This window comes from Leifsonia sp. EB34, from assembly GCF_041260585.1.
Classification (GTDB): domain Bacteria; phylum Actinomycetota; class Actinomycetes; order Actinomycetales; family Microbacteriaceae; genus Leifsonia.
The window spans coordinates 1068383-1122823 of record NZ_JBGCCV010000001.1 but is presented as its reverse complement, the minus strand read 5'-3'; the positions used below and the strand labels follow the sequence as shown (position 1 = coordinate 1122823).

Annotated in this window: 54 protein-coding genes, 1 tRNA gene and 1 pseudogene (2 of these 56 only partly in view); 21 read left to right on the top strand and 35 right to left on the bottom strand. The window is 67.6% G+C overall.

Going from position 1 to position 54441, the window contains the following annotated elements; all coding sequences use genetic code 11:
* The 9 genes from ABIA36_RS05290 to ftsH form a co-directional block, all read right to left on the bottom strand.
* Positions 1 to 868: the 5' portion of a V-type ATPase 116kDa subunit family protein gene (locus ABIA36_RS05290; protein WP_369961230.1), read on the bottom strand. The gene continues 437 nt to the left of window position 1, outside the view; 868 of the gene's 1305 nt are visible here — the first part of the coding sequence; it begins with the start codon at positions 866 to 868; the stop codon falls past the left edge of the window.
* Complete coding sequence (locus ABIA36_RS05285; RefSeq protein ID WP_369961229.1) at positions 855 to 1781, bottom strand: hypothetical protein; 927 nt, start codon at positions 1779 to 1781, stop codon at positions 855 to 857. The genes ABIA36_RS05290 and ABIA36_RS05285 overlap by 14 nt, the downstream gene beginning before the upstream one ends.
* Positions 1778 to 2206: a hypothetical protein gene (locus ABIA36_RS05280; RefSeq protein ID WP_369961228.1), complete on the bottom strand. Its 429-nt coding sequence runs from the start codon at positions 2204 to 2206 to the stop codon at positions 1778 to 1780. The genes ABIA36_RS05285 and ABIA36_RS05280 overlap by 4 nt, the downstream gene beginning before the upstream one ends.
* A 5-nt stretch (positions 2207 to 2211) precedes the next feature.
* Positions 2212 to 2457: an acyl carrier protein gene (locus ABIA36_RS05275; protein ID WP_369961227.1), complete on the bottom strand. Its 246-nt coding sequence runs from the start codon at positions 2455 to 2457 to the stop codon at positions 2212 to 2214.
* Complete coding sequence (locus ABIA36_RS05270) at positions 2454 to 3839, bottom strand: 2-oxo acid dehydrogenase subunit E2 (protein ID WP_369961226.1); 1386 nt, start codon at positions 3837 to 3839, stop codon at positions 2454 to 2456. Before ABIA36_RS05270 ends, ABIA36_RS05275 begins: the two co-directional genes overlap by 4 nt.
* Positions 3832 to 4809: an alpha-ketoacid dehydrogenase subunit beta gene (locus ABIA36_RS05265; RefSeq protein WP_369961225.1), complete on the bottom strand. Its 978-nt coding sequence runs from the start codon at positions 4807 to 4809 to the stop codon at positions 3832 to 3834. Before ABIA36_RS05265 ends, ABIA36_RS05270 begins: the two co-directional genes overlap by 8 nt.
* Positions 4806 to 5852, bottom strand: coding sequence for a pyruvate dehydrogenase (acetyl-transferring) E1 component subunit alpha (gene pdhA / locus ABIA36_RS05260; protein ID WP_369961224.1), 1047 nt, complete (start codon positions 5850 to 5852; stop codon positions 4806 to 4808). Before pdhA ends, ABIA36_RS05265 begins: the two co-directional genes overlap by 4 nt.
* A complete protein-coding gene (gene acsA, locus ABIA36_RS05255) occupies positions 5849 to 7654 on the bottom strand; it encodes an acetate--CoA ligase (protein ID WP_369961223.1) in 1806 nt (601 codons plus the stop codon). The genes pdhA and acsA overlap by 4 nt, the downstream gene beginning before the upstream one ends.
* Positions 7655 to 7745: 91 nt before the next feature.
* Positions 7746 to 9683 (bottom strand): ATP-dependent zinc metalloprotease FtsH, encoded by a 1938-nt coding sequence (ftsH, locus tag ABIA36_RS05250; protein WP_369961222.1) that lies wholly within the window; start codon positions 9681 to 9683, stop codon positions 7746 to 7748.
* Between the two features lie 142 nt (positions 9684 to 9825).
* Here ftsH and ABIA36_RS05245 point away from each other — a divergent pair, with 142 nt between their 5' ends.
* Complete coding sequence (locus ABIA36_RS05245) at positions 9826 to 10794, top strand: 1-phosphofructokinase family hexose kinase (protein ID WP_369961221.1); 969 nt, start codon at positions 9826 to 9828, stop codon at positions 10792 to 10794.
* A gap of 80 nt (positions 10795 to 10874) precedes the next feature.
* Positions 10875 to 13366 (top strand): annotated as a pseudogene (gene ppsA, locus ABIA36_RS05240) (phosphoenolpyruvate synthase).
* On the opposite strand, the gene ABIA36_RS05235 reads toward ppsA, so the two are convergent.
* The gene (locus ABIA36_RS05235) at positions 13248 to 15218 is read right to left on the bottom strand and encodes an erythromycin esterase family protein (RefSeq protein ID WP_369961220.1); all 1971 of its coding nucleotides are present in this window, start codon (positions 15216 to 15218) and stop codon (positions 13248 to 13250) included. The pseudogene ppsA and the gene ABIA36_RS05235 sit on opposite strands and share 119 nt — an antisense overlap.
* Positions 15219 to 15402: 184 nt before the next feature.
* Here ABIA36_RS05235 and ABIA36_RS05230 point away from each other — a divergent pair, with 184 nt between their 5' ends.
* The 4 genes from ABIA36_RS05230 (at position 15403) to ABIA36_RS05215 (ending at position 19180) form a co-directional block, all read left to right on the top strand.
* Positions 15403 to 16263, top strand: coding sequence for a universal stress protein (locus tag ABIA36_RS05230; protein WP_369961219.1), 861 nt, complete (start codon positions 15403 to 15405; stop codon positions 16261 to 16263).
* 100 nt (positions 16264 to 16363) lie between these two features.
* Entirely contained in the window at positions 16364 to 17434 is a 1071-nt protein-coding gene (locus ABIA36_RS05225) for an alcohol dehydrogenase catalytic domain-containing protein (RefSeq protein ID WP_369961218.1), read from the top strand.
* Positions 17435 to 17495: 61 nt separating this feature from the next.
* Entirely contained in the window at positions 17496 to 18461 is a 966-nt protein-coding gene (locus ABIA36_RS05220; protein ID WP_369961217.1) for a YbhN family protein, read from the top strand.
* Positions 18462 to 18490: 29 nt separating this feature from the next.
* Complete coding sequence (locus ABIA36_RS05215; protein ID WP_369961216.1) at positions 18491 to 19180, top strand: BON domain-containing protein; 690 nt, start codon at positions 18491 to 18493, stop codon at positions 19178 to 19180.
* A gap of 51 nt (positions 19181 to 19231) precedes the next feature.
* On the opposite strand, the gene ABIA36_RS05210 is transcribed toward ABIA36_RS05215, so the two are convergent.
* The 3 genes from ABIA36_RS05210 to ABIA36_RS05200 all read right to left on the bottom strand — a co-directional run bounded on the left by ABIA36_RS05210 (position 19232) and on the right by ABIA36_RS05200 (position 21377).
* Positions 19232 to 19441, bottom strand: a complete 210-nt coding sequence (locus ABIA36_RS05210; protein ID WP_369961215.1) for a DUF1918 domain-containing protein — start codon at positions 19439 to 19441, stop codon at positions 19232 to 19234.
* A gap of 145 nt (positions 19442 to 19586) precedes the next feature.
* Positions 19587 to 20540, bottom strand: coding sequence for an SDR family NAD(P)-dependent oxidoreductase (locus ABIA36_RS05205; protein ID WP_369961214.1), 954 nt, complete (start codon positions 20538 to 20540; stop codon positions 19587 to 19589).
* Between the two features lie 171 nt (positions 20541 to 20711).
* The gene (locus tag ABIA36_RS05200) at positions 20712 to 21377 is read right to left on the bottom strand and encodes a DUF805 domain-containing protein (protein ID WP_369961213.1); all 666 of its coding nucleotides are present in this window, start codon (positions 21375 to 21377) and stop codon (positions 20712 to 20714) included.
* Positions 21378 to 21675: 298 nt separating this feature from the next.
* Between ABIA36_RS05200 and ABIA36_RS05195 the strand changes: the two genes are divergently transcribed.
* On the top strand, positions 21676 to 22140 hold the full coding sequence (locus ABIA36_RS05195; RefSeq protein WP_369961212.1) for a pyridoxamine 5'-phosphate oxidase family protein: 465 nt from the start codon (positions 21676 to 21678) through the stop codon (positions 22138 to 22140).
* A gap of 45 nt (positions 22141 to 22185) precedes the next feature.
* Here the strand turns inward: ABIA36_RS05195 and ABIA36_RS05190 are convergent, their stop codons facing one another.
* From ABIA36_RS05190 to ABIA36_RS05175, 4 genes are all read right to left on the bottom strand, one after another.
* Complete coding sequence (locus ABIA36_RS05190; protein WP_369961211.1) at positions 22186 to 23241, bottom strand: zinc-dependent alcohol dehydrogenase family protein; 1056 nt, start codon at positions 23239 to 23241, stop codon at positions 22186 to 22188.
* Between the two features lie 283 nt (positions 23242 to 23524).
* Positions 23525 to 24442 carry an alpha/beta hydrolase gene (locus ABIA36_RS05185; protein ID WP_369961210.1) on the bottom strand — a complete coding sequence of 306 codons (918 nt, stop codon included), beginning with the start codon at positions 24440 to 24442 and terminating at the stop codon, positions 23525 to 23527.
* Between the two features lie 51 nt (positions 24443 to 24493).
* Positions 24494 to 26125 (bottom strand): ABC1 kinase family protein, encoded by a 1632-nt coding sequence (locus ABIA36_RS05180; RefSeq protein WP_369961208.1) that lies wholly within the window; start codon positions 26123 to 26125, stop codon positions 24494 to 24496.
* Positions 26126 to 26375: 250 nt separating this feature from the next.
* Complete coding sequence (locus tag ABIA36_RS05175) at positions 26376 to 26678, bottom strand: DUF5652 family protein (protein WP_369961207.1); 303 nt, start codon at positions 26676 to 26678, stop codon at positions 26376 to 26378.
* A gap of 110 nt (positions 26679 to 26788) precedes the next feature.
* On the opposite strand from ABIA36_RS05175, the gene ABIA36_RS05170 reads away from it, so the two are divergent.
* Complete coding sequence (locus tag ABIA36_RS05170) at positions 26789 to 27280, top strand: pyridoxamine 5'-phosphate oxidase family protein (RefSeq protein WP_369961206.1); 492 nt, start codon at positions 26789 to 26791, stop codon at positions 27278 to 27280.
* A 2-nt stretch (positions 27281 to 27282) separates the two neighbouring features.
* Positions 27283 to 28179 carry a universal stress protein gene (locus tag ABIA36_RS05165; protein ID WP_369961205.1) on the top strand — a complete coding sequence of 299 codons (897 nt, stop codon included), beginning with the start codon at positions 27283 to 27285 and terminating at the stop codon, positions 28177 to 28179.
* Between the two features lie 42 nt (positions 28180 to 28221).
* On the opposite strand, the gene ABIA36_RS05160 is transcribed toward ABIA36_RS05165, so the two are convergent.
* From ABIA36_RS05160 to ABIA36_RS05145, 4 genes are all read right to left on the bottom strand, one after another.
* Positions 28222 to 29892: an ABC transporter permease gene (locus tag ABIA36_RS05160; protein ID WP_369961204.1), complete on the bottom strand. Its 1671-nt coding sequence runs from the start codon at positions 29890 to 29892 to the stop codon at positions 28222 to 28224.
* The gene (locus tag ABIA36_RS05155) at positions 29889 to 30809 is read right to left on the bottom strand and encodes an ATP-binding cassette domain-containing protein (RefSeq protein ID WP_369961203.1); all 921 of its coding nucleotides are present in this window, start codon (positions 30807 to 30809) and stop codon (positions 29889 to 29891) included. The genes ABIA36_RS05160 and ABIA36_RS05155 overlap by 4 nt, the downstream gene beginning before the upstream one ends.
* A 13-nt stretch (positions 30810 to 30822) precedes the next feature.
* On the bottom strand, positions 30823 to 30957 hold the full coding sequence (locus tag ABIA36_RS05150; RefSeq protein WP_369961202.1) for a hypothetical protein: 135 nt from the start codon (positions 30955 to 30957) through the stop codon (positions 30823 to 30825).
* A gap of 109 nt (positions 30958 to 31066) precedes the next feature.
* Positions 31067 to 34195: an HAD-IA family hydrolase gene (locus ABIA36_RS05145; protein ID WP_369961201.1), complete on the bottom strand. Its 3129-nt coding sequence runs from the start codon at positions 34193 to 34195 to the stop codon at positions 31067 to 31069.
* Positions 34196 to 34351: 156 nt separating this feature from the next.
* On the opposite strand from ABIA36_RS05145, the gene ABIA36_RS05140 reads away from it, so the two are divergent.
* Positions 34352 to 34825, top strand: a complete 474-nt coding sequence (locus ABIA36_RS05140; protein WP_369961200.1) for a universal stress protein — start codon at positions 34352 to 34354, stop codon at positions 34823 to 34825.
* Positions 34822 to 34980 (top strand): hypothetical protein, encoded by a 159-nt coding sequence (locus tag ABIA36_RS05135; RefSeq protein ID WP_369961199.1) that lies wholly within the window; start codon positions 34822 to 34824, stop codon positions 34978 to 34980. The genes ABIA36_RS05140 and ABIA36_RS05135 overlap by 4 nt, the downstream gene beginning before the upstream one ends.
* Before the next feature lie 17 nt (positions 34981 to 34997).
* Here the strand turns inward: ABIA36_RS05135 and ABIA36_RS05130 are convergent, their stop codons facing one another.
* Complete coding sequence (locus ABIA36_RS05130; RefSeq protein ID WP_369961198.1) at positions 34998 to 35711, bottom strand: BON domain-containing protein; 714 nt, start codon at positions 35709 to 35711, stop codon at positions 34998 to 35000.
* A 144-nt stretch (positions 35712 to 35855) separates the two neighbouring features.
* Between ABIA36_RS05130 and ABIA36_RS05125 the strand changes: the two genes are divergently transcribed.
* Both ABIA36_RS05125 and ABIA36_RS05120 read left to right on the top strand, forming a co-directional pair.
* Positions 35856 to 36287 (top strand): Hsp20/alpha crystallin family protein, encoded by a 432-nt coding sequence (locus ABIA36_RS05125; RefSeq protein WP_369961197.1) that lies wholly within the window; start codon positions 35856 to 35858, stop codon positions 36285 to 36287.
* A 15-nt stretch (positions 36288 to 36302) separates the two neighbouring features.
* On the top strand, positions 36303 to 37064 hold the full coding sequence (locus tag ABIA36_RS05120) for an SDR family NAD(P)-dependent oxidoreductase (protein ID WP_369961196.1): 762 nt from the start codon (positions 36303 to 36305) through the stop codon (positions 37062 to 37064).
* Between the two features lie 28 nt (positions 37065 to 37092).
* Here ABIA36_RS05120 and ABIA36_RS05115 read toward each other — a convergent pair whose 3' ends face one another.
* Both ABIA36_RS05115 and ABIA36_RS05110 read right to left on the bottom strand, forming a co-directional pair.
* Entirely contained in the window at positions 37093 to 37737 is a 645-nt protein-coding gene (locus ABIA36_RS05115) for a response regulator (protein WP_369961195.1), read from the bottom strand.
* Between the two features lie 100 nt (positions 37738 to 37837).
* On the bottom strand, positions 37838 to 38152 hold the full coding sequence (locus ABIA36_RS05110; protein ID WP_369961194.1) for a hypothetical protein: 315 nt from the start codon (positions 38150 to 38152) through the stop codon (positions 37838 to 37840).
* 138 nt (positions 38153 to 38290) lie between these two features.
* Here ABIA36_RS05110 and ABIA36_RS05105 point away from each other — a divergent pair, with 138 nt between their 5' ends.
* The gene (locus ABIA36_RS05105; RefSeq protein WP_369961193.1) at positions 38291 to 38464 is read left to right on the top strand and encodes a transposase; all 174 of its coding nucleotides are present in this window, start codon (positions 38291 to 38293) and stop codon (positions 38462 to 38464) included.
* Between the two features lie 373 nt (positions 38465 to 38837).
* Here ABIA36_RS05105 and ABIA36_RS05100 read toward each other — a convergent pair whose 3' ends face one another.
* From ABIA36_RS05100 to ABIA36_RS05090, 3 genes are all read right to left on the bottom strand, one after another.
* Positions 38838 to 39131: a hypothetical protein gene (locus ABIA36_RS05100; protein ID WP_369961192.1), complete on the bottom strand. Its 294-nt coding sequence runs from the start codon at positions 39129 to 39131 to the stop codon at positions 38838 to 38840.
* Positions 39132 to 39203: 72 nt separating this feature from the next.
* Positions 39204 to 39560 carry a hypothetical protein gene (locus ABIA36_RS05095; RefSeq protein ID WP_369961191.1) on the bottom strand — a complete coding sequence of 119 codons (357 nt, stop codon included), beginning with the start codon at positions 39558 to 39560 and terminating at the stop codon, positions 39204 to 39206.
* An 813-nt stretch (positions 39561 to 40373) separates the two neighbouring features.
* The gene (locus ABIA36_RS05090) at positions 40374 to 40535 is read right to left on the bottom strand and encodes a hypothetical protein (RefSeq protein WP_369961190.1); all 162 of its coding nucleotides are present in this window, start codon (positions 40533 to 40535) and stop codon (positions 40374 to 40376) included.
* Between the two features lie 123 nt (positions 40536 to 40658).
* Here ABIA36_RS05090 and ABIA36_RS05085 point away from each other — a divergent pair, with 123 nt between their 5' ends.
* Positions 40659 to 41318: a universal stress protein gene (locus tag ABIA36_RS05085; protein ID WP_369961189.1), complete on the top strand. Its 660-nt coding sequence runs from the start codon at positions 40659 to 40661 to the stop codon at positions 41316 to 41318.
* A complete protein-coding gene (gene mgtA, locus ABIA36_RS05080; RefSeq protein WP_369961188.1) occupies positions 41315 to 43951 on the top strand; it encodes a magnesium-translocating P-type ATPase in 2637 nt (878 codons plus the stop codon). The genes ABIA36_RS05085 and mgtA overlap by 4 nt, the downstream gene beginning before the upstream one ends.
* Here the strand turns inward: mgtA and ABIA36_RS05075 are convergent.
* The 3 genes from ABIA36_RS05075 to ABIA36_RS05065 form a co-directional block, all read right to left on the bottom strand.
* The gene (locus ABIA36_RS05075) at positions 43923 to 45317 is read right to left on the bottom strand and encodes an MBL fold metallo-hydrolase RNA specificity domain-containing protein (RefSeq protein WP_369961187.1); all 1395 of its coding nucleotides are present in this window, start codon (positions 45315 to 45317) and stop codon (positions 43923 to 43925) included. The genes mgtA and ABIA36_RS05075 overlap by 29 nt on opposite strands.
* Positions 45314 to 45739, bottom strand: a complete 426-nt coding sequence (locus ABIA36_RS05070; RefSeq protein WP_369961186.1) for a hypothetical protein — start codon at positions 45737 to 45739, stop codon at positions 45314 to 45316. The genes ABIA36_RS05075 and ABIA36_RS05070 overlap by 4 nt, the downstream gene beginning before the upstream one ends.
* Before the next feature lie 213 nt (positions 45740 to 45952).
* Positions 45953 to 46171 carry a hypothetical protein gene (locus ABIA36_RS05065; RefSeq protein WP_369961185.1) on the bottom strand — a complete coding sequence of 73 codons (219 nt, stop codon included), beginning with the start codon at positions 46169 to 46171 and terminating at the stop codon, positions 45953 to 45955.
* A gap of 749 nt (positions 46172 to 46920) precedes the next feature.
* Here ABIA36_RS05065 and ABIA36_RS05060 point away from each other — a divergent pair.
* The gene (locus tag ABIA36_RS05060) at positions 46921 to 47463 is read left to right on the top strand and encodes a hypothetical protein (RefSeq protein ID WP_369961184.1); all 543 of its coding nucleotides are present in this window, start codon (positions 46921 to 46923) and stop codon (positions 47461 to 47463) included.
* Between the two features lie 106 nt (positions 47464 to 47569).
* On the opposite strand, the gene ABIA36_RS05055 is transcribed toward ABIA36_RS05060, so the two are convergent.
* From ABIA36_RS05055 to ABIA36_RS05045, 3 genes are all read right to left on the bottom strand, one after another.
* Positions 47570 to 48310 (bottom strand): ANTAR domain-containing protein, encoded by a 741-nt coding sequence (locus tag ABIA36_RS05055; protein ID WP_369961183.1) that lies wholly within the window; start codon positions 48308 to 48310, stop codon positions 47570 to 47572.
* Between the two features lie 9 nt (positions 48311 to 48319).
* Positions 48320 to 49027: a GAF and ANTAR domain-containing protein gene (locus ABIA36_RS05050; RefSeq protein WP_369961182.1), complete on the bottom strand. Its 708-nt coding sequence runs from the start codon at positions 49025 to 49027 to the stop codon at positions 48320 to 48322.
* 159 nt (positions 49028 to 49186) lie between these two features.
* Complete coding sequence (locus tag ABIA36_RS05045; protein ID WP_369961181.1) at positions 49187 to 49354, bottom strand: hypothetical protein; 168 nt, start codon at positions 49352 to 49354, stop codon at positions 49187 to 49189.
* Positions 49355 to 49498: 144 nt separating this feature from the next.
* Between ABIA36_RS05045 and ABIA36_RS05040 the strand changes: the two genes are divergently transcribed.
* The gene (locus ABIA36_RS05040) at positions 49499 to 50599 is read left to right on the top strand and encodes a fatty acid desaturase (RefSeq protein ID WP_369961180.1); all 1101 of its coding nucleotides are present in this window, start codon (positions 49499 to 49501) and stop codon (positions 50597 to 50599) included.
* Here the strand turns inward: ABIA36_RS05040 and ABIA36_RS05035 are convergent.
* On the bottom strand, positions 50596 to 51300 hold the full coding sequence (locus ABIA36_RS05035) for a TetR/AcrR family transcriptional regulator C-terminal domain-containing protein (RefSeq protein WP_369961179.1): 705 nt from the start codon (positions 51298 to 51300) through the stop codon (positions 50596 to 50598). The two genes, ABIA36_RS05040 and ABIA36_RS05035, sit on opposite strands and share 4 nt — an antisense overlap.
* Before the next feature lie 124 nt (positions 51301 to 51424).
* Here ABIA36_RS05035 and ABIA36_RS05030 point away from each other — a divergent pair, with 124 nt between their 5' ends.
* The 3 genes from ABIA36_RS05030 (at position 51425) to ABIA36_RS05020 (ending at position 54111) form a co-directional block, all read left to right on the top strand.
* Positions 51425 to 52195 (top strand): DUF4386 domain-containing protein, encoded by a 771-nt coding sequence (locus ABIA36_RS05030; RefSeq protein ID WP_369961178.1) that lies wholly within the window; start codon positions 51425 to 51427, stop codon positions 52193 to 52195.
* 23 nt (positions 52196 to 52218) lie between these two features.
* The gene (locus tag ABIA36_RS05025) at positions 52219 to 53103 is read left to right on the top strand and encodes an alpha/beta hydrolase fold domain-containing protein (RefSeq protein ID WP_369961177.1); all 885 of its coding nucleotides are present in this window, start codon (positions 52219 to 52221) and stop codon (positions 53101 to 53103) included.
* 932 nt (positions 53104 to 54035) lie between these two features.
* Positions 54036 to 54111 (top strand) — tRNA-Met (locus ABIA36_RS05020).
* A gap of 68 nt (positions 54112 to 54179) precedes the next feature.
* Here the strand turns inward: ABIA36_RS05020 and ABIA36_RS05015 are convergent.
* Positions 54180 to 54441, bottom strand: partial view of a phosphatase PAP2 family protein gene (locus ABIA36_RS05015; protein WP_369961176.1) — the 3' portion only. It continues 509 nt past the right edge of the window; the window shows 262 of its 771 coding nt (coding positions 510-771); the start codon falls outside the window, past its right edge — the gene reads right to left on this strand; the stop codon is at positions 54180 to 54182.

Below are 54441 nucleotides of genomic sequence, written 5' to 3'. Positions count from 1 at the left end.
TCCACACTATGGCGACGTCGTTCACGACGAGCCCAAGCACGAGGAGTGCCGTCGCGACGAAGAGGAGTGCCCCCGCCACGCCTGACCGCGCATAGAGCGCGTAGCCCCAGCCGCCCTCCCGCACCCGGTCGATGATTCCGACGATGTAGGCGACCGCGAGCAGCGTCGAGCCCAACACCATTCCGGCGACGAGGAGCACGAGCGGTTGCTGGAGGGGTGCGATCCAGAGCACGGGGAGGACACCGGTCGGACCGAAGAACTCGCCGTAGAGCGCGCCGAAGACGATGGCGACGGCACCGGCCGCGACGACGAAGCCTCCCATGCGGCGGATCCCCGCCAGAGACTTCGGATGGCCGCTCGTGAGCAGGATCCCCAGGATGAGCAGAATCGCTCCGTGCCCCGCATCGCCGAACATCATGCCGAACATCACGACGTAGGCCGTCGCGGCCAGCCAGGCGGGATCGACGTCGGCGTAGGGAACTGTCCCATAGGTGTCGACCAGCATGCGGGCGGCGCCGCGCCGACCGCGCGTCGACGCGATCAGGGTCGGAGGCTCGACTCCGGCGGGCCTGTGCAGCGGAACGACGGCTGCTCCGAAGGAGGCGAGCACGGACGCCAGGGACGGCATTTCCGCCTCGGGCATCCAGCCGACATAGCCGGCGACGGTGTCCTGCGTGATCGCGCCGGCCACGACGTCGTCGAGGTCGGAGACGGCCGCCGACGGCGAGTCCGTGCCCGCGGCGATCGGGTCGAGTTCCACGGTCCCGGCCTGCGCGACGGCGGACATGGTCCGGCGGATGCTGTCCGCCGGCATCATCAGGGCGACGCGGCTCATCCGGGCGGGAGCCAATCGGTCACGCCACGACATCGAACACCTCGCGACGTCCGGACTCGCAGGCGGCGAGCGCCGCGCGCGCTCGCCAGGCGTCCACGAAGAGGATGGCCAGCGCTGCCACCACGCTGTCCGCCTGGTGGTCGCCTCCGGTGAGGCTCCGGCGGGCCTGAGCGTCGACGAGTGCGGCGAGCGCCACCTGTCCTCGCCAGAGCTCCTCAGGGCGGTCGATGCCGGCGAGAATCGTTCGTGCCGGCCGCGGCGCAGCGTCCCGCAGTGCGGCCAGACTGTTCGTGGCCGACCAACGATCGCCGATCAGAGGCGCGACGAGACGTCGGAAGGTCTGGTCGGGTCCCGCCCGTTCCAGGAGGGACACCCGGGTGGCGATGAGCGTGCACGCGACCACGCACCAGTCCCGAGCGAGGGGGGCGCAGGCGGCGATGCGCCGCAGGAGGCTCGCGCTGAGGAGATCGTCCAGAGCCGTCGTAGACTGCGCCGCGGCCGCGTCGCCCCACGGCGAGGCACGGAGCGCCGAATGGAGATCGGCGAGGGAGGTCGTCGCTCGTATCGTCGGCCATGCCGTTCCCAGTGTCCCGAGTTCGAACGGGGAAGCGGGCTCGTGACCACCGTCGGCGAGCAGCCGCGCCCGGGCGAGGATGTTCGCCCGCTCGAAGACCGCGGCCGCGGCGACGGCGATCCGGGTGCCCCCTGGCGGCAGCCATCCGGCCAGTACTCGGATCTGCCAGAGGAGGGTGTCGGCGATCGCCCGTTGCGCGGCCACTAGGTCCATGGTTGGTGCCAGGCGGGAAGCGTAGGCGGAGCCGCCGAGGAGCGCGAGGGCGTCGGGCAGAGCGGCTGCCTGAGCGCACTGACGCAGGACGGCCGAGCCCGCCCGGCCGCGCACCAGTCCGCGCGCGCGAACGTTTCCGGCGGTCCAGGAAAGGCTCATGCTGCGCTCCCGAGCACGAAACGGAGGATCGACTCCGTGATCTCCTGCACCGCGGGATCGTCCGTTGTTGAGCTTCGGGCGTGCAATCGCGCGGCACGGCTGCCGGCGCTCTCGAGGATCTCCGCGTCTGCTGCGGCGGCGACCGCCTGGACGCCGGCGGCAGCGGCGGCGCGCACGCTCGGGGCGCCGGCCTCGGCGTCCTCGACCAGACGGGAGGCCTGCTCCCTGGCATCCGCTAGCAGCGCTTCGCTCGCCCGCTTGGCGTGGTCGAGCGTATCGCGTGCGGCGTCTAGGTCCGGGCGCAGCGCGGCGAAGACCGGGGCGAGCTCATCGGCGGCGCGGTCGGTGTCGTCCGGGACACCGACGATGCCCGCCCCGGGCGCGCCGATGGGGCGGAAGCGTTCGAGGATCCTAGTCCCGGACATCGCACTCACCGCCCGTGGGAAGCGACGTAGCCGATGAAGCCACCTACCGTGTCGAGCTGCCGGTAGTCGTCTTCGGGGGTGTCGACACCGGTTGACTCGGCGACCAGCTCGATCAGGCGGAGGAAGTCGAGCGAGTCGATTTCGAGGTCCTGCCGCAGGCGGGCGCGCTCGATGAGGTCATCCGGCGCGATATCCGGCGCGACCTCTGCGAAGGCGGCCGTTACGGCGGCCCGAGCATCCTGGGTGTTCATAGCTTCTCCGGTCTCTGCAGCAGTTCGTCGATACGGCTGAGGAACCGTGCGCCGCGCATGCCGTCGCTGACGCGGTGGTCGGCGGAGAGCGTGGCGACGACGGCCGGACGCGCACCCACCATTCCGTCGTGGGCCCAGGGCTGCTCGGCTACCCGGCCGAAGCCGACGAGGGCGACTTGCGGCGGGTAGATCACGCCGAAGACGCTGTCGACCCCGAGGTCGCCGAGGTTGGTGACGGTGATCGTGGCCTCAGTCATCTCCGCGCGCTGCAGCCGGCCGGCCCTGGCTCGGGCGGCCAGGTCGCGGAGCCGGGTCATCAGGTCGTCGAGGTTGAGCGTGTCGGCGTCGAGGATTGCCGGGGCGACGACGCCGCCTCCGCGGAGCGCGACGACCACGCCGAGGTGGATGGGTGCGCTCGCTTGGAACTCGCCGTCGACGACGTAGCCGTTCATCTCGGGGACGTCGCGTACCGCGAGCGCTGTCGCCTTCATCAGCAGGATCGCGGGCACGAGCCGTGACGACACGGGACGGCGCGCGTTGGCGTCGGTCATCCAGGCCATCGCCGCGCGGAGGTCGATCGTGGTGCTGAGGTAGTAGTGCGGGATGGTCTTCTTGGAGCGGGCCATCAGCGCGCCGATCGCACGGCGTAGCCCGGCGGTGCGCTTCGCGGTCGATGTCGCAGGTCCCGACGACCGCACAGGTTCCGACAACGGAACAGGCCCGGGCGCGGGGGTGGGCGCCGCAGCGGATGCCGGAGCGCCGACGAGATCCCGCTCGATCACCGCGCCGCCCGGGCCGGATCCTGAGACAGCGGTCAGGTCGACGCCTCGTTCGGCCGCCAGCTTCCGCGCCCGCGGTGACGAGCGTCCGCGAACGGGTGCGTTGGCCTGGCCTGGCGGGGTTGCGCCGGCAGGCGTGGCGGAGGCAGCGGTGCGTGCCGGCGCCGGCCCGGCGGCCCGCTCCACGTCCTTGTGCGTGATGGTGCCGCCACGACCTGTGCCACGGAGCGACCCCGTGTCGACGCCGAGCCGCTGCGCCAGCCTGCGGACCGGCGGGCTGATCGGGGTGGTGACAGTCACTGCAGGCGGGGTGGTCGCTGAGCGAGCGACCGCGGGAGTCTTCGGCGCTGCTTCTCCCGCGGACGCCGGGGTCGGCGTGATCCGTGCCAGGGGCGCACCGACGGGGAGCACGTCGCCGACGTGTGCGAGGAGCTCGGAGACGACGCCGTCCTCGAAGGTCTCGACGTCGATGACGGATTTGTCGGTGTCGACGGAGGCGACCAGCTGCCCTCGGTGCACGGCGTCGCCGGGCTTCACCAGCCATTCCACCAGCGTGCCCTGCTCCATGTCGGCGCCGAGCGCGGGCATCAGGAAGTCACCCACGGCCCACCGCCTCGCGTGCCGCGGCGAGGACCCGGTCGGCCGACGGCAGTGCCGCCTGCTCGAGCTCGTGCGCGTATGGTGTGGGGACTTCGGCGCTGCAGACACGCCCGACGGGTGCGTCGAGTTCGTAGAACGCGTGCTCGGTGATCCGGGCGCTGACCTCGGCCGAGATGCTTCCGCTGCGCCAGCCTTCGTCGATCACGACGGCGCGGTGTGTCTTCGTCACGCTGGCGAGGATCGTCGCCTCGTCGAGCGGCCGTAGCGTCCGGAGGTCGATCACCTCCGCGTCGATGCCGTCGGCGGCCAGCCGGTCTGCTGCGTCGAGGACCATCTGCAGCGTGCCGCCGTAGGTGATGAGGGAGACGTCGGAGCCGGGCCGCCGGACCGCGGCGCTGACGATGTCGACCGGACCGGCGTCGTCAGCGAGATCTCCGCTGCGCGGGTAGAGCGACCCGTGCTCGAAGATCAGCACCGGGTCGGGGTTCTGGAGCGCCGTCCACAGCATGCCGCGGGCGTCCTCCAGGGTTGCCGGGGTGAGGATGTGAAGTCCGGGGATGTGCGCGTACCAGCCTTCGAGGCTGTGGGAGTGCTGCGCGGCTAGTTGGCGCCCGGCGCCGGTGGTCATCCGGAACACGATCGGCACGTTGAACTGGCCGCCCGACATGTGCAGGATGCTCGCTGCGTTGTTCATGATCTGGTCGAGGGCCAGCAGGCTGAAGTTGACGGTCATGATCTCGACGATGGGCCGCATCCCGCCGAGGGCCGCGCCGATGCCCGCGCCGACGAACCCGGACTCCGACAGCGGGGTGTCGCGGATTCGGTCGGGCCCGAACTCGTCCAGGAGGCCGAGGCTCACCGCGAAGCAGCCGCCGTACTTGCCGACGTCCTCTCCCATCAGGAAGACGCGATCGTCGCGCTGGAGGGATTCGCGGATGGCCGCGCGCATGGCCTCCCGGTAGGTCGTCTTCATGAGGTGACTTCGCTGTACACGAACCGTGTGAGCTCGGCGACCGGCTCGGGCGTCCCGGCCTCCGCGAAGGCGACCGCGTCGTCGATGTCGGCGGCGACCTCCTTCTCCAAGGCGGCCCAGTCCGCGTCGGAGATTGCACTCGACGCCGTCAGCCGGGAGCGCAGCGCGTCGATCGGGTCGTGCTTCATCCACGCCTCCACTTCGGACTTGTCGCGGTAGAGTTCCGGGTCGTACATCGAATGTGCGCGGAAGCGGTACGTGCGCAGTTCGAGGAAGTGCGGCCCTCCTCCGGAGCGCACGGCGTCGACGGCGCGGCGGGCGGTCTCCTCGACCGCGAGGGCGTCCATCCCGTCGACGGCCCAGGCGGGGATCTCGTAGGCGGCGGCTTTGAGCGCGATGTCGGTCTGCGATTCGGAGCGGTCGAGTGCGGTGCCCATCGCGTAGAGGTTGTTCTCGCAGCAGAACAGCACAGGCAACTGCCAGAGGGCGGCCAGGTTCAGCGCCTCGTGGAACTCGCCCTCCGCCACGGCCCCCTCGCCGAAGAAGCATGCGGTGACGCGAGAGCGACCGGCCAGCTTGTCGGCCAGTGCGAGTCCGACGGCGAGCGGGAGACCGCCGGCGACGATTGCGTTGCCGCCGTAGAAGCGGGTCGCTGCGTCGAACAGGTGCATGGAGCCGCCGCGGCCGAGACAGCAGCCTTCGACGTGGCCGTACATTTCGGCGAGGATCGCGCGCGCTGTCACGCCCTTCAGGAGTGCATGACCGTGCTCACGGTAGGTCGCCACGACACCGTCCCCCGGATCGAGGGTTGCCAGTACCCCGGCCGCCACGGCCTCCTGCCCGATGTAGACGTGCATGAAGCCGCGGATCTTGGCAGCGCTGTAGAGTTCGACGCATTTCTCCTCGAGGCGTCTGACTCGGAGCATGTCCTTCAGGAGGCGACGGCCGAGTGCGTTCCCCGCATCCTTTGGGGGCGTCGTCGGCAGGGCGGCTCCGGTGGCGCGCGGGGTCCGGGTGCTCCTGCTCGTTCGGGACGTGGTCATCGTGGTACCTCGACTGTCGATGTGTCGCCTTCGGGCAGGCCCAGTTCGCGGGCTTTGAGCAGGCGCCTTAGGATTTTGCCGCTCCGGGTCCGCGGCAGCGCCTCGGTGAAATCGAGTTCGCGCGGGGCCACCGCGGGTCCGAGCCGCTTGCGTGCGAATCCGATCAGCTCGAGCCTGAGCGCATCGGTGGGCTCCCAGCCGGGGCGCAGTTCGACGAACGCCTTCACGACTTCGCCTGCGACCGGGTCGGGGATGCCGATAACGGCCGCCTCGGCGACGGCCGGATGCTCCATGAGGGAGCTCTCGACTTCGAAGGGGCCGATGAGATGGCCGGAGGATTTGATCACGTCGTCGCCGCGGCCGACGAACCAGAAGTACCCGTCGGCGTCCCGCATCGCGAGGTCGCCGGTGAGGTACCAGCCGCCGACGAAGCAGCGGGCGTACCGTTCGGGCTCGCCGAGGTAGCCGCGGAACATCGATGGCCAGCCCGGTCGCAGCGCGAGCTCACCCACGCTGTCCGGCTCCGTCACCAGCACTGCTTCTCCGTCCCGCACCAGTGCGGCCCCGTTGTCGTCTCGGCGCACGAGCGCGGCGGTCACGCCGGGAAGCGGGCGTCCCATCGAGCCGGGACGGACATCCATCGCGGCGAAGTTCGCGATCATGATGCCGCCGGTCTCGGTCTGCCACCAGTTGTCGTGGATCGGCATTCCGAACGCGTCGACCCCCCAGGCCACCACTTCGGGGTTCAGCGGCTCTCCGACGCTCGCAATGAACCGGAGCGCCGAGAGGTCGTGTCCGGCCACGCGATCGGCCCCTGCTTTCATAAGCATCCGCAGCGCGGTGGGGGCGGTATACCAGACCGACACCTTCTGCTGTTCGAGGATGCCGTACCAGCGGTCGGCGTCCAGTTCGTCTTCGTCGACGACAGTCGTCACGCCGTGCACGAGCGGCGCGATGACTCCATACGACATGCCCGTTACCCACCCGGGGTCTGCGGTGCACCAGAACACGTCGTCGGGGTGCAGGTCGAGAGCGTACAGCCCGGTGGAGGCGTGGGCGACCACCGCCTCGTGCACGTGCACCGCCCCTTTTGGTAGGCCCGTCGTGCCGCTCGTGAAATGCAGCAGGGCCAGGTCGTCGTCAGCGGTCGGCACGATCGGTGCGCAGGGCGGCGCGTCCCGCATCAGGGCGGCGAGATCGAGGGTGTCTTCCGGTAGCCGGGCGCCGATCTCTGCGTCGACGAGTAGCACGTGCTCGAGCGTCGGGAGTTCGGAACGGATCGGCGCGACCTTCTTGGCGTAGAACGCGCGCGTGGTGACCAGCACGCGAGCGGTGCCGAGCTGCATGCGCTGCCGAACCGGTTCTGGACCGAACGCGGAGAAGAGCGGGCAGAACACGCTGGCGTTTTTCAACGTCCCGAGCACGGAGACGTAGAGTTCGGGGCGGCGGCCGAGCAGCGAGAACACGCGCTCGCCGCGCCCGACCCCGAGCGCGCGCAGCACGCTCGCGAAGCAGTCGGTTCGCTCCGCGAGCTCGGAGTAGGTCACCGCGTCGACCGTCCCGTCGGCGTGGATGAAACGAAGAGCATCCTTGGTGGCGTCGCGACCCGCAGCGTGCCGATCGACGGCCTCGTACGCGATGTTCAGGCCGCCACCCGGCAACCCGGTCAGCGTCTGGCGCGCCTGTTCCCAGGTGAATGATCGGCAGGTGGCCTCGTAATCCAGCAGGTTCGGGGTCACGCGCAGAGTGCTCGGATCCGTGTGGATCGTGGGCCGGCGTATGGCGCCGCTCAGCGTTGTCATACGGTCAGCCAAGTCCGGGGGACCGGGTGCGGGAAGGGCCGAAGGACCCGTGGGCCATCGGCGGGATCTTCCTCGCTTTGGCGCTTGAGGGTCACGCGGATCGCGTCGGCTTCGTCGCGCTGGGTGGTGCGGCGCGGGAGTTCCCGGTCTGGCGCACAGCGGGGCTGACTTTGGCGCCCAGTTCCGGGACCCGTTCGGGTACGGCCCTGCCGAGTAGCTCATACACGTCCGCTCCGTCGAGGGTCTCGGAGTCGAACAGTCGCGCGACCAGCTTGTCGAGGGCGTCGCGGTTGCGGGAGAGAAGTTCCCTCGCCCTGGCCTCGGCCTCACGCAGCAGTCGTGCGACCTCGGTGTCGACGGCCCTCTGCGTCTCCTCGGAGTACGGCCGGTTCAGCGTCGTACCGCTCTCGGCGGCGTCCTCGCCTGTCGGATAGCCGATCGGGCCGAGGGCGGGGGATAAGCCGAAGTCGCGCACGATGCGTGTCGCCAGTGCCGTGGCGGCGGCGAGGTCCGACGCGGCTCCTGTGGAGCCTTCGCCGTAGACGATCAACTCGGCGGCACGGCCGCCCATGGCGATGGCGAGACGGTCGAGGAGGGCACGTTCTCCCTGGAGGTGGTGCTCGGCGAGGGGAAGTTGCTCGGTGGCGCCCAGGGTGTCTCCGGCAGGGAGGATCGTGATTTTCTCGACGGGGTCGGCGTTTTCGCTCAGCGCGGCGACGATGGCGTGGCCGCACTCGTGCACGGCGACTTGTCGCTTCTCCTCCAGGAGCAGGACGCTGGAGCTCTCGCGACGTCCCAGGATCAGCCGGTCGCGCGCGGCCGCGAAGTCCGATGCCACGATGCGTTCCCGCCCGGCACGGACGGCTTCGATCGCCGCTTCGTTGGCGAGATTGGCGAGGTCGGCGCCGGAGAAGCCGGGCGTCCCTCGCGCGACGGCTTCCAGGTCGAGGGCCGGGTCGAGCGGCTTGTCCCGGCAGTGGACCTTCAGGATCGCGGTCCGCTCTCCCGCGTTCGGGAGCGGGACCGTGATGTGCCGGTCGAAACGTCCGGGCCGAAGAAGCGCGGCGTCTAGGACATCGGGTCGGTTGGTGGCCGCGAGCAGGACAACACCCGACGAGGTCTCGAAGCCGTCCATTTCGGCGAGAAGCTGGTTGAGGGTCTGCTCGCGCTCGTCGTTGGACGCATACGAGGTGGCGCCCGAGCGCCGTTGGCCGATCGCGTCGATTTCGTCGATGAAGAGGATGGCCGGCGCGTTCGAATGCACGGTCTGGAAGAGGTCCCGCACCCGGGAGGCGCCGACGCCGACGAACATTTCGACGAAGCTGGAGCCGTCGACCGAGAAGAAGTTGACCGCGGCCTCGCCGGCGACGGCGCGAGCGAGGAGGGTCTTGCCGGTTCCGGGAGGTCCGACGAGCAGCACACCGCGTGGCGCCTCGGCTCCCAGGCGGCGATAGCGGTCAGGGTTGCGCAGGAAGTCGACGATTTCGGAGACCTCGCCTTTCACACCCTCGTATCCGGCGACGTCGGCGAAGGTCGTCGTCCGCGCCGAGGGGGTGAACAGCTTCGCAGAGGACCTGGTGACACCGAAGATCCCGCCCGACGCGCCGGCCCGCCGTGCCATCCTCGCCATGAACCACCACACCAGGACGATGGGCCCGAGGATGAGCAACCAGGTTCCGAGGCTCGACCAGAACGAACCCGTGCTCGCGGGAACGAACGTCACTGCGACGTCGGCGGACCGCAGCGACGTGAGCACCGGCTGCCCGGCGAGCGGGAGCGGGATCGCCGTGGTGTACGGACTGCCGGAGGTCAATGTGCCGTTCACCGTCCCGTCGGAGTCGATGGTCGCTGTGGACACCTTGTGTGCTTGCACGTCGGTGACGAATTCCGTGTAGCTGAGCGTCGTGGTCGAGGGGGCGAGCACTCCGGGGAGGAAGAGAGTCAGGCCCAGACCGATCAACGCGACGGCGGACACAAGCCACAGGAGCCAGGAGCGGCGACGCCGCGGATTTGTCGGTTCGGTCGTCATGGTGTCCGAGCGGTGGTGTCGTCGTCTGCCATGCGCTCAGTGAAACGCCGGTCCGGACTACGGGGAAGGGTCTTACGGCCCGTGCGCCGACGTGACCTTCGACCCTGCGGTATCGAGCGCAGGTAGGGAATGCTCGGTCGGCATGGAGTCATTCAGCGCCGCCGCTCAGATCCTGACGCTGACGGTGAACCCGGCGCTCGACATCAGCACGTCGACCGCGGAGGTGGTTGCCGAGCACAAGCTGCGCTGCAGTACGAGCCGGCTGGCTCCCGGCGGCGGGGGCGTCAATGTGTCGCGGGTGGTTCGGCGCCTCGGTGGACGCACCGTAGCGCTGTTCACGGCGGGCGGTCCCCTCGGGGACGCCTACCGCCGTCTTGTGGAGGGCGAGCGGGTGCCGAGCGTGGTCGTACCGATCGAGGGGAGCACCCGGGAGAGTTTCACGGTCGACGACACGGCGAACGGATCGCAGTATCGCTTCGTGCTCGCCGGCCCTCATCTGAGCGATCGGGAATGGCGATCGTGCCTGGACTACGTATCGCAGACAGTCTCGCCCGGCGGTTACCTCGTCGCCAGCGGGAGTCTCCCCCCGGGAGTGCCCGACGATTTCTATGCACGCGTCGTCAGACTGGCGAGGAACGCCGGCGCTCGATGCGTGGTCGACTCCACTGGTCCCGCTTTGGCCGCGGCGCTCACGGAGGGGACGTTCCTGGTGGCGCCGAGCCGCCGGGAGTTGGAGACGCACGTGGGGTCGTCGCTGGACACCGCGCAGAGCCGGTTGGAGGCGGCTTCTGCGCTGATCGCCGATGGAGGAGCCGAGTACGTCGCCCTCACCCTCGGAGCGGAAGGCGCTGTGCTCGCTTCCCGCGAAGAGACGTACGCGTTGAAGGCTCCGGTCGTCGACGCAGTCAGCAGCGTGGGCGCCGGTGACAGCTTCCTCGCGGGTTTCGTGCTCCGCCTGTCGCAAGGGCGTTCCGTCCAGGATGCTTTCCGCACAGCGGTCGCGGCCGGCGCCGCGGCGGTGACCACGCCCGCCTCGGAGCTGTGCCGCCGCGAGGATGTCGAACGATTCGAGCTCGGCCTTTCGCCCGAGGCGGGTCGAAAGGCCCTGTAGGAGGAGCCGAGCGCGATCGTAACGTGAACGCCGTGCGTTCCGGCGGGGAGTATCCCGGCGATGTCGAGAGGGGCGAGGTCATGGACGATTACGTCGTGTGGTTCGAGGACGTTGGAATGCGCGACGTCCCGCAGGTCGGCGGGAAGAACGCCTCTCTCGGCGAGATGATGCGCTCCCTCGCCACCGAGGGGATCAGAGTGCCGGACGGTTTCGCCACCACGGCGACCGCCTACCGTGCTTTCGTCGCGGCGAACGGTATCGAAGGGTCGATGCGCGGCCTGCTGGGGCGCTACCGCGAGGGCGGAGCAACGTTGCGCCAGACCGGCGAAGCGCTCCGGGAGCTGTTTCTTGCCGGTGAGTTCCCGTCCGAGATCGCGACCGCGATCACCGCCTGCTACGGCGCACTCGCCGACCGGTTGGACGTGTCGGCGCCGGCGGTCGCGGTCCGCAGCAGCGCCACGGCGGAGGACCTCCCGGACGCGAGCTTCGCCGGTGCCCAGGAGACCTTCCTCAACGTCGTCGGAGAACGGGACCTGCTGACCGCCTGCCGCCGTTGCTACGCTTCGCTCTTCACCGACCGGGCGATCAGCTATCGAGAGGTCAAAGGCTTCGACCACCTCGACGTGGCACTTTCCATCGGCGTGCAGCAGATGGTCCGCTCCGACCTGGGCGGCTCGGGGGTCATGTTCTCCATCGACACCGAGACCGGGTTCCCGCGGGTCGTCGTCGTCAGTGCGGCGTGGGGCCTCGGCGAACTGGTCGTCCAAGGTGCCGTTGAGCCCGATCGCCACCTCGTGTTCAAGCCGTTGCTCGATCAGCACGGGGCAGCTCCGATCATCGAACGGACTCTCGGTGCGAAGGCCCGGATGATGGTCTACAGCCGAGGCGGCACCAAGCGCACGCGCATCGCCGACACCCCGGCACGTCAGCGGAGTGCTTTCGTGCTGAGCGACGACGAGGTCCTCGAATTGGCGCGCTGGGCAGTTCTCGTGGAGAACCTTATGGACGCCCGATGGACATGGAGTGGGCCCGCGACGGAGTCACCGGAGCGATGTATCTGGTCCAGGCTCGACCCGAGACCGTGCAAGCGGTCAAGACGGGAACGCAGTTCACCGAGCACCATCTGACCGAGACCGGGCGCTTGCTCCTCTCCGGGGCGGCTATCGGCGACTCGATCGCCGCCGGCGCGGCATGCGTCATCCGCCATCCGGCGCAGATCGCCGACTTCCGGGACGGCGCGGTGCTGGTGGCCGAGATGACGGATCCGGACTGGGTGTCGGTCATGGCCCGAGCCTCCGGGATCATCACCGACCACGGCGGCTCCACCAGCCACGCGGCGATCGTGAGCCGGGAGCTCGGCATCCCGGCAGTGGTGGGCACCCTCGCGGCGACCGAGACGATCGCCGACGGGCAGGCTGTGACGCTGTCGTGCGCGGAAGGCGACGTGGGCCACGTCTACGACGGGATCCTGGGTTTCGAGCGCACCGACATCGACCTGAGCGCGGTGCCCGCCACCCGCACGAAGGTGATGGTGAACGTCGCGAGCCCCGAGTCGGCGTTCCGCTGGTGGCGGCTTCCGGCGGCTGGCGTGGGGCTTGCTCGGATGGAGTTCATCATCAACGACCTCATCACGGTGCATCCGATGGCGCTCGTCCATCCCGAGCGTGTGACGGACGAGAGCGATCGTCGACGCATCCGCGAGCTGACGGCGGGATTCGACGATCCTTCCGAGTTCTTCGTCGAGACGTTGGCGCGCGGGCTCGCCAAGCTGGCGGCGCCCTACAATCCCCACGATGTGATCGTCCGGTTAAGCGACTTCAAGGCGAACGAATATGCTCACCTCGTCGGAGGAGAGGTATTCGAGCGGCCGGAGGAGAATCCGATGCTCGGGTTCCGCGGGGCGTCGCGCTACTACGCCCCCGAATATCGCGAGGCTTTCGCACTCGAGTGCCGGGCGCTGAAGCGCGCGCGAGAACGCATCGGTTTCGGGAACATCATCGTCATGGTGCCGTTCTGCCGAACGCCGGGGGAGGCGGACCGGGTGATGGCTGAGATGGCAGGGAACGGCCTGATTCGCGGTGAGGACGGGTTGCAGGTCTACATGATGTGCGAGATTCCGTCGAATGTCATCCGCGCGGTCGAGTTCGCGTCCCGCTTCGACGGGTTCTCGATCGGGTCGAACGACCTCACCCAGCTCACCCTCGGAGTGGATCGGGATTCGGCGCAGCTCGCCGCGTTGTTCGATGAGCGGGACCCCGCCGTCGAATGGATGATCGCCGAGGCCATTCGCCGGGCGCACGAGGCGAACATCAAGATCGGCATCTGCGGGCAGGGGCCGAGCGATCATCCGGAGTTCGCCGAGTTCCTGGTCGCGCAGGGCATCGACTCGATCTCGCTCAACCCGGACAGCTTCCTCCGCACCGTCGACCGCATCGCCGGCGCCGAGAAGACGGTCAGAACCCCGACGGCTCCGTCTCCAACTCGGGAGACTCCGGGCGCGGCTCATGCGACAGCGGAGTCAACGCGGTCGTCTGCGGGATCCACAGCAGCGCGTCGTAGCGTCGGCCCATGACGGTGGGCACGTAGTTGCCGGACTCCCGGCGCGGGTCATAGACGACCCCGACGGCGCGATGCCCGCGCTGCCGGGTGAGCCATTCCGTCCCCGGCGCCGAGGAGAATTGCAGCACCGCCGCCTCCGGCAGCGTCCGGCCGAGAAGGTCCTCGTGGCTGCCGGTCTGGGCCATCGGGAGCGGATATACGGTCTCGGTCGAACCCCACGACCGGCTGGCCAGCACGGTGCCGCCGCGGGACGCGAACCCGATCAGGTAGACCTCGTCGAGGCCGTGCCGCTCGCGCAGCAGTTCGCCGATGTTGACCATGCCGTCGTTGCCCATCGTCGTGCCGCGGGCGTCGCCGACATGGGTGTTGTGCGCCCACACGATCCCCTGTGTCTCAGGTCCGGCGTGTTCGGCGAGCCGGTCGGCGGTGTCGGCCATGTGGATGTCGCGGATGTTCCACGACTCTCGATCGCCCTGCAGCATGACCCGGTAGTAATGCTCGGCGTCGGCCGCTGTCAGAGCGTTCTGGAGCACGTCGAGGCGTGACTCGTCGTCGTCGAAGCCGGGGGCCGCGTGTCCGGCGCGTTCGCGCACGGAGGTCAGCAGGGCGATCACGTCCGGTTCGCAGGACGCCGGGACCAGGCGGGTCGCCCAGGCGTAGTCCTGCGGGTCCTCGCCGTACGGCTCGAAGCAGCGCCACGCGCGCAGGGCGGTCGGGACCGCGTCAGGAGCGTTCGCAGCGAGCCAGTCGATGACCGCCTCGAGCGACTCCCACAGGGAGTACACGTCCAGGCCGTAGAACCCCACCCGCTCCTCGTCCGGACGGGTCAGGTTCCAGTCGTGCAGCCAGTCCAGGAACTCCGCGACGTCGGTGTTCGCCCACATCCATCGCGGCCACCGTTCGAAGCCGGAGAGCAGCTGATGGGCGTCCTCCCACTGCTCGGTGCGTCCCCGCACCCAGCGGTCGATGCGGAAGCAGTCGGGCCAGTCGCCTTCCACCCCGATCCACCGGATGCCGCCGAGCTCGATCAGTCGCTTGGTCAGGGTGGCGCGCCAGGCGTAGAACTCGTGGGTGCCGTGCGATGCCTCGCCGATGCAGATGAAGTGCGATCGTGCGGCGCGCGCGGCCAACTGTTCCAGGTCGGCGTCCGACGCGAGCGGCGTCGCCATCGCGCGGAGATCCGCAACCGCCTGCGCGTCGGACGGATCGGGCTGCCGCGAGCGCGGTCGCCGCGGACGCAACGAGGCCTCGTGCAGCAGCCGGACCACCTCGCTGTCATCCGTCTGCCCGAAGTCGTCGTAGTACTGACCGACCGCCTGGAAGCGCGGGGGCAGCAGTACGCAGGTGACGCGATCGGCGTCCTCGAGCTCGTTCAGGGCCGCGGGGGAGATCACCGGCGCGGCGAGAACCACCTCGCTCGCTCCGAGCCGGCGGGCGACCACGCAGGACACCTTGGCGGTCGCGCCTGTCGCGATTCCGTCGTCGACGATGATCGCCGTCCGGCCGCGCAGGTCGATCGGTTCGCGGCCTTCGCGCAGCAGCGCCAGCCGGCGATCGAGCACCTGGCGCTCGGCCCGCTCGATCGTCTCGACCTCCTCCTCGGAGATCCAGCCGCGGGAGATGATCGCCGGATTGAGGACCTCCGCGCCCCCCTCGCCGATGGCGCCCATCGCGACCTCGGGCTGGCCGGGGATCCCGAGCTTGCGCACCACGATCACATCGAGTGGAAGGTCGAGATCTTCGGCGACGACGGCCGCGACAGGGACCCCGCCGCGGGGCAGCCCCAGGACGACGGCGTCGGTACCTCGGAGGTCGTGCAGTCGATCCGCGAGCGAGTGCCCGGCTTGACGGCGATCGGTGAACATGGTTCCTCCTTGTTCACCAACAGGAAATCCCCGATCAGCGCGGCGGAGTAGTGCTGAAAGTCCCGTAGACGGAACGTTGGAGGGACTTAGTGCCCTATGCGTCGTAGCGGCCCGCTCGGGAGAGTCGGAGCCGGGAGGTTGATATCTATCCATCGACGAAGGTCCCATTGAGGGAGGAGAGCTCATGACCGACAGGACGATCGTCGGATGGGACGGCTCAGCGGAATCCGACGTGGCGCTCGCGTGGGCCGTTGAGCGGGCCAAAGCAGAGCCCGACGGAATCGTGCTGGTCGATATCGAGGATCCCGCCGCGCTCGCACCGGGTCAGGTCGTCACGGCCGAGCTCGTCGCGCGCCGCCACGTTGCCGCCGATACGAAAGCGGAGCGCGTATCCGAAGCCAACGGGGGCCTGAGGATCACCACGCATGTGATGGTGGCCGACCGTCGCGACGAGCTGCGGAGCTTCTCGCGCGCGGACAACCTCGTGGTGGTCGGCACCGGCAGACGGCACTGGCCGCTGGTGCGCTACGACTGGTCGCTGGGTGCGCAGCTGGCGGCGCGCGCCCGAGGGGCTCTGGCGGTCATCCCCGCGCTCCCCGGCCTGGACCTGAGGACGGTCGTCGTGGGCGTCGATGGCTCGGAGGTGTCGCTGAAAGCGGCGCGATTCGCTGCCCGGGAGGCCAGGCGGCTCGGCGGTGAGCTCCGGCTGGTGCATGCCTGGCTCGAACCTCTGGTCGGGATCCCCGAGGTGCAGCAGCCTGACGGCCGTTTCACGATCGACCTCGAGAAAGAGCATGACGCCATACTCCAGTCGGTCGCGCGCACGGTGCGCGCGGCGAACCCGGACCTGATCGTGACGGCCGAGCTGGTCCGGGACGACCCGAGGAACGCGATCCTGTCGAGTCTTGACGATGCGGCGCTTCTGGTCGTCGGCACCGAACAGTCGCGCGGGTTCGACCGTTGGATGCTCGGCTCGGTCAGTCACGCGCTGATCCTGGCGATCCGGGTGCCCACGATCGTTGTGGCGCCCGAGTGCCTGATTTGAGCTGAGATCCACTTCGACGCCCGAGGCTTGCAGGGGGACCTTCGGCCCATCCCTCGCGAGTGCTCAGCGGACACACTGGGGCGCACCGGAAGGAGTTGCCATGCGCGCAGCCGTCGTCACCCAGTTCCAGCAGCCGCTGATCGTGGAGGAGCGTCCGATCCCGTCGCCGGGACCTGGACAGGTGCTCGTGCGTCTGGAGGCGTGCGGCCTATGTCATACGGATATCCACGCCATCGACGGCGACTGGCCGGTCAAGCCCACCCTGCCCTTTATTCCCGGGCACGAGGGGGTGGGGATAGTCGAGCGTCTCGGTGATGGGGTGACCTCTCGCACGCTGGGCCAGCGTGTCGCGATGCCGTGGCTCGGGCATGCCTGCGGTGAGTGCCGCTACTGCGTCGACGGCCGGGAGAACCTGTGCGAGCAGCAGTACAACACCGGCTACGCCGTCGATGGTGCTTACGCCGAGTACGCGCTCGCGGACGCACGGTTCGCGGTTCCGGTGCCGGAGGATGTGTCGCCCATCGACGCAGCACCGCTCACGTGCGCCGGTGTCACCACCTACGCCGCGGTCAAGGCCGCTCATGTGATCCCAGGTGAGCGGGTCGCGGTGTTCGGCATCGGTGGTCTCGGCCACCTGGCCGTACAGTATGCGCGTCTCGTCGGAGCCCAGGTGGTCGCGGTGGACATCGAGGAGGACAAGCTCGAGCTGGCCGTGGAGCTCGGTGCCGACCATGCAATCAATTCGAGAGACGTGGACCCTGCCACGGTCATCCATCATCTCGGAGGGGCGGACGTGGCGATCGTCCTCGCCGTCGCATCGAGCGTCTTCGACCAGGCGTACCGCTCGCTCAATCGGGGAGGCCGGCTCGTTCTCGTCTCTCTTCCCGCCGAGGGGACCCTGACCGTCCCTGTCTTCGACACCGTGCTCAGGGGCATTTCGATCATCGGTTCCATTGTCGGCACCCGACAGGATCTCACCGAGGTCTTCGCATTGCACGCAGCGGGACGCACCAGGGTGGTCGCCGCTCGCCGCGATATCCGTGACGTCAACCGGGCCGTGGCGAGCGTCCTCGCTGGTGAGGTGCCCGCACGACTGGTCTTCGTCTACGACTCGGGACTTCCCGTCGAGATCGGTGAGGGGAACGCCGCCGAGTCGCCGGACGTTGACTGAGACCCGGCCTTCGAACAGGACGTCTCGGCGAGGGTCCTGGTGGCGCTGGGTTCTGCGTGCGGTGTCCGCGGCGCTCATGATGCTCGGGATCTGGCTCATCGTCGTCCCCCAGTGGCAGGACGGTGCCCGGATTTTGCCCCGTCTCGGCCGGATTCCGATTACCATGCTTTCGCTGGCCGCGGTGGCTCAGCTGTGCTCGCTGCTCTGCTACAGCGCCATGACGAAGGCCATCGTCGGGCGAGGACTCGGCTACGGGGCGGCCCTACGCATCGATCTGGCCGATCTGGCCGTCAACCACACGGTGCCAGGTGGCGGGAGCGTTGCAGGCGCGGCCCGGTTCCGGATGTTCGTAGGGCGCGGCATACGTCCCTCACGCGCCCTTGCCGCGGCCTCGGTCGAAGTCGCGATCTCCAACGTTGCGCTGGGTCTGCTGTTCCTTGTCGGGCTGCTGCTCGCACGTGGGGTCGGCCCGTTCACCGCGCCGCAAGCATGGGCGGCGACCTCCGTTGCGGCTCTTCTCCTCGTCGTCGGATTCGTTGTCTGGGTCGTCCTCCAGCGCACGGCCTGGCTTTCGGAGACGGTCGGGCGACTCGAGGATCGGGCGCCGGCGCTGCGTCGGCTTCACCTCACCACGATCATCGCTTCGGCGCGTGACCAACTGACCGTGCTCGGGCAGCGACCGAGGCGTCTTGTCTTGTGCGCAGGGCTAGCGCTAGGCAACTGGCTTTTGGACGCGCTCTCCCTGTGGCTGATCCTCGCAGCGCTAGGTTCCCCGGTCGCACCCGGACCATTGCTGTCCGCTTACGGCGTCGCCACGGTGCTCGCGCAGCTGCCGATCACACCGGGCGGACTCGGACTTGTGGAGGGCGTCCTTGTTCCGGCGCTCGTCGCCTTCGGGGTGCCGGCGGACACCGCATTGCTGGGCGTCCTGGGGTGGCGCGCCCTGGAGTTCTGGCTCCCGATCCCGTTCGGTGGTCTCAGCGCGCTGTGGCTCGAGGTGGAACGGCGGGACTTTCGCCCCTCCTGACCAAACATCGGAAGCTGCAACCTTGCACCATGAACACGAGGACTGTCACGCATTCCGCGGAGGACCTGAAAATACGTCACGATGTCCAGTCCGAATTGGGATGGCAACCCGGTCTGGAGGACCCGGCCCACATCGGCGTCGCGGTCGATGGCGGCGTCGTCACTCTCAGCGGCGAGGTGGGGTCGCTCAGTCAGCGCCTCACGGCGGTGATCGCGGCCCAGCGGGTGGTCGGGGTGCGTGCCGTGAACGACGAACTGCATCTTCGCCACATCCTCGGGGAACCGGAGGGTCTGGAGCTAGCGAAGGCGGTCGACGATGTCCTCCGTTGGACGTCCGGGATCCCGCAGGACCGGATCCACCTCGAGGTGCAGGGGCACATGGTGATCCTGAGCGGCCTGGTCGACTGGAACTATCAGCGCACGGCTGCGGCGAAGGCGGTGCGCAGGATCGACGGCGTGCACGCCGTCGACAACCGGATTCAGTTGACGGGCCGCCCGGATGCGCAGGATGTCGAGCATCGGGTCCGTGAAGCGATCATTCGCAATGCTGCTTTGGACGCGCGCAACATCGTGGTCACGGTCGAAGGGACGGAGTTGACTCTCAGCGGCCCGGTGCGTTCCTGGATTGAGAAGCACGAGGCGGAACTCACGGCGTGGTCTTCGCCGAACGTGACGCAGGTCCACAATCAGCTCGTCGTGCACCTGGGCGACGGCCGATAGGGGACGCCGAGCAGTCGCCCGGCCTCGAAGCGTTGCGAGCAGGGGGGCCGCCTATCCCCGTGCGTTCGTCGTGGAGTCGCGGTGATCGATGTGCGCGTCCGATCCCGGGAAGACGATCGTGGTGCGGCCGTCCTCCTCCCATTTGACGACGTACGGTGGTGCGCCGTCCTCGCCGTGAACCTCTTCGATGTACCCGACTCTGGGCGGCTCCTCGAGGTGGTTCGATTCGATGACCAAGAAGTCTCCCGCTTTCGCCTGCATCTCGCTCAGCTCCTCTCACGGACCACCCGTCGTGGCCTCGACCGTACCCGGTTGCGGATCGTGGTCGCAGGCCGTAAGTCCTTTTGCGTTCGACGGGGTCGTCGCGTTCGGGCGGTACGGAGCTGCGAATCGAGTGTCGCAGGGGTCACCGATCATCACCGCGTCTCGACGCGTCTTCAGGATCGAGGGTCGACACCTGCAATCGTGCGCGGTTCGTGGCGCGGAGGCGACCCGTGGCAATGCTTCGCACCGCGCGGGTCACGAGGCTCAGCCCGTGGAGCCCGCGGTAGACGGGTCGGGTCGTCGTGACGAGCCGGAGCAGGGGAGAGGCGGCCTCGGCCGGTGTGCGGCCCCACAGGGCGATGATGACGGGGAAGACGTCGAGCCGCCCTTCGTATCCTTTCTGCGCGGTGATCCTGGTGAGGAGCTCGGTGGTGACCAGCCCGGGGTTCATTCCGTGGACGCGGACGCGGGAGCGTCTTGTCTCGCGTTGCAGCGTCTCCGTGAACTGGCGGACCCAGCGTTTGCTGGACGCGTAGGCGTTCTGCATCGCGACAGGTCCGCGGTCGCCTTCGCCGTATAGGTTGACGAGGTCGCCGAATCCTTGCTCGAGGAAGACGGGCAGGGCAACCCGGGAGCCGTGGAAGGTGCCGAGGATGTTCGTCCGTACCACGGTTGTGAAGTCGTCGACCGGCGTGCTGGCGGTCGGTCCGTAGACTCCGGAAACGCCCGCGTTGTTGACCCAGATGGCCAGGGTCCCTTGGGCGAGGGCGTGGTCGCGAAGTGCTTCCACGTCGGAGAGGACCGTGGTGTCGCAGGTCAGGCCGGTGACGTCGAGGCCTTCGGTCCGCAGGGCGTCGACGGCGGCCTGGACATGGGCGGCGCTGCGCGAGGACACGACCACGGTGGCGCCGCTTCGGCCGAGCACGCGTGCCATCGCCAGCCCGAGTCCGCGCGTGGAGCCGGTGACGACGGCGACGCGGCCTGCGAGCGGGGACGGCCTCAGGCTGGCGGATCCTGTGCGGATCGAGCTCGTCGTAGTCGTCGGGGTGAGGCGCCGGCCGTCGTGTTCGAGTTCGTTGACACGTCTGGGTTGCATGTCTTTCACCTTGTTCTCGCGCGGCTGGGGGACGACGGGAGCGGCCCAGAGGGGGTCACGGGTCCAGCGTTGCATAGTCGTGGCAGTTCACATCACACGAGCAGACTAGATGTCCCGGTGAGTGGACAAAACCCCTGCTGGGCTGAAGTCGTAATCGCGTCGCGGGCCCGGCTATTCTGCCGGCGGCGGATTTCGGGGCGGAGTGGGGGTTTGCGCCGGCGGTTCGCCGGGCGGGGTCGCAGGCGGCTGCGGGGCTGTGTATAACGGCTGGCCGCCGGCCGGGCCCGCATACGGCAGCGGCGACTGAGGCCATCCGTAGTCGCGCGGCGGGAGCACTGCGCCGGGGACGATCACGGTGTAGCCGGGCACCTCGTTGTCGGGGCGGTCGAACCGGGCTCCGCGCGGGTTGGGAGGAAGAAGCGTCATCACGAAGATCGCGAAGCCGCCCAGGCTCGGGATGAGCAAGAGCAGGAGAAACAGGCCGCTCAAGTCGACGTCGTGCAGGCGGCGCGCCGCGAGAGCGAGGCCGGGGATCACCGTGGCGAGCCACCACGCGACGAGGAGGATGATGCCGACGGCAATCCCGGGCCCTGGCCTGAAGCTGCCTCCGGCGTCGGTGGACGAGCCGATGAGCGCGCCCATCCAGCCCATCGCGTAGAGGACGACGACGATCAGCGCGTCGGTGAGAGCCCACCACCAGTATTCGCTGCGGCTGGCTCGACCGTCGAAGCGCGCGTACTTCTTCCAGTAGCGCACGAAGGCCTCACCGAATGGCGCACGGTAGTAAGGCGCCCAGAGGGGCACGCGTTGCTGAGCCTGCGATTCGGGTGCGATCATGGCGGACCCCCTGAGCCAACGGCGGGTGCGACGGTCGCGGTCAGCCTACTTCCACGCCACGACGCACGGGGTGCAGCTTTACTGCAGTCGAGACCTCGTCTTGCTGAGCCGCTCATTTTGCCCGAGCTGAATGCCCTCATGTGGGCACTCCGATAAAACTGCTGCCGAGCGTTGGCGCCGCCTCGCTCCTCCGACCCGTCCCCGGGCCCAGGTATGCGAACCCTTTCCGTAGGACCAAGGCCTCTTCTCCCTTGCAGAGAGCAGCCGGATACTGGGCGGACGGTGGAGGAAGGTCGCTATGAACGCAGTGAATCGGGACGAGGACATCTGGTCCCCGCAAGGGCCGGCGACGGTGCTCAGCGAAGACAACTGCTGGGCGATTCTGGAGAAGCGCTCGTTCGGCCGGGTGGGACTGAGTGCTGATAACCAGCCTGAGATCTTTCCCGTCGATTATGCGGTGACGGAGCGAGAGGTGGTGTTCCGCACGGCGGATGGGACGAAGCTTCGGCACCTGACCGCCAACTCTGCCGTCGCTTTCGAAGTGGACGAGCGCGACGGGGAGGATGCCTGGAGCATCTCCCTCCGGGGGACGGCTCGGGTTCTGCATGATCCGACCCAGATCCGGCGGGTTGAGCAGCTTTCATGGCCGGACTGGGTGCCGACGCAAACCTATGTCTATGTGGCCATCGATCCCCACATCATCAGCGGTCGGCGTATCTCCCGGCACGTCCATGCAACGCGGCGCAGCGAGACGTCCGAATGACCACGCCTCCTCGAATGGCGGCGGTCGCTGCCGGCAGTGGGCGCCCTATGCCTGAATGAGGACCTTGAGTGCATCGTGTTCCGCGGCGTGCCCGAACACCTCGTACGCGTCGGTCAGCTGGTCGAAGCTGAAGCGGTGTGTGACGAACTTGTCGGCGGGCAAGCGGTGTTGGCTGACCAGTTTCAGCAGCATGCCGAGTGTGTTGGTGTTTACCAGCCCGGTCGAGATGGTGAGGTTGCGGATCCATAGTTTGTTGAGCGCGAGTTCGACGGGCTTGCCGTGCACGCCGATGTTGGCGACGTGCCCGCCAGGCCGAACGATGTCGACTGCCATCGTGAACGTCTGAGGGATGCCTACCGCCTCGATTGCAACGTCGACGCCGTCCCCATCGGTGAGAGCGAGCACCTGTTCTTTCCAATCCTCCTGGCCGGAATTCACGGTCTTGGTGGCTCCAAAGTCCGCTGCTCGAGCGAGTCGGGCATCGTCCAGGTCGATGGCGACGACTTTGGACGGGCCGTACAGTTGTGCCGTCATCACCGCGGCGAGCCCCACCGGTCCTGCGCCGATCACGGCGACCACGTCGCCGGGCTGGACATTCCCGTATCGCACTCCGATCTCGAACCCGGTGGGGAGGATGTCGGACAGCAGGATGCCCTCGGCGTCGGTGACGCCATCCGGAACCTTGTACACGGAGTTCTCCGCGAAGGGCACCCGAACGTATTCGGCTTGGGTGCCGTCGATCATGTAACCGAGGATCCAACCGATCCCCGGGGTACCCTCCGGATTCAAGCAGTGACTGTAGAGGCCTTTACGGCAGTTCGAGCACACGCCGCAGGAGCTGACGCAGGCCAGGATGACGCGATCGCCCACGGCGAGCTGGGTGACTCCTGATCCGATTTCAGTGATGACGCCGATGCCCTCATGACCGAGGATGCGGCCTTTGGCCACTTCGGGAACGTCCCCCTTGAGGATGTGGAGGTCCGTGCCGCAGATCGTGGTCGCGGCCATCTTCACGATCACGTCGGTCGGATGCTGGATCACCGGATCCGGCATGTCCGTCCAGCTCTTCTCCCCGGGGCCGTTGTACACAAGAGCCTTCATTTCGCTTCCTTCAGTCGCATACGGCGCATCGGCACATCCGGCACCATGGTGAGTCAAGCGTCGCCGCGCGCACACCGGCAGGGCACAAGGTCCCGAGAGACAAACTCTTCCAGCGGCAGACGTGGGGCCGCGCACGAGACGAAACTCGCACCCGATCAGTGCGTGTGGGCGGCGAGGAAATCGATGGTTGCCGAGAGTGCCTCTCGTGCCTCGGGCAGGCGCAGGTGGAACTGGTACTCGTGCGGCAGCTCCGGTTCGTGTGATGACGGCCAGAACCGTTCCGTCACATCGACGCCCTTCGCTCTGAGGGCCGCAGCCATCGGGACGGACTGGGTCTGGGTGAGGCCGTCGCCGTTGCCGCCGGAGAGGTAGGTGGGTGGAAAGTCGGCCGTGATGTGCCGGATGGTCGACATGGTGCGCCCACGTACGTGTGCGACCAGTCCTTGGCGCCGGCGTAGGACCAGAGCGCGGTCTTGAAACCCCACGCCCTGATCCCTGTCAGATCGGCGAGCGCATCGAGGTCGTAGACACCGCAGTTCAGAATGACACCTGAGAGCTGCGTCGCACGGAGGGCCGGCACGATTCCCAGCAGGCGAGCGTAATCCGGGTTGGTGGTCAGAACCGCCAACTGACTGGCGAGCTGCGCACCGGCGGAGTCGCCCGCGAGCACGATCCGGGTCGGGTCGATGCCGAGGCTCGTGGCATTGCCGGCAAGGTACGCGAGCGCGTCGTTGAGCTGGCGGATCGCCGTCGGATAGCCCGCTTCCGGGCCGACGGTGTAGTTCAGCCCGACCGCGGCGTAGCCGTGCGACGCGAGGATGCGCAGGTACGGGGCGACGTCGGCGGCGGCGCCGGAGATCCAGGCTCCGCCGTGGATCCAAACGACGGCGGGCAGCGGCGCGTCCGCCGTGTCCGGCCGGAACACGTCGAACGTCGTGTCGGGGGAACCGGGCGCGTAGCGCAGACCGGTCGTGGCGCTGATCCCGGACGTGGGCGCGAATGGCGTCATCTCTGTCACGATGTGGGCTGCGCCCTGGGTGAAAGCCCTGCGGATGACGAGAGCGGACGGCCACGGCGACGCTGAGAGCAGGCCGGCGATGATCCGCGCACAGAGCAGCACGATCGTCGAACCGAGGAGCAGGCGGCGGCCGAGCCCGGGGATGGGCCGGTGTGGAAGCTCGTCGGTGCGGGCGCGGCTCATGCACTCACCGTAGCGTCACCCGGACACCAGCGGCCGCGGGTATGCGGCCTTTCAGTCGCGGCGACGGCCGGTCCACAAGAGGTACCCGACGAGGGACCCGATAGTGCTCAGACCTGCGGTTATCAGGACGGTCACCCAGGGCCGCCCTTTGCGCTGGGCGGCCACGAGATCGCCGATTCCGTTGATGAGTGCGGCTGCGATCATTCCGGCGACCAGTCGGTTTCCGATGCGCTCTGCACGCCCGACGAGGGGCTCCACCTCGGCGGCGCGCACATGTATCTGGAACCCTGACGTGTCCAGATTCTCGACGATTCGGCGCAGGCGTCCGGGCGAATCGATGAAGAGTTCGGCCGCGTCGCTGGACGCCCGCAGAAGTCGCTGAGCGGTTGCCGTGATGGAGATCCGGTCCTCCACGAGGCGGCGCGCATAGGGGGTGAGGACTTCGCCGAGCGCAAAATCATGATCCAGTTGGACACCCATGCCTTCGACCATGATCAGCACTTTGAAAAGCAGCGCCATGTGTCGCGGGAGTTGGAGGTGATGCTCGCGGAGCATGGCGAGCAGTTGGCTGATGAGGTGGGTGAAGTTGACCTCGCTCAGCGGTCGGCCGGCGTACTGGGACACCCATCCGGCCAAGGACCGTTCCAGCCGCGGCCGGTCCTGCAGCTCTTTTCTGACGCAGAGCGCGTACAGCGCGGAGGCGAGCAACGACGGACTCGCTTGCGTGAACCCGATCAGGAAATCGGTCAGTTCCTGCTTCAGCTCCTCATTCAGCTCGCCCACCATGCCGAAGTCGATCAGTGCGATGCTCCCGTCGGGGGTGACGAACAGGTTTCCTGGGTGTGGATCGGCGTGGAAGAAGCCGTCTTGGAAGATCATCTTGAGTATCATTTCGGCGCCGCGGCGGGCGACGCCCTTGCGGTCGATGCCGCCCGCGTCGAGGCGTGCGAGGTCGTTGACCTTCACTCCGGTCATGCGCTCGAGCGTCAGCACGCGGGAAGTCGTCCTCTCCCAGATGATGCGCGGGATCAGCACCTGAGGATCTGCGCTGAAGTTTGCGGCGAACCGCTCCGCATTTCGCCCTTCCTGCACGTAGTCCAGCTCCGCCCGGAGGCTGATGGCGAAATCTTGCGCGATCCCCTCCAGGTCGTAGCCTCGTGCGCGTTCCCAGCGGCGGCTCGCCTGCCGGGCAAGGTTCTGCACGATCTCCAAATCCTCCTCGACCTTGGGGACAATGCCGGGCCGACGCACCTTGACCACCACTGGCGTTCCGTCCTCCAAATGCGCAGCGTGGGCCTGCCCGATCGACGCGGACGCAATGGGATGGACGTCGAAGTCCGCGAACAGTTCCTCCACATCGGCGCCGAGTTCTGCTCGGATCGCCTCGAGGATCGCCTCGGGGGGCACAACAGGTGCAGCGTCCTGAAGCTTTGCGAGTTCGGTGAGGTAGGGCGGCGGCAGCAGGTCGGAACGGGTCGAGAGGAGTTGCCCCAGCTTGATGAAGGTGGGGCCGAGGTCTTCGAGCGCCAGGCGTACGCGTTCTGGTGTCGTCGCCCGGTCACGGCCGGCCGCGCGCGGATGGCCGAACCAGCGGCCGACGCCGGTGATGTCGGCGAGGAAACCGAGACCATGACGACCGAGAACTTCACCGACCTGCTCATATCGGCCCAAGTGGCTACTCATTGGCTTATTCTCGGCGTGATCTCGGACCAGGGGGAAGCCCGCTCAGTGCGTCGTTCTCTCACCTGTTCAACCAAACCCGCCACGTACTGTCGTCCCGGCCGAGGTATCCAGCCATCATCGTGGTGTATCTCCGATGGCCGCCGACACGATTCCAGCGGATCAGTGAGATGACGCGATCCTCGCGGGGGAAGCGGGCGGGCCGAAGGTCTTGTGGCTGTGGCTGTGGCTATGGCTGCGTCGTGCCGGCAGGTCAGGTCTCCTGCGGGTGACCCTCCTGCTCGGGTTCGCCGGTGGCCTTCAGGATCGCGACCTCCTTGAGCTCCTCCGGGCCGTGCCGGCGGTCGACGCCGAACAGGTAGACGGCGTCGAGGACGCCGAGCGTGTTGGTGAGCAGCAGCGTGACGAACCACGGCTTGCTGCCGTTCCGGGCGGCGCGCCACAGTGAGGCGCCCTTCCAGGCGAGGCTCCAGGCGACGACCGCGACGACGAGCGCGCGGCCCGCGGGAGGCACATCGTGCATCCCCATCCGGGACGCTTCGTAGTGGTTTCTCATGGGGCCATCAGACCGCGGGCGCCCGCGGAACGGCAAGGGTCGAACGTCCCGGTCGGCGGGGCCAACCGCGGGCAGGCTTGGTACCGAGCCGATCAATGTGAGGAGTCCACATGCCCACCCAGATGACGCGTGACGAGATCGACGACCTGTTGAGCACCAGCCTGGTCGGCCGTCTCGGGATGATCGCCGAGGGACAGCCGTATGTCGTCCCGATCTCATATGTCTATCGTGACGGTGCCGTGTACTGTCACAGTGCGCAGGGCAGGAAGGTGGAGGCGTTGCGGACGCAGCCGGAGGCCTGTTTCGAAGTGGACGAACTGGACCACATCGATCGGTGGCGCAGCGTCATCGGGTGGGGTCGTTTCGAGCAGCTCGTCGGCACGGAGGCCAAGGCGGCAGTCGAGCTGCTGGTCGATCGTTACCGACCGCTCGTGTCCGCGTTCCCCGATGGTCACCCCGGGGCCGAGCTGGGGATGATGCGCACCCTCGACATCCCGCGGCTCCCTGAGGCGCGGCCGCAGGTCGGTCAGCCATCCGCCGCCGCCGTGGTGTTCCGAGTGAGGTTGCACGCTCTGACCGGGCGCTCGGAGGGGGACTGGTAACGATGGCGACAGACGGGCGCACGGTCGTCGGGTTCGACGGCTCGCCGTCGGCGTGGCGGGCCCTCGACTGGGCGACCGACCGGATCGCAGTGCGCGGGGGAGCCCTGGAGGTGGTGCACGCGATCGATATCCGCGTCGGCGGGGCCGTCTTCGGTCCCCGGTTCGATCTGGTGACGACGGCCGAGACCGGGTTGAAGCAGGCGAGGAACCATGTTCGCGCACTCGCGCCGGACGTGGCGGTGGAGGTCCGCTGGGTCGAGGGCCCACCCGCGAGTGCGCTCCTCGGTGCGGCGGCGGGCGCCACGCTGCTGGTGGTGGGGACCGACAAGGGACCGCTGCTGAGCGGAGCGCGGGTCGGCACCCTCCCGCTGAAGCTCGCGGCGAGGGCCGACTGCGCCGTCGCGGTGATCCCAGCGTCCTCGCGCCCCGAGCGGAACGTGGTTGTCGTCGGCGTCGACCGTTCCGTGTTGGCGCGCTCCGCGCTGGCACTCGCCGTGACCGAGGCGAGCTGGACCGGTGCGCAGGTCGAGGCCGTGCACGCCTGGGATGTGCCGGAGGCCCTCCACTCCGCCCTCGACTCCGGAGAGCACGCCGACCCGGCATTCCTGAAGCGGGAGCAGGCCGTGATCCCGGAGGCGATCGCCGACGTCCCGATCGCCCGCCCGGCGCCGATCAGCCCGATCGTGGTGCGGAAGAATCCGGCCGAAGCGCTCATCGAGCACGGCGCGGGAGCCGTCGCCATCGTCGTCGGAACGCGCGGCCGCGGACGCTTCGCGGCGTCCCTGCTCGGGTCGGTCAGCCACGACGTGCTGTTGAACCTCCCGTGCCCGGTGCTGGTCACGCCGAAGGAGTACTCGTTCGTCGTGCCGAGCCGGCCGAACGACACGGACGACTGGTGAGGGGGGTCCCCAGGTCCCGGGCATCCGAGCCGGCGTGCGGTGTCACGCATCCAGGGCGAGGTCGCGACGGGAGAATGTGATGAGCCCGATCGACCAGAGCGCGACAGCGATGACCGCCAGGATCGCGAGCGGGACGGCGTCGAAGGCGTCGGCCGGAAGCCGCGGTGTCGCCGTCAGCGGCGTGTGGTCGACGATCTCGGACGGCAGGCCGAACAGCGTCCCGGCGAAGCTGAGGAGCGCCATCGCGCTCAGATAGCTCCAGGAGAGAACTCCGGCCAGCCGCGGAGCGAGGCCGAGGAGGAGCACGGGGATCCCGGCGCTCACCATGACGGCGGGGAAATAGGCCAGGGATGCGCCGGTCAGCGTCCAGGCCGGGGAGAAGTCCGACTGGGACGCGCCGTACGCCGCGCCCAGGACGAATCCGCTGACGGCTAGCAGGAGGGCGGAGCCGAGTGCCGCGACGAGCAGCCGAGAGGAGGACCAGCGCAGCCGCGAGATGCTCCCGGCGAGCTGGGGCTCGGCGAACCCGGAGGCCTCCTCGCCGCGCGCTTGCAGTGCGCTCTGAACGGCGAACGCGCTGGCGACGATCGCGTTCAGCATCACCAGCCAGCCCAGGATCGCGTTGACGAAGGTGGAGGTGTGGCCGCCGATGTAGGCCGCGAACAACGGGTTGGAGCCCAGCAGGCTCGCGATGGCGGTCGCCACCGAACCGTACAGGACGGCCATGACGATCACGCCCGTGAACCAGCCGATGAGGACCCCGCGCTGCTGACGCACTGCGAGCCCGAAGGGCGTGGCGATGAAGCCTCCCGCGCGTGGAGCCCCAGGGCGATCCGCGAGGACGCCGGCGCCGAGGTCGCGGCGGCCCTCGAGCAGGAGGGCGATCGCGCAAAGCAAGGCCGCCACGCCGACCAGCAGCGCCGCGGGCCACCACCGGTTCTCGCCGTACGGCCTCATCCCCTGTCCCCAGCCGATCGGGGAAAGCCAGGAGACCCAGGACGGTGAGGTTCCCGTCCCGTTGAGGTCGCCGACCGCGCGGATCACGAACAGGCCGCCGACGACGGCGGTACTCCACCCGTTGGCGCCGCGTCCGGTGGACACCAGCTGGCCGAAGAGTGCGGAGACGCCGAGGAAGAACAGCCCGACAGCTGCGAGCGAGCCCCCGAGCAGCAGGCTGCCTGCGACGGGGAGGGTCAGCGCCGCGGCGGTCACCGCGATCGCGGCTCCGACGACGAGGTCGAAGGCTCCGACGACGAGGTAGTTCGCTACGGTGTAGGCGTGCAGTCCGAGCGCGTTCGCCCTCAGCAGTTCCGCACGCCCGTCCTCCTCGTCGGCCCGACCGTTGCGGGTGACGAGGAAGATCGTGGCCAACGCGAGGCTGAGCGCGAGCGTCATCCAGATCTTGAGGACGAGGATGCCGCCGAGCGTGTTCGCCGCGTAGGGGGTGCCCGTCAGCGCCGCGACCGATGGTGTGTCGGCGATGTGCGCGTACGCCTCCCGCGACGCCTGGGTCGGGAAGGCCGAGCGCTGCGACTCGTAGACCAGCGGGATCATGCCCACGAGCACAACCGCCCAGACCAGCAGCCGCAGCCAGTTGCGTGCGATGACGAACCGCAGCATGTGGTGGAGTCCGTGCAGGTCCGCCCGGGGCGTCGATCCGGTCGTGGGGGAGGCCGGTCGTCCGAGCGACGCGGCGGTCGCGGAGGCGTTCATGAGACGGGGGTGCCGAGGGCGGAGAGCTCGGCGCCGTAGTGCCGGAGGAAGATCTCCTCCAGGGAAGGCGGTGTGCAGATCAGCGAGCGCGGCTTCAGCGGGGCGAGTGCGGCCAGCACGGTCCCGAGATCCTCGTCGGCGACCGTGAACGTGGCCCGCGGCCCGTCCAGGGCGAGGTCGTGGACGCCGGCGGTCCGGGACAGGCCGCCGCCTGCGTCCTCGAGGACGACCGAGACGGTCGTGCGACTCAGATGCCGGAGTTCGGCGAGTGTCCCCGCTTCGACGGTGCGGCCTTTGCGGATGATCGTCACGGTGTCGCACAGCCGTTCGACCTCCGCGAAGATGTGGCTTGACAGCAGAACGGACCCGCCGTCGGCTTGCACCTGCCTGATGCAGGTGCGGAACTCGGCGTCCATGATCGGGTCGAGGCCTGCGGTCGGCTCGTCGAGCAGCAGCAGCTCGGCGTCCGATGCCAGCGCCGCGATCAGCGCGACCTTCTGCCGATTGCCCTTCGAGTAGGCGCGGGCCCTCTTCGACGGGTCGAGCTCGAAGCGTTGCACGAGCTCGTCTCGGCGGGCCGGTCGTACCCCGCCTCTCAGCCTGCTGAGGATGTCGATGATCTGGCCGCCCGTGAGGTTCGGCCACAGGTTGACGTCGCCGGGGACGTACGCGATTCTGCGATGCAGTTCGACCGCGGCTGTCCACGGGTCGGCGCCCAGGACGCGCAGAGTCGTCGCCTCCGCCCGCAGCAACCCGAGCAGGACGCGCAGGGTGGTGGTCTTCCCCGACCCGTTCGGGCCGAGGAACCCCGCGATCTGCCCCGCGCCGACGGTCAGGTCCAAGCCGTCGAGTGCGACGGTGCGCCCGAACGACTTGCGGAGGCCGCGGACTTCGACGGGCGCACCGGTGATCGACATGTCGGACTCCTCTTCATCGATGCCGGTACTGCCGAGGCGGCTCGCTCGTCAGGACCGGCTGCGCTTCCTGCGCAGGCGCCACCGCGGGCGCGGCCCGGACGGCGATGGCCGCGCTGGTGAGCCGCAGAGCGGGTGAGTGAATGTTCATGTCGAAGTTCCCTCGGGTTACGGGCGTGCCGAGCGCCGCTGGTTCAGCATCGACGGCCCCGAAGGCCGGTCATAGGGCCGTAAGTCCCCTGATCCGCATCCCGGTGCGATCACAGTGCGAAGTCACGGGTCTCCTCGGTGTGCAGCAGCACAGCCTGCCCCTCCACGATCACGCGGACAGGGTCGGCGTCGCCGGCGGAGGACTCGAGACGGATCGAACTCTGGGTGATGGACACGGCGATCCGTTGCGAGCGGTAGAGGATCGTGAAGCGCAGCGACTCGATTTCCGCCGGGAGCAGCGGATGGAGCCACAAGGTGTCGGATCGTGTCTCGAGGCCGGCGTAGCAGCGTACGAGCAGGTCGACCGACCCCGCCATCGCTGCCAGGTGGATGCCGTGGCGGGTAGTGCCGCCCTGGATGTCGGCAAGGTCGCTCTGAAGGGTGCGTTCGAGGAACTGCCAGGAACGACTGCGGTCGCGCCGTGCCTCCAACCACGAGTGGACCACGTTGGAGAGGGTGGACCCGTAGGTGGAGGAGCGCGAGTAGCGCTCGACGGTCCGGACGATGGTGTCCGCGTCGAGCGCGTAGCCCATCTGCTCGAGGAGTTCGCGCAGTTCCTCGGCGGAGAGCAGGTAGAGCAGCATGAGTGAGTCGGGCTGCTTCGACACTTGGTAACGGTTTGTCGTGTCCCCTTCCGCGTTCAGGACGAGATCGAGCCGCCCGGAGGTCGGATAGCGCTGCCGATAGCGGTCGAGGTCGATCGGCGCGAGCCGGTCGTAGCCGTCGAACTGTGAGAGGGTCCCGTCGGCGTTGAAGACGATGCGCAGGTGGGCGGCGATACGAGCCCATTGGGTCAGCTCATCGTCCGACACGGCCAGTTCGGCGGCGGCGACGGGGTCCGGGCGACCCTTTATCAGCCTGACGGTGTCGATCGCGCGCAGGAGCACCCAGGCTGTCATGACGTTGGTGTAGACGTTGTCCTTGAGACCGGCCCCCGGCTGGTCCGGGGGGCCGTCGTGGAATTCGTCCGGGCCCATCACGCCCTGGATCGAGTACCGGCCGAGGGCGTCGTCCCATTCGGCGAGTGAGGTGAAGAAGCGGGCCACGCCGACGATGAGCTCGGCGCCCTCCTCGGCGAGGTATTCGGCGTCGCCGGTGGTCTGGTAGAACTGCCATGCGCTGTAGGCGATTGCGAGCCCCACGTGTCTCTGCAGACGCGAATGGTCCGGGGTCCAGCGTCCGGTGAGGGGGTTGAGGAGACGATCCGGTGTGACGTCCTCTCCGGTCGTCGCGCTCTGCCAGGGGAACATTGCCCCGGCCAGGTCGGCGTCCGCGGCCGCACGCAAGGCCTCCGGTAGACGGCGGTGGCGGTAGGCGAGCAGCCCACGGCTCAGCGCCGGCCGGCGGAGTGTGAGCAGTGGGTAGACGAAGAGCTCGTCCCAGAAGACGTGGCCGCCGTACGCCTCGCCGTGGAGCCCGCGCGCCGGTACCCCCGCATCGAGGTCCGTGTCCGGCCGTGCGAGGGTCTGAATCACATGGAAGGTGTTGACGTTGAGCGCGAGACTGTGATTGCCCGGCGGTTGGACTTCGACGGCGAACGCGGTCCAGAGCTCTTCCCATCGGCGCGCGTGGCCGGTGAGAAGCTCGGCGAACCGTGGGGCACGCGAGACCATCGCTTCGACCGCGGCATCTGGTGAGCCGGTCGCACGGTCGCGCGATGTGCTGACTCCGACGACTTTCTCGATGACGACTGGCTCGCCCTCCTGCAGGTCGACGGTGAATTCGTGGAAGGCGAGACCGCGCTGCTCGGTGTACTGCGACGCCGCCGGAAGCAGCACGCCGCCCCGATAGCTCCGGGTGCGTTGCGCCTGGGAGATCCGCACGCCGGAGGTCAGGGTTTCCGTGTCGACGAGGAGCGTGTCAGCGGACAGCTCGCGATGAGATCGGAGCGCCAGATGCCGGCGAGTCCGGTCGGGGCTGGTGGTAGCGGTGTCCGTGGAGGTGTTGCGGACCGCTGCGTCGATTCCACTGCGGACGGTGAGGGGCCCTGACCAGTTGCGGGCGACGACCGTCGCCTGCAGGGCGCCCAGCCTCGGCTCTGCTTGGGAGAGGAGCCGACGGAAGCGGAGGGTCGTTTCACGGCCCGCGTCGTCGCGGACCGTGAGCAGGCGACGGAGCACACCCTGACGGAGGTCGAGTTCCTGGCGGTACTCCAGCAGCTCGGACCGATCCGCGCGCAGCCAGTCTCCTCCCGCCGGACGGAACGTCAACCGCAGCCAATTGGGCGCGTTGACGATCTCCTCGGCGCGTACGCCCCCGTCGTCGACCATGTCGAAGACCCCCGCGAGGTACGTCCCCGGGGCGTGATGACGGTCGGTCGTCGCCTCCTCCGCGGCGCCACGCGTTCCCCAATATCCGTTCGCCACGGTGCACAGGCTCTCGCGGGTGCTTTCCGCTGCTTCGTCATAACCGTCGTAACGGAGCACCCAGGTCTCCGCAGCATCGGTGAGCAGGATCACCCCGGAGGCTGTGACGTCGAGGGCGTGGAGCCCGGGCACGACGACGTCCGCGTCGGCCCGGCGGAGTGCCGCGGCACGGCGCGGGTCGTCCGCTACTCCCACGACGAGACCGAAACCGGCTGACGCCGCCGCCGCTATGCCTGCTTCGGAGTCCTCCACGAGCAGTGCGTGCGCGGGCTGCGTGTCGAGCCGACGGCACGCTTCGCGAAAAAGAGCAGGATCGGGTTTGGATGGCATCCCGAGCTGCGCCGCGTCGGTCCCGTCGACGACGGCGTCGAGCAGCGACATGGCTCCGGTCCCTCCGAGGACGAGCCCGGCGTTTCTGCTGGCCGTGGCCAGCGCCACACGAATGCCCGCAGCTCGGAGGGCGCGCAGGAACTGCAGGGCGCCTGGCAGGACGGTGGCGCCGTGGGTGCGCAGAAGGTCTTCGAACAGGTGCTGCTTGCGCTCGGCGAGGCGACCGACGAGTGCGGCCGTCACGCGCTCGTGGCCGACGCCCCGCGCTGCTAGTAGGGTCCTGATCCCATCCTCCCTGCTCCGGCCGTCGACGTAGAGCTCGTAGTCGGTCGGGGTGAACGCTCCACCGCCCGGTGCGAGCTCGTGGAGTTCGGCGTCGAACAGCTGGGTCCAGGCCCTGAGGTGGAGCCCTCGGGTGTCGGTGATGACGCCGTCCATGTCGAGGACGGCCGCCGTCACGGGGTGCTGGAGCAGCGGTCCCATTCGACCTCCTTCGGTCGGTCGCCGTCGATGGCTCCTGCACGATAACGCGGGGAGACGGTACGGAGGAGGGCGAAGGTCCCGTCGGAGACGATGGGGGACTTTGTGCCCTGTGCGCCGCGGCGGTGCCGACGCGAGAGTCGGCGGCAGGAGGTTGTCATGCATCCCTCGAAGATGGTCACGCCACCGATCGTGTGCGGTGTGGACGGGTCCGGGCAGTCCCGCCGCGCCCTTCACACGGCTGTGCGGCTTGCCCGCGCCCTCGATTCCCGCCTGGAGATCGTGATGGCGTGGCAGCCCTCCAGCTCGATGTACGACGCATCCTTCCCCGCCCCCGAGAGGGCGCCGAAGGTGGTGGCGGCCGGGACTCTGGATGAGATCGTCCGTGACGAGTTCGGGGATACCCGGCCGGACTGGGTGACGGTACACGCTGAGCCGGGTCATGCCGGAAAGGTGCTCGTCGAGGCGTCCCACTCCGCCGATCTTCTGGTCGTCGGCAGCCGCGGTCTGAGCGAATTGACGTCGCCGTTTCTGGGGTCCGTGAGCTTATACTGCACGACGCAGGCGGCCTGTCCGGTTCTCGTCGTGCGCCCGCAGGGTGAGGCGGACACGGAAACGGCTGGTAATTCGTGAGCGACAGGACCATCGCGGGATGGGACGGAACACTAGGCGACCGGCGCGATGAGCTGCTCCGGTTCTCTCGACTGATTATCGGCTCGGTGAGCCACGCTTTGGTCATAGCCATCCGCGCGCCGACGGTCGTCGTCGCGCCCGAATTCCTCATTTGAGCCGGCCTGATCCGAGCTCAGATAGTCTTCGGCTCCACCCGCAGCCGGTCGTGCACCTGCCGCACGTGCGGCGACGACCAGGCGGTCCGCAGCGCCTGCTGGTGCTCGGTCCAGGAGCCGACGGCGCCGGTCAGGGTGATCTCGTCACCGTCGACGGTGACGGCTGCGATGCGCCCGGCGTCGAGGATCGCGTTGCGCACGAGCGCGTTGCGGATCTCCTCGGCGACATCGTCGGCCTGCGGTCTGCGGGTGAGCTCGATGCCGCTCTCGACCGCGTGGACGCCGTGCAGGCGTTCGACGGCCCGCTTGGCGGCGACGCGCTCGGAATCCCACTCGACCTCGCCGGTCAGGACCACGCGGTGGCCCTGCACATCGGCGTGGATGCCCGTCCGCGGGACCCCCGCCGTCCAGGCGAGGATTCCGTCGACCGCAGCGGCGAGCGTGCGTCCGTGGGGGTCGTCGCCGGGCTCGGGCAGCCGGAGTTCGTCGGCGACGGTGCGGACCCCGGCGACCCGCTGGGCCGCCTCCACCACCGCGATGCGCTCGTGGAGGCTGCCCACCTCCCCGGTGAGCGTGACGACGCCGCCGTCGACGGCGACGCCGATGGCCGGCGCGGTCACGTCCGGCGTCCAGGCGAGCTCCGACTCGACCGCACGGCGGACCGTGAGATCGCTGAAGGTGCGTGCCGGCGTGCTCGACGTCGCCGATTCGGGTGCGCTGCTGATGCTCATGGTCCCAGCGTCGGCGAGCAGCCGCCTGGAGGGATGAGTCGAAGGTCCCGCCGGGACGCGCGGGACCTTCGGCCCACTGTCGTGCTGACCAACCCACGTACGGTGACGGCGTCAACACACACATAGATGAGAGAGGACACTGTCATGGCACGCAATCTGGTCCGTTTCGACCCGTTCGCCGAGCTGAGCCGGATGGAGCGGGACTTCTTCGAGGACGGGATGCTCGCGTCGCGGCGCACGATGCTGCCGACGACAGACATCTACACGAAGGACGACAAGGAGATGATCGTCGAGGTCCACCTCCCCGACTTTGACGAGAGCGACGTCTCGGTGAACCTCGACGAGGGTGCGCTCGTGATCCAGGCGGAGAAGCACGAGAAGGCGGAGGACAAGGAGAAGAAGTATGTCATCCGCGAGTCGAGCCAGAGCTTCTACCGGCGGATCATGCTCCCGCAGCAGTCTGACCAGTCGAAGATCGCAGCGACGTTCGAGAAGGGCGTGCTGAAGGTCGAGGTCCCGTTCGCGGCGCTACCAGCCCCGACGAAGATCCCGATCACCGCCGGGTCGAAGGCCTGACGGGCGGCCGTGGAGATGTCGACGCATATCGTTGAGGGCCGGTTCGCGGACGCTCGCGTCATCGTGACCGGCGCGGGCTCCGGGATCGGGCGGGCCACCGCCATCCGCCTGGTCGCGGAAGGCGCCACCGTGATCGCGACCGACATCAGCGAGCCGCGGCTCACCGCGCTTACCGAGGAGTTCGGGTCGGATCGCCTCGTCACCTTCGTCGGCGATGTGAGCGAAGAGGACGTGGTGGCAGAACTGATGCAGGTCGCGGACGGCGCGGTGACGTCGCTGGCGAACGTCGCGGGGATCATGGACGACTTCCTTCCGCCGGCAGAGGTGGAGGATGCCGTCTGGGACCGGGTGTTGCGCGTGAACCTGACTGCCGTGATGCGGCTCACGCGCGCGGTGCTGCCCGAAATGCTGGAGCGCGGCGCGGGGACCATCGTCAACGTCTCCTCCGAGGCGGCCCTGCGCGGTTCGGCGGCCGGCGCCGCGTATACCGCGTCCAAGCACGCCGTGAACGGCCTGACCCGGAGCACGGCGTTCTTCTACGGAGCGAAGGGGATCCGCTGCAACGCGGTCGCGCCGGGGGCGACGATGACGAACATCCAGGCGGAGTTCCGGTCGGCGTTCGCCGGGGAGCGGATGGCTCCGTACATGCAGACCAATGTGCCGCAACCAGCGACGGCGGAGGAGTTGGCTGCAGCGATCACGTGGCTGCTCAGCGACGACTCGTCGAACGTCAACGGGGCCGTCCTTCCGAGCGACGCCGGCTGGTCGGTGATCTGAGCGGGGCGGGGGTTGGCCGGACGCCCGGTCACGCGCGGCCGCGGTGCTCGAGATGGAGCACCGCGGCCTGCGTGCGCCGCTCCAAGCCGAGCTTCGCCAGCAGCGAGCTCACGTAGTTCTTCACCGTCTTCTCGGCCAGGCCCAGTCGCTCCGCGATCTGACGGTTGGTGCGCCCGTCGGCGATGAGCGCCAGCACCTGCCGCTCGCGGAGGCCGAGGGAGGCGAACCGCGGGTCGTCGGCGGGCTCGCGCAGCGTCGCCGAGACGCGCTCGGCGACCCGCGGGTCGATGAGCCGCTTGCCACGGTGCGCGGCGCGGAAGTCGTCCAGCAGCGTGCTCGCGCGGATGTCTTTGACGACGTAGCCGTCGGCGCCCGCGATGATCGCGCTGCGCAGGGCGTCCTCGTCGTCGTATACGGTGAGCATCAGGCAGTGGATGCCGGGCTCCGCCTGCTTGACCGCCCGGCAGACGTCGATGCCGCTGCCGTCGGGCAGCCGCACGTCGAGCACGGCGACGTCGGGTCGCACGGCGAGGATCCTGGCCCGCGCCTGCGCCGCCGTCGCGGCTTCGCCGACGACCTCCATGTCCTCCTGCCCGTCGATCAGAGCAGCAACGCCGCGGCGGACGATCTCGTGGTCGTCCGCGAGGAAGACGCGGATCGGCGGGGCGCTCATCGGACGTCCTCGGCTGGCACGGGAAGGTGTATCTGGAGGCGCGTCCCCTGCGGGGTTGAGACGACATCGAGCACGCCCGCCCTCCGCTCGGCGCGTTCGGTTAGGTTGCGGAGACCGCTTCGGCCGCTGGCTTCGCTGATGCCGCAGCCGCCGTCAGTGACATCGACCGCGATCTGGTCCGCTGACGCGGCGCCACGTACATCTCTGTTTGCGGGCCGACCACAACGGTCGGCGCGGCGAGGTCGAGCACGAGCCCGTGGGAGACCGACCCGAGCCAGGTGCGCTTCCACCCGGTCAGCCGTCTGGCGTCGACGACCAGCACCAGGGCGTGCTCGGATTCGACCTGGAGACCCGAGATCGGGTTCTGCCAAAGGCGGATGCCCTCGACCGCGAGCTCCGGATGGCTCTCGCGCACGGTGCAGGCGTGATCGTGGAACAGCTCCTGACGTTCGGTCTGCTGGGAGGTGGCGAACTCGACGTCGGATACGACTAGGCATGTTGATAAACGTCATCGGGGCGTCGCTGGGCGGGGCTCGATGTCGTGTCGCGTGACATGATCTCGGATGAGACATGGGCGGTGATCGGACCCCTGTTCCCGAAGGCTGCTGTTACGGGCCGGCCCCCGGTGGACCGGCGCCAGGTTGTGGAGGCCACGGCCTGGCCGTATCGGACGGGGGCGCCGTGCCCGGACCTGCCCGAGCGGTTCGGGAAGTGGACCGGTCTATAAGAACTTCGACCTACGGGCCTAAGAGGGTATGGGCCAAGCTCCTGGGGCAGGTGCAGTCACGAGCGCACGCCACGGGGGAGTTGGGCCCGAACAGCGTGAACGCTACCGCGGCCGCAACGTCGTCGAACGCTGCTTCGACCGGCTAAGGCAATGGCGCGGCCTTGCGATGCGATCTGACAAGAGCGCGCGCAACTACCACGCCGCCCTCTGCCTCGCCGTAACCCTCCACAGGCTCAACTCCGAGTCTGTCAACGCGTGCTAGTCGCTTGCATTGCGTCGCTCGGCGCCCTTAAGCGGAGCTGGCGTTTCCAGTGCCGTGCTTTCGCTTTGACGTTAGCGACAAGGGACAGCCGGCCTTGTTTGACTTGTCTGGTTATCCGGCGGCGTCTGGAGCTGCGCCGAGACTGCCGAGTCGGAGGCGGCCCATCATCATAAACTCGGAGAGGAGCAGGCCTGCCCCGTCTTCGTCGGAGTCCACACCGGATTCGATCTCGATCGACAGGGGGGAATCGGACCTTACCCGTAACGGGATGTCGGCATCGCTGAAGGCCAGCACGATCTCGATGGACTTGTGGGCGCCAAGGAGAGCGGTCAGGACCTCGGGCAAGCAGGCTAGGACATTGCTGTCTATCGAATATCGAACCCGATCGATTTCAAGTACTCCCATGGCGGCCGCCTCAGCGATGAACAATGGCCTGTACCGCGTGGCTTGCGCGACGGACCGGAGTATGGCCACCCATCAGGAATGTGGAAGAAGGTTAGACCCGGAACGTGCAGGATCTATTGCTTCGCGTGTGGAGCGGTCGCTTTCCGAGTTGGGCGGTTCAGGCGAGCGGGGGTCTTCTCCGGAGGCAAGGTCAAGAAGCGCGTGCACGGCTTCGTCGAGGGTTCGGGCGTCGATGTCGTGGATGCGCGCGCCGGGTTCGGGCTTCCAGTAGCACTCGATACTGAATTGGGAGTCGTGTCGGGTGATCGAGCCGACCAGGGCAGACTCGACCCCGAAGTCCTCGAACAGGTTCCACACCGGGTCCGATTCGATTTCAAACAGCTCGTAGATGTGACCACTGCGTTCGAACACACGTGCAGTTCCGGACATGATTCCGCTCCACCCCGCAGCGCAAGTTTGGGAGGAATGCTCGGAAGTGGTGGCGCAGGTTTCTAGGCGGCGACCGGGTCACAAGTCCGACTCACACAGTCTGTTGCGTCCACTGTAGATCTTCGAGGTGCATAAAAATACTAGCCAGGCTAGACAATTGGTGGTTTACGACGGGACCTTCGACCTACCGGCGCCGCCCGGCCACCCTTAGTTTCGGTGGTACGGGTAGCTCCCGGGCAACCGAAGCGAGATCGGTTCATTCATCCCTCCGATCACGTCACGCCGCGAACCCATGTCACATGGATCACGGGTACAGGCTGCAGTGAACGAGGCGGTGCCCCCGCGGGGACACCGCCTCGACCCCCCTCAAGCCTGGAGACTTTCAATCGCCTCAGAGAGCGACATGCCCTATGGACGAAGCATTCGAATCCCTGGCCGCAGAAGTCCCGGAACGCAAAGCGGCGCGCGCGGTCGCGCTCTGGGCCGTCCTGGACGCGTTACCCGAAAACGACCCCACCCGATTTCGCAAAGCCCGAAGCGCATACCTGGCGGATCCATCCGAAGAGGCAGAATCCGCCGATTAGGTGTCGTTGGACGAGCAGTCTGTACCCGCATCTGAAGCGGGCCAGTTCACTGCATTCCCGGCGGCAAGCTGGCCGCACATCTCCCAGGGGGTGAGATGTGCGGCCAACACGCCTCTGAACATTCTTCCGAACTCGGAAGCTCCAAAACTTCGGCATGGACCCCGAACCGGCGTTTGTCAACACGCTAGAGGCTGTTCGGACAGCGGAGCCATCCGACAGTGCACGACCGTCAGCGGCGCCGGAGGACCTCGGCCTGCTGGGCCGCGAACTCCAGCGCGAGGCGGCCCACCTGCGAGCCGTCCACACCGACGACGTCGGCCACTTGGCGGGTGCTCCCGACCATGGACTCGTAGACAATGCCCGCGCGTGCGACCGGTGTGGTCTCGTTCATGCGACCACCGTCGTTCGCTTCGGTGCGGCGCGTGAAGGGCCGAAAGTCACCCGGGACTTTCGGCACTGGGACGGCGACACTCGTGTTGGGAGGCTCAGTCCATCCCGATAGGTGGAGGACGAGATGATGGACGCGATCATGGTCGGAATGCACGGGAACGCAGGGCACCGGGCGGCCCCGGAGTGGGCGACGAGAAGCGCGGCGCGCGACGGAGCCCGCTTGGAACCGGTCTTCGTCGTCGAACGCCCGTGCGGCGACGGATCGGACGAGCCGTCGAGGCTGCTCGGCCGGGCAGCGAAATCGCTGCTGCCAGCCGAGCAGGAGACCGCACTCCGCATCGCAGACAGAGCCCTCGTCCGGGCGGGAGCGCTGACCGGCTCGTGGTCGTCGAAGGAGTCGCGGCCGCGGGTGCATGTCTCGACACGCTTTCTCTACGGTCACGTAGGCGTCACGCTCGCGTCGGTGTCTGGCGGCGCGGACCTTTTGGTCGTTGGCGCTCGCTCCGACCAGAGGCGCGGCTTTTCCGGGTCACTCCCTCTCCGCGTCGCGGCGGCCGCGGCGGCACCTGAGATCGATCCCGCGATCGACGTCCGCACGGACATCGTGGAGGTGTCCCAATCGCGGGGCTTGGTAGCAGCCGCCGAAGGTCAAAGAATGCTTGTCGTGGGCACACGAAATCGTCGTAGCGCGCAGCGCATCACGCTCGGGTCGGTCAGTCATGACGTGCTGCTGAACGTCCGCGAGCCCGTCCTGGTGTCACGCGCGCACTGCGAGTTCGCGTGAACGGGGCGCTCGGCGCGACCGTCGCGACTGCCGCGCCGAGCCCGGTGCGGACGGCCGCGTGCCAGGAGGCGGCAGCGGTCCTGGCCCGGGTCGGGACGGCATCGGACGGGCTGAGCGACGAGGAGGCGGCGGCCCGGCTCGCACGGTTCGGCCCGAACGCGGTCCGCGGTCACCGAGCGCGTCCGTGGCGGGTGCTCGGTCGTCAGGTGCGCAGTCCCATCTTGATCCTGTTGTTCGTGACGGCGATCATCTCGGCGTTCGTGGGTCAGGCGACGGAGGCGGTGATCATCGCGGTGATCCTCGTGGTCAGCGTCGGCCTCGGCTTCGTGAACGAGTTCCGCGCAGAGCAGGCGGCCGATGCCCTTCATGACCGTCTCCGCCACACAGTGGTGGTGATGCGCGGGGGCCGGCGCCTCACTGTGGACGTGACCGACTTGGTGACCGGCGATCTTGTTGTGCTCTCGGTCGGGACGGTGGTGCCCGCCGACCTCCGGCTGGTGGAGGCCACCGGCCTCGAGTGCGACGAGAGCATCGTGACCGGTGAGGCGCGGGCCGCCACCAAGTCCGTGAGCCCGGTTGCCGAGGGGGCGGGAGTCGGCGACCTCGGGTCGGGCGCGCTCATGGGTACGGTGGTGCACGCCGGCGCCGGCCTCGGTGTCGTCGTCGCCACCGGAGGCGAGACGGAGTTCGGCCGGATCGCGGTCGGGCTGGCCGCGCAGCAGCCGCAGACCGAGTTCCAGCGCGGCCTGGGCCAGTTCTCCACCTTCCTGCTGCTGGTCGCGATCATCCTGACGACGTTGATCTTCGTCGCGGCGCTGCTGCTTGGCAGGCCGCTGATCGAGTCGCTCTTGTTCTCGCTCGCGATCGCCGTGGGGATCACCCCGCAGCTGTTGCCGGCCGTGGTCAGCACAAGCCTTGCGGCCGGGTCGCGCGCGCTCGCGCGACGCCGGGTGCTGGTGAAGCGGATGGTGTGCATCGAGGACCTCGGCGACCTCGATCTCTTGGTGACGGACAAGACCGGGACGCTGACGACGGGCCGGATCGTGTTCGACCGTCCGGTGCCCCTCGACGGTGTCGAGGCCGGCGAGGTACTGCTCCTCGGCCTGCTCGCCACCGACACCGACCCCGCTGCGCCCCAGACGGTCGGCTTGAACGCACTCGATGCAGCGTTGTGGGAGAGCGGGCAGGCGCACGCCGCTCCGGTGTCCGCGTACCGCAGACTGGACGCTGTGCCGTTCGATCACGAGCGGAGGATGGCCGGGGCGCTCGTCGCGGCAGCGGGTTCCGCGCCGATCGTCGTCGTCAAGGGGGCGCCCGAGTCGGTGCTCCCGCTCTGCACTCAGGCGGACCCTTCGGCGGCACAGGTGCTTCAGGGGCTCTATTCGGAGGGCTCTCGCGTCATCGCGATCGCCACCCGCTCCGCCGCCGGGCTTGGTGCGCTGACGCCGGACGATGAGTCGGGTCTCACGCTGCTCGGCTTCCTGGCCTTCGTGGACGGCGTCAAACCCGATGCCCGAGCCTCCTTGCAGCGCCTCGCCGACCTCGGCGTCGAGGTCAAGATCGCCACCGGCGACAGCGCTGTCGTGGCCGAACGCGTCTGCACGGAACTCGGGATGCAGCCCAAGGCGACGTTGACCGGCGACGCCGTGGAGAGCCTCGACGACGCACAGCTCGCGGAGGCGGCGCGCGCGTCCTCGATCTTCGCTCGTGTCTCGCCCGAGCAGAAGGCGCGGATCATCCGGGCGCTGCGCCAGAAAGGCCGTGCCGTCGGCTTCCTCGGTGACGGCGTCAACGACGCACTCGCTTTGCACCGCGCCGACATCGGCATCTCGGTCGACTCCGCTGTCGATGTCGCGAAGGACGCCGCGGACGTGCTGCTGCTGGACAAGGACCTCGACGTGCTCGCCGACGGTGTGACAGAGGGACGCCGGATTTTCGCCAACACCATCAAATATGTGCTGATGGGCACGTCGAGCAACTTCGGCAACATGTTCAGCGCGTCGATCGCCTCGGTCATCCTGCCGTTCCTGCCGATGCTGCCGGGTCAGATTCTCCTCAACAACCTGCTCTATGACTCCAGTCAGCTCGCCATTCCGACCGACAACGTCGACGCCGAGCAGCTCACGGTGCCGTCGCACTGGGACATCGGCGCCATCCGGCGCTTCATGCTGCTGTTCGGGCCGATCAGCTCACTGTTCGACTTCGCCACCTTCGGCCTGATGCTGTTCGCGTTCCAGGCGGGCCCGCCGGAGTTCCGTTCGGGGTGGTTCATCGAGTCGATCGCGACGCAGACGCTGATCGTGTTCGTCATCCGGACTAGGCGCGTGCCGTTCCTACGCAGCCGCTCGTCGCTCCCGCTGACCGTGTCCGTGCTCGCGGTCGTGGCCGTGGGAGCCTGGTTGCCGTACTCCCCGATGACCGGGCTCCTCGGCTTCACGCCGCTCCCCGCAGCATTCTTCCTCGCCCTGGTCGCGATGGTCGTGCTCTATCTGGTGCTCGTGGAGGTCGCGAAAGTCTGGTATTACGCCCGGCTGAGCGCGCCGCGGGCGCCCGAGGTGCGCCGTCGGGCCTACCCGCACCGGGTGGCGCGGAGGGCAGCACGCTTCACGACGCGGTCGCCGCGGGCGAGCTGACCGAGTCCGTCGCCGCGACGGCCTCCCCGAACTCCGGCACCCGAGCCTCCCAGCCGAGCGCACGGCGAATACGCGTGCGTAAAGCGTCGCCCGCGTGCGGTTCCCCGTGTGTCAGGTACACCGCGCGGGGAGGGGTCGGCGCGGTGCTCAGCCAGTCCACGATCTGGCCCGCGTCCGCGTGCGCCGAGAGCATGTCGAGAGAATGCACCTGAGCCCGGATGGCGACATCGTGCCCGAAGATGCGCAGGCTCCGCTCGCCGCGACGAAGGGCGTCGCCGCGCGTGCCCCCGGCTTGGAACCCGGTCAACACGATCGCGTTGTGAGGATCCGTTCCGTAGGCAGCGATGTGGTGCAACACCCGGCCGCCTTCGAGCATGCCGCTGGCGGAGATGATGATCGCCGGACCGCCGCGCAGATTGAGCAGCTTCGAGTCGTCGACCGAGCGCACGAGGGTGGCCAGTCGATACATCGCGTCGAATTCGTCCGGCCGGATGCGATGCTCCTCCGGATGGCGCGCATAGATTTCCGCGGCGTTCACGGCCATCGGGCTGTTCAGGAAGATGGGCACGTCCGGAATGACGTGCCGTGCCCGCAGCCTGCTGAGATGCAGCAGCAGGGTCTCGGCACGTCCGACGGCGAATGCGGGCAGGATCACCACCCCACCCGCGCTGCAGACGTCGCGGACGATCTGCCCGAGTGACCATTCCGGGTCGGTGCCCGGGTGTATCCGATCACCGTAGGTCGACTCGCACACCAGAACGTCCGTGGCTTCGAGCGATCGCGGCGGCCTCATGAGGGCGTCGTCCGGTCGCCCCAGGTCACCGGTGAAGTGAAGGCGCGCGCCGTCGGTTTCGAGGTGTACTTGCGCAGCACCGAGGATGTGGCCCGCCGGAACGAATCGCGCAGCCACGCCGGCGACCTCCAGTCCCTCGTCAAAGGGGTGTGCTTGGAAGCGCTCGAGCGCTTTCAGCGCATCCTGCTCGGTGTAAAGGGGGCGCGGCGGCGAATGGCGCGACGTGTGATGGCGGTCGGAGAACGTCGCCTGCTCTTCGAGGAGTCTGCCGCTGTCGCGCAGGATCAGCTCGCTGAGCTCGGCCGTGCCGTGCGTCGCGTGGATGCGGCCGCGGAAACCGTCGCGGACGAGGGCCGGCAAGTACCCGGTGTGGTCGAGATGGGCGTGCGTGATGACCACGGCGTCGATGCTCGACGGCTCGACCGGGAACGGCCTCCAGTTGCGTTCTCGGAGGAGCTTGTAGCCCTGGAACAACCCGCAGTCGACCAGGACGCGGTGTCCGCGGGATTCAACCAGATAGCGGGAGCCAGTGACCGTATCGGTCGCGCCGAGGAAGCGGAGGCTCCCGCTCACGGCGCCACGACCCTGCCGCGCCGGAGAAGCCCGAGCCCGAGCAGCACGAAGCCGAGCTCGGCGAGCCCGGCTGCGAAGTAGATCGCCTGTAGCACGCTGAACGGGATGAACATCATTTGGACGAAGATCCAGATCAGCAGGCCGAAGGCCGCCACCGCCGTCCAGAACAATCCGGCGGCCGATCCGCGCTCGACGAGCAGTGCGGCGAGGAGAGGGGTGCCCCCAACGATCACCGCCAGCACGAGGCCAGGGACGATGTATGACATGAACGGGCTCCCACCCAGATAGGAGCGGTCCCGGACAATACCTCCGTTTGTCGGCGAGGTCGCTGCCCCAATGATCAGGGCGAGACCCCCGGCGATCGCGGTGACAGCGACGAGCGGCGTGAGCAGGGTCAGAGCGATGCGGATCCAGCGTTTCATGACTCCTCCGATTCTCTGGTGGAAGCCTGACTTCCCCGGTCGGCCGGGCGCAGGGCCAAAAGACCTGCGCTGCCATGGGCTCGGGCAAGGTTAGTAACGCGAGCCATCGGAGGGAGGAGTGGGCCTCTCTGGCCGGGGCTGGCCCGCCGACGGGAGAATGAACCCGGGAGGACGTAAGGCGGATCAAGCGGCCGTTGACGGGCGCCGCATGATTCAGACGGCTGTGTTGGACTTGTTGTCGTGTTCGATATCTGCGCGATGTTGCGTTTCGGGCGTGTAGGTACTTGCGTGCCAATGCACAGCAGCAGCGTCCACCCATCGCTGGTCGCGGGCATCGCTTTCCGGGTCCGGCTCGCGTTCGGCGTGTCCACCGTCGGTGTCCGCTCCCGCACTGCTGACGGCGTCGTCGTGGGGATTATCTGTGGTGGCCATTTCGCCACCTCTTTCCTGGCTCTCTAGTGGGCCACTTGTGTCCTAGGCTACGCTTCGTATCCTGTAACCCCGCCTCAAAAATGAAGTTGGCAACTGCCCAGAAGTTCGGAATGCTACGACGGTTCGTCGTCGGAGCTGTCCAGCAGATAAGCGTCTCGCGCCTTCGAAATTCTGTCCGGGTCGTCCTTGCGAGTGGACTTCAGCGAGGCCCACGCTCGTTCGGTTCGACGTTCGGCCTCCTCGGCCGTATCTCCGGGAATTCGCGGATCTGACATGACGGCAACCCTTCCACGACCCACGTATTCGTAGGGCAGTAGGTGCGACGACCTCGGGATCTGGGAGTCACCGTACGTCAGGCGGATAGGTCTGACACTGTAAGGCTACGCCTTCGGGGAATGTGTGTGGAATGGGGCCTGGCGTTCGGGTCACCGGGCCCCTGCTCGGCGGGATCCAACTATGAACGTGCCGTCGTGTGCGAGTTGAACATGTTGTTTGCACATCCTCGCCCAAGCCCGGATGGTGAACGTACCCGAAGCGTCGACCATCCGGGCTAGGCCTAAGCGACGCGCCGAACGATTCGGGGACTCATCACCAGGGTCTAGGGCGATTACCTTCATGCTCTCATTGCCGCGGCGGCGGCACTAGTGCTGAATGAGTGCATCGATGCGGCTTGCCGTCCGTCCCGGAGGGCGGGCTCTCGGATCACGGAGGCTGGGAGTTGGCACAGGGTTGGAGCGTAACGTCTGATTATGAATGCACAAACAGTTTCAGCTTCTCATGCTTCGCCGAACATCGGGGAACTTGCGCTTGGCGCAGTACTCGCCGATGCGCTACCGTCCACCTTGCTAACTCCGGACGCTCCAGAGCGCTACACAGTTTCCGCCGTGTTCACCCGACGCCCGACGCCGCCGGAAATCGTCGCCATTCTCGGGCCGGAGACGCGCGACTTGCTCACGCGTACCGGATATCGCACGGTAGCAGTCACCGTCTCTGACCGGCGCCTGGAGATCTCCAACACCAACCTCGCCGAACTGGCATCCGGCCTTGCCGAGGTGATTGCTCAACGGCTACACGACATCGGACTGCAGGCGTTCGCGGACCAAGAACGACGTGCTGCCCAACTGCAGGATTCAACAGAACGCGAGACGGGCCGGGCTCGGTTAGTTGAGCTGGCCGCCGGCGCGATCAGGTTCACTGCCCCACGCGCCGGAACGACAGCCGAACTGGGCTCGAAGACGGAAGGAGGCACAGACGCGCCGTGGTTTGATGTCAACAACGCCACCGGGGAATAAACAATCGGATGGTTCATGCGGGCCGCTGACAAAGCGTCACGAGCTGATTCTTAGCACCCCAGAGTCTCCAGCAGCGCATGCGCGCTGCTTACCCAGCTCACGTTCATCACCACTGCGGCGGCTTTATTTGGGCAGCGGTGTCGAACGGGTGCTCGACGATTTGGCGAGCCACTTCCGACAGACGGGTGCGGGAGTTGCGGGCGTGGGCGCGGATCAATTGGAAGGCAGTGTCCATGTCCACGTTTTGGGTGTGGGCGATTACGCCTTTGGCTTGCTCGATGATGACCCTGCTGTCGAGCGCGCGCTGAAGTTGGCTTCGGGCGATGTTGGATTCCCGCAGTGAGCGTTCGTGCAGGATGCCGATCGTTGCCCCGTCGGCCAGCGCCCGGGCGGTGACGGCGTCGTCTGCCGAGAAGCCGCCGACGCGGTCCCTGAACAGGTTGAGCGAGCCGATGGTCTCTTTCCGCAGCCGGAGCGGGATGGCATGCATGGATGCGTACCCAGATTCGGCAGCGACGGTCGCAAAGGAGGGCCAGCGCGCGTACGTGGCTGCGATGTTGTCGACGGTGACAAGGAGGCCGGTCCGATACGCGTCGACGCAGGGCCCTTCCCCCTCGCCGAGCTGGAGGAGACCGATGAGACGGCTGCGCTCGCTGCTGGACGCGGCGACTTCGAGCTCGCCTGTCGAATTGGGAAGCAGGATTCCGGCATCGGTGGCGTCCAGCAGGGAGGAACAGAGCTCAACAACGGTTTGCAGGAGGTCCACGACGTCGTACTCGTCGACCATGGTGTCGGCGAGGGTGACGAACGCTTCGGCGAGCTGATGCGCCTTGCTCTGGGCCCTCATGTGCTCACCTTAGTCGCCGTCGATAGTGCCGTCTGGGGCGAATGTGATTCGCCGGGCCACGATATCGGCGGCCACGTCACGTACCGAACGGCCGAGCGCGAACGCGTGTGCGTTCAGGATGTCTTGAGCGTCTTCCGCTTTGAGGCCTAGCTGGGCGATGATCATGCCGGTTGCCTGGTGGACTTCGCGCCTGGAGTACGTGGCGGAGTCGGTGTTATCGTCCACCGCCGGCAGGCGGTGGAGTACCTTGCGGAGCACATGGGTGGCGGCGAGGTCGGCCAGCGCGGAGGCCCGAGCGATCAGCATCGGGCTCAGTGCCGCCGGCGTGGTGGCGTAGAGGTCGACGGCGCCGACGTTCAGTTCGCCGATCGCCATCGGGAAGGCGTACAGCGAGCGCACCCCCGCATCTCGCAAGACGCCGCGAAGCAGCGGCCACCCTGATTCCGTCGGTTCCTGAAGGTCGGCGTCGACGACCGGTGTTCGCGTCCTCAGGGCGTCCCAACACGGTCCGGCGCCAAAGTCGATTTGCAGTTCGTCCAGCCGCGCCGCCTGGCCGTCAGATGCACAGATTGTCTCGGATCCGAAAGGGGCACCGAGCGTCGAGATGGCGGCATGGGTCACCGGAAGCGCGTTCAGGAACGAGGGACAAAGGCTGGACCCGTTTTCGGCCGCGACCGCGAGTGCGAGCGCTGCGTCCGTAAAGGCTCGTTCAGACATCGGCAGCCCATAACGAATCGGTAGCCCATAACGAAACGGCCGGACCTCGGGCGACGTTGATGATGTCCTCCTGACCAGCACCGGCACGTTTCTACCGGTCCAACCTTCGGGGTCCAGGACGCTGTGGAGAGCAGTCTACGCCGCGGAACTGCGCGAGGGTCAGACGGACTTCTTCTTGCGGGCGCTACGTCGGACGAAGCCAAAGATCAGGGTTCCGACGAAAAGGATGAGACCGATGATTGCCAGCCAGAGCAATCCCTTGATCGCAAACCCGACGACGGCCAGGACCGCCCAGACAACCAAGAGGATCACGATAACGGTCAACATGCGGCTTACGGTACCCGCGAATCGGCGGCGGAGCGATGGGCATTGCCAGCGAAGCCCATGGGTCGTGCGGAACCGTACGCGGGTACACTGGGGATATCCGGCGGCCATGACCTCGACGCCATGAGGAAACGATGAGGCTTTGCCATGTCGGAGGTCTCCGTCGGTCCGTCGAAATCGCCTGTGCCATCTTCCGGCGAGTACACCGCACTCGCTGCCATCGTGCGAGACTCTGGGCTGCTCCGACGCCGTTATGGGTACTACTGGAGCAAGCTGGTGTTGGTTCCGCTTCTTACCAGTGCGTTGGTCATCGCCTTCTTGTTGATCGGCAACAGTTGGTGGCAGATGTTCACGGCAGCCGCGTTCGCATTTCTCTTCACGCAGATCGCGTTTTTGGGGCATGACGCCGCCCACCGGCAGATTTTCCGCTCTGGGCGATGGAATGACTGGGTGAGTGTGATCGTGGGCGACTTGTTCGTCGGGATGAGCTACGGCTGGTGGCAGCACAAGCACACCCGTCATCACGCTAACCCGAACCAACAGGGCGTGGACCCGGACATCGAGCTGCCCGTGATTGCGTTCACGCCTGAGCAAGCGGCAGGCCGACCCGCGGCGCTGCGGTGGCTGATCGGCCACCAGGGCTGGTTCTTCTTCCCGATCCTGTTTCTGGAAGGGGTGTCATTGCACGCCTCGAGCGTGCGCCGGGTGTTCGCCCGGGAGCCGGTCAAACGGCGGCCTGTGGAGATCACGTTCCTCATGGTGCGAATCGTCGGCTACCTCGCCTTGATCTTCTTCGTGCTGTCGCCGGGTAAGGCTGCAGCATTCCTAGCGGTGCAGCTCGGGCTCTTCGGCTTCTACATGGGGATGTCGTTCGCGCCCAACCACAAAGGCATGCCGCTGGTATTGCCTGATGCGAAGCTCGACTTTCTACGCCGGCAGGTGCTGATGAGCCGCAATATTCGGGGTAGCCGGCTGCTGGACTTCGTCATGGGTGGTTTGAACTATCAGATCGAACATCACTTGTTCCCGTCGATGCCGCGGCCGCACCTGAGGCGTGCGGCCCCGACCATCCGTGCGTATTGCCAAGACCACGGCGTGCAGTACACCGAGACAGGGCTGTTTCGCTCCTATGTCATTGTGGCCGGGTACATCAATCGGGTCGGGTTGGCAGACAAAGATCCATTCAGCTGCCCCCTGCTCGAGTTGCGTCAGACCCCGGCGCTGCCCATGCCGCCACCGAAGGCCTAGACTGCAGGGCTGCTGTCCGCGCTTTCGCGGTCAGGCCAGGGGATCGAGGCTGCGAGGCCGTCGAGGATCAGGGCGAGCCCGAATTCGAACTCGTCGCCGAAGTCGTAGCCTGGCTGGAGCACGTGCTCGGCGGCCAGCTCGAGGAGATAGGGGTAGTCGCCGTCGCGGAAGGATCGGCTGATGGCTGTGACGGCGGGGGCGGCCGTGCTCTGGTTGAACGGCAGGGCCGACTCCTGTATTGCGAATCCGTAGATGTAGCTGTCCAGCAGCGCATAGGCGTGCGCGGTCAGGGCTACGGGGAAGCCTGCCTCGCGCAGAACGCCGATGATCCGGTCGTGGTGTCGAAGGGTGGCTGGGCCAGGGGTGGCTCGGGATTCCAGCAGGGCTATCGCCCAGGAGTTACGTGCAAGCACTCGGCGTGCGGAGTGCGCCCACGCGTAGAGTTCGTCGCGCCAGGGGCCCGTCGTTGATGGAAGCTCGATCTGACTGAAAACCAGGTCGACGACCCCGTCGAGGAGCTCGTCCTTATTGGCGACGTAGTGATACAGCGACATCGGTTTGACCCCGAGTGCTTGCGCCAGTGAGCGGATGGTCAGCGCTCCGATGCCCGAGGCGCTCGCAAGTGCGACGGCCCCGTTCAACACTCGATCGCGGCTGAGCGGGACGCGCCTAGGCGCATTGCCGCCGGTTGATTCTGACATCCCGCCCCGTTCTATCGCGTATTCGTACATTGTACGATAGGCTCGTACAAAGTACGAAAGTGGGGACCGCCCTCAGCCAGATTGAATACAGAGCAGCGCCAACGCACCTTCTAAGGAGCACATCATGGCCGCCAATACCGACATCACCCCTACGGTGACGGTTCCCATTCCACGAGGCAGAATGCGGCCGACGAGGCGGATCTCGCTGACCGTGGGCATCCTGTATGTGCTGACATTCGTCTCCATCCCCACGCTGGCGCTGTACGCGCCGATCAAGGACAACGTCGGCGCCTTCATCCTGGGGGCCGGAAGCGCATCCGCCGTGCAGTGGGGGATCCTGTCTGAGGTCATCGTCGGTCTGGCCGGCATTGGCACCGCCATCGTGTTGTATCCGCTGACCAAACGAATCAGTCAAACAGCCGCCCTCGGGTTGGTGGCCGCCCGGCTCCTCGAGACCTGCCTCATCTTCGTCAGCGTTGTGAGCCTGCTCACGATCATGACACTGCGAAACAACCTTGCCGGCACCGCCGGGACGAGCCCAGCGGCGCTGGCCACGATGGGTCACGGCCTACTCGCGAACTACACCTGGATGTTCCTGCTCTCCCAGAGCCTGATGCCCGTCGCATGCGACCTGCTCCTGGGCTACCTGCTCTACCGGTCCCACCTGGTGCCCCGTGTCTGGCCGATCGTCGCATTCATCGGCGCACCGCTGCTCCTCGCCTCCGACGTCGCGACCTTCTTCGGCGCCTACTCCCCGGTGTCCCCGATCGCCGTTCTCGCCGCACTTCCCGTCGCCGTGTTCGAATTGTCCCTCGGCATCTGGTTGATCATCAAGGGTTTCACGCCGACGCCGCTGACGGCCGACTACGACGCGATCAGCCAGCCAGCAGCATGAGGGTCGGCTCGAAAACCACTTTCGTGAATCTCCCCGAAGCGGTCATTCCCGCGTTCCTCCGCGCTATCCGCGTGAACCGGCCCTTCCTCACCGCCGAAGGCGCGGCAGAGGAGGTCCGGAAACAGGAACTCCGCCCGGGTTCGTACTCTCCGCGGAAGAAGCTTCACCCGGACGTCGCCGTGTCGGTACGACGCCATAGCGGCAGGCCGGTCTACACCGTCGCCCCGACCGGATCAACGCCATCCGGAGAGGTCATCTACGTGCACGGCGGCGGCTGGGTGCACGAGATCAATCCCTATCAGTGGGCACTGATCGCGCAGGTCGCCGCCGAAGCGAACACGAGGGTGACTGTCCCGATCTATGAGCTGCTCCCATACGGGAGCGCTGTATCGACGAACGAGTTCATCGTGGACCTGTTCGAAGACGTGAAGACCGAGCACAACGAGGTGCGCCTGGCTGGTGATTCCGCCGGCGGCCAGATCGCCCTCTCGGCGGCGCTCACTCTCCGCGATCGAGGACACGCGGATATCCGCACCGTCCTGATCTCCCCGCCGCTCGATCTCACCCTGTCGAACCCGGACATCGGCGGCGTGCTGCCGAAGGACCCATGGCTCGCTGTAGAAGGTATCCGCGCCGTCGCGAAGCGCTGGGCCGGCGATCTCCCGATCACCGATCCGAAGATAAGCCCGCTCCTGGGTGACTTCGACGGCCTTGGACCGATACTGCTCCTCACCGGCACCCACGAGATCCTGAACCCCGACGCCCATCTGCTGGTGTCGAAGGCGCGCGCTGCTGGCGTCGAGGTGACTCTCCTGGAACGCGACGCCGCCGTCCACGCCTTCCCGCTCCTGCCCACCCGCCCGGCTGCCGCCGCACGCGCCCGCATCGTCGCCGCCCTCCGCGCCTGAGGCACTCGGTGACGGCCACGATTCGAGCGCCCAGCTTCCAACACGCGAACGCGCATCGTACCGTGCCGCCCGTTCGATCAGAATCGGCACAACACAACCGCCTGCTGCCGACTCATTGGTAACCGCGTCACGACTTGTCTAGCCTCAATAGATACATTTGCATGGATTCGAGTACGCGTCGCTCAGAGCGAACGTCGTACGTCTGGGACTTTCGCCTAGCATTCGTGCCCGCCGACGCGTAGCGTACGGGTTACGGGTAGCTCCCGGGCAACCGAAGCGAGATCAGGCCTCAACCCTCGATCACGTCAAGCCGTGAAACCACGTCACATGGATTGCGGGTACAGGCTGCAGTGAAGGAGACGGTGTCCTCGCGAGGGCACCGTCTCGACCCCTGAAGCCTGGAGACGTTCGATCGCCTCAGAGAGCGACGTGTCGTGGACGAGGCGTTCGAAAGCCTTCCGGCGGAATCCCCGGAACGCAAGGCGGCACGAGCGACGGCGCTCTGGGCAGTCCTGGACGCATTGCCGGAATCCGATCCCAACCGACTCATGAAAGCCCGAAGCGCCTATCTGGCGGACCCCTCCGAGGCGACAGAAGCCGCTGAATAGGTGTTGCTGGACAGCAGTCTGTACACGCATCTTATGAAATGATCCACGGCCGCCTTTCCCCGTTCGTCGACCTGATGATGATCATCAGGTGCGAGCAGCGGCTGCCTCGATGATCACGGGCCGTTGGGCATGATCCGCGCCGCCCCGACGGCGCTGTCGATCGTAGGGCGCAAGTTGGGGTGGTGCTCCTGGATCGCGGACCAACCGGCCGACCCCGTATTTCGCGTGGACACAATTTGGACACACTTGAGTTCATTTCACTGTGACGCGTGGGCGCTCTAGCAATCCGAGATCGTTGATTTTTCGCGGAAGTTGACTTATGGTCGCGGCTCTACAAAGCACCCATACGAGCACACGGCTCATAATCGTGGTGTCGCGGGTTCGAGTCCCGCCCTCGCTACATAGCGTGAAAGCATTGGAAACGGCGGCTGTTGAACAGCCGCCGTTTCGCGTTGTCGGAGGACGTGATCACGTCTCCGAATTCGCCGGATGCCGGTCCGCCTTGATCCAGATGGGTGGGTGGGGGCGGCGGCGCTCGCGGTAGAGCCGCATGGCGAAGGGCGCCCAGAGGATGACCCCGACCCCCACCCCGACGAGCATGCCCCCGACAGTGTCCAGGAGCCAGTGAGCGCCGAGATAGGTGCGGCTGAGCATCATCAGCAGGGTGTAGATCAGGCCCGTCACCCAGACCCACGTGCGCCGGAAGATGATCGCGAGCGTCGTCGCGATG

Bases quoted from the DNA above. Each gene is read 5' to 3' on its own strand.
- ABIA36_RS05225 (WP_369961218.1), top strand. From the start codon at position 16,364: ATGCGCGCAGCCGTCGTCACCCAGTTCCAGCAGCCGCTGATCGTGGAG.
- ABIA36_RS05100 (WP_369961192.1), bottom strand. From the start codon at position 39,131: ATGGGAGTACTTGAAATCGATCGGGTTCGATATTCGATAGACAGCAAT.
- ABIA36_RS05180 (WP_369961208.1), bottom strand. From the start codon at position 26,125: ATGAGTAGCCACTTGGGCCGATATGAGCAGGTCGGTGAAGTTCTCGGT.
- ABIA36_RS05230 (WP_369961219.1), top strand. From the start codon at position 15,403: ATGACCGACAGGACGATCGTCGGATGGGACGGCTCAGCGGAATCCGAC.
- ABIA36_RS05170 (WP_369961206.1), top strand. From the start codon at position 26,789: ATGCCCACCCAGATGACGCGTGACGAGATCGACGACCTGTTGAGCACC.
- ABIA36_RS05215 (WP_369961216.1), top strand. From the start codon at position 18,491: ATGAACACGAGGACTGTCACGCATTCCGCGGAGGACCTGAAAATACGT.
- ABIA36_RS05070 (WP_369961186.1), bottom strand. From the start codon at position 45,739: ATGAAACGCTGGATCCGCATCGCTCTGACCCTGCTCACGCCGCTCGTC.
- ABIA36_RS05195 (WP_369961212.1), top strand. From the start codon at position 21,676: ATGAACGCAGTGAATCGGGACGAGGACATCTGGTCCCCGCAAGGGCCG.
- ABIA36_RS05035 (WP_369961179.1), bottom strand. From the start codon at position 51,300: ATGTCAGAATCAACCGGCGGCAATGCGCCTAGGCGCGTCCCGCTCAGC.
- ABIA36_RS05095 (WP_369961191.1), bottom strand. From the start codon at position 39,560: ATGTCCGGAACTGCACGTGTGTTCGAACGCAGTGGTCACATCTACGAG.
- ABIA36_RS05280 (WP_369961228.1), bottom strand. From the start codon at position 2,206: ATGTCCGGGACTAGGATCCTCGAACGCTTCCGCCCCATCGGCGCGCCC.
- ABIA36_RS05245 (WP_369961221.1), top strand. From the start codon at position 9,826: ATGGAGTCATTCAGCGCCGCCGCTCAGATCCTGACGCTGACGGTGAAC.
- ABIA36_RS05150 (WP_369961202.1), bottom strand. From the start codon at position 30,957: ATGAACATTCACTCACCCGCTCTGCGGCTCACCAGCGCGGCCATCGCC.
- ABIA36_RS05090 (WP_369961190.1), bottom strand. From the start codon at position 40,535: ATGAACGAGACCACACCGGTCGCACGCGCGGGCATTGTCTACGAGTCC.
- ABIA36_RS05050 (WP_369961182.1), bottom strand. From the start codon at position 49,027: ATGTCTGAACGAGCCTTTACGGACGCAGCGCTCGCACTCGCGGTCGCG.
- ABIA36_RS05030 (WP_369961178.1), top strand. From the start codon at position 51,425: ATGGCCGCCAATACCGACATCACCCCTACGGTGACGGTTCCCATTCCA.
- ABIA36_RS05040 (WP_369961180.1), top strand. From the start codon at position 49,499: ATGTCGGAGGTCTCCGTCGGTCCGTCGAAATCGCCTGTGCCATCTTCC.
- ABIA36_RS05055 (WP_369961183.1), bottom strand. From the start codon at position 48,310: ATGAGGGCCCAGAGCAAGGCGCATCAGCTCGCCGAAGCGTTCGTCACC.
- ABIA36_RS05210 (WP_369961215.1), bottom strand. From the start codon at position 19,441: ATGCAGGCGAAAGCGGGAGACTTCTTGGTCATCGAATCGAACCACCTC.
- ABIA36_RS05085 (WP_369961189.1), top strand. From the start codon at position 40,659: ATGATGGACGCGATCATGGTCGGAATGCACGGGAACGCAGGGCACCGG.
- ABIA36_RS05105 (WP_369961193.1), top strand. From the start codon at position 38,291: ATGATCTCGGATGAGACATGGGCGGTGATCGGACCCCTGTTCCCGAAG.
- ABIA36_RS05160 (WP_369961204.1), bottom strand. From the start codon at position 29,892: ATGAACGCCTCCGCGACCGCCGCGTCGCTCGGACGACCGGCCTCCCCC.
- ABIA36_RS05285 (WP_369961229.1), bottom strand. From the start codon at position 1,781: ATGAGCCTTTCCTGGACCGCCGGAAACGTTCGCGCGCGCGGACTGGTG.
- ABIA36_RS05185 (WP_369961210.1), bottom strand. From the start codon at position 24,442: ATGAGCCGCGCCCGCACCGACGAGCTTCCACACCGGCCCATCCCCGGG.
- ABIA36_RS05235 (WP_369961220.1), bottom strand. From the start codon at position 15,218: ATGTTCACCGATCGCCGTCAAGCCGGGCACTCGCTCGCGGATCGACTG.
- ABIA36_RS05190 (WP_369961211.1), bottom strand. From the start codon at position 23,241: ATGAAGGCTCTTGTGTACAACGGCCCCGGGGAGAAGAGCTGGACGGAC.
- ftsH (WP_369961222.1), bottom strand. From the start codon at position 9,683: ATGACGACCGAACCGACAAATCCGCGGCGTCGCCGCTCCTGGCTCCTG.
- ABIA36_RS05165 (WP_369961205.1), top strand. From the start codon at position 27,283: ATGGCGACAGACGGGCGCACGGTCGTCGGGTTCGACGGCTCGCCGTCG.
- ABIA36_RS05155 (WP_369961203.1), bottom strand. From the start codon at position 30,809: ATGTCGATCACCGGTGCGCCCGTCGAAGTCCGCGGCCTCCGCAAGTCG.
- ABIA36_RS05200 (WP_369961213.1), bottom strand. From the start codon at position 21,377: ATGATCGCACCCGAATCGCAGGCTCAGCAACGCGTGCCCCTCTGGGCG.
- pdhA (WP_369961224.1), bottom strand. From the start codon at position 5,852: ATGACCACGTCCCGAACGAGCAGGAGCACCCGGACCCCGCGCGCCACC.
- ABIA36_RS05265 (WP_369961225.1), bottom strand. From the start codon at position 4,809: ATGAAGACGACCTACCGGGAGGCCATGCGCGCGGCCATCCGCGAATCC.
- ABIA36_RS05130 (WP_369961198.1), bottom strand. From the start codon at position 35,711: ATGAGCATCAGCAGCGCACCCGAATCGGCGACGTCGAGCACGCCGGCA.
- ABIA36_RS05140 (WP_369961200.1), top strand. From the start codon at position 34,352: ATGCATCCCTCGAAGATGGTCACGCCACCGATCGTGTGCGGTGTGGAC.
- ABIA36_RS05060 (WP_369961184.1), top strand. From the start codon at position 46,921: ATGAATGCACAAACAGTTTCAGCTTCTCATGCTTCGCCGAACATCGGG.
- ABIA36_RS05120 (WP_369961196.1), top strand. From the start codon at position 36,303: ATGTCGACGCATATCGTTGAGGGCCGGTTCGCGGACGCTCGCGTCATC.
- ABIA36_RS05145 (WP_369961201.1), bottom strand. From the start codon at position 34,195: ATGGGACCGCTGCTCCAGCACCCCGTGACGGCGGCCGTCCTCGACATG.
- ABIA36_RS05275 (WP_369961227.1), bottom strand. From the start codon at position 2,457: ATGAACACCCAGGATGCTCGGGCCGCCGTAACGGCCGCCTTCGCAGAG.
- ABIA36_RS05045 (WP_369961181.1), bottom strand. From the start codon at position 49,354: ATGTTGACCGTTATCGTGATCCTCTTGGTTGTCTGGGCGGTCCTGGCC.
- ABIA36_RS05205 (WP_369961214.1), bottom strand. From the start codon at position 20,540: ATGCAACCCAGACGTGTCAACGAACTCGAACACGACGGCCGGCGCCTC.
- ABIA36_RS05115 (WP_369961195.1), bottom strand. From the start codon at position 37,737: ATGAGCGCCCCGCCGATCCGCGTCTTCCTCGCGGACGACCACGAGATC.
- ABIA36_RS05175 (WP_369961207.1), bottom strand. From the start codon at position 26,678: ATGAGAAACCACTACGAAGCGTCCCGGATGGGGATGCACGATGTGCCT.
- ABIA36_RS05125 (WP_369961197.1), top strand. From the start codon at position 35,856: ATGGCACGCAATCTGGTCCGTTTCGACCCGTTCGCCGAGCTGAGCCGG.
- acsA (WP_369961223.1), bottom strand. From the start codon at position 7,654: ATGACAACGCTGAGCGGCGCCATACGCCGGCCCACGATCCACACGGAT.
- ABIA36_RS05065 (WP_369961185.1), bottom strand. From the start codon at position 46,171: ATGGCCACCACAGATAATCCCCACGACGACGCCGTCAGCAGTGCGGGA.